Genomic DNA, 57,671 nt, shown 5'->3' on the forward strand with positions numbered 1-57,671 from the left:
CAGATGCTGCAGTACCTGTTCGCGGGCCGTGGTCGCTGCTATGCGCTCGACACCGGCGCGATGACGATGCTGTACGTGTTCGAGTTCGACCTGACGATTCTCGAAGTGGCGTTTCTTACGCAGTCGGGCGTGCTGCCGCGCCCGACCGGCGTGCTGTGCAATCTCGTGCAGGCCTCGCACGAGGTGTTCGGCTTCGCCAACGCGGTGGAGGACTTCCAGCCGTTCAACCAGGGGGTGTTCTCGACGGGAGTCCTCAATGCAGGCTGACCAGTCCCCGGCGCTCGTCACGCTGCCATTCGCCGCCAACGGGCTGCGCAATGCGATCCCCGAGGCGTCGCAGGCGGGTATCACGGCGGGGGCGGCGTCGCTCAATGACGGCTTCCCGCCGCTCACGATGCAGCCGAAGACCCAGGGCGGGGTGCCGCCGGACGGACTGGACTTCAACGGCATCCTGTTCGTCATCTCGGCGGTGGCGCGCTGGATGCAGGCGGGCGGCTCGTTCGTCTACGACCCCGCGTTCGCGGGCAACCCGAACCTCGGCGGTTATCCGGCGGGGGCGGTGGTGCTGCGCGCGGACCTGACCGGCTTCTGGTTCAACTGTGCCGACAACAACACGACGAACCCCGATGCAACGGACGCGAATGACCCCAATGCGGCGCGCAACTGGCTCGCGCTGAACGCCGACTGGAATGCGGCGGGCGGGCCGGGCGCGATCCTCAACAGGCCGGATCTTGCAAAGGTGGCGACCACCGGCCAGTACAGCGACCTGATTGGCGTCCCCGGCTCGTTCATCCCGCCCGGTGCCTTGCTGCCGTTTACCGGCAGCGCGGTGCCGGCGGGCTTTCTGCTCGCGAACGGTGCCGTGGTGTCGCGCGTGACCTATGCGTCACTGTTCCTCGTGATCGGCACGACCTACGGCACGGGCGATGGCGCCACCACCTTCAACCTGCCCGATACACGGGGCGTGTGCCTGCGGGGGCTCGATAACGGGCGCGGGCTCGACTCAGGGCGCTCGCTCGGCAGCTATCAGGCCGACGCCTACGCCTCGCACGCGCACACCGTCACGGACCCCGGCCACGCCCACGGCATGTCCGATCCGGGACATGCGCATGGCGTCGCGGACCCCGGCCACGCGCACGGCGTGGGCGACCCGGGTCACGCGCACGCGATGCCCGCAGGCGGCTGGGTGCAGGCGGGCCAGGACAACGGCGGGGCGTGCGCGGTCAGTCCGCCCAATCAATATGGCGCCTACAACGGCACGCGCAACAACACCAGCGCAGGCGGGACCGGCATCTATATCGGGGGATCGGGCACGGGCATCGGCATCTACGGTGCCGTCACCAGCATAGGGATCTACAGCAATGGCACGGGCATCAGCATCGCCGCGGCGGGCAGCACCGAAACGCGCGGCAAGAACCTCGCCGTCAACTTCCTCATCGCGTACTGAGTCGACAACTGAGGCGCTCGCGGCGCGCCGGACGATGATCCGGACTGCCTGGCAGTGCGATGCGCAGGGCATATTCGTGGGCGAAACGCTGGTGCAGGAGGATCCGCTCGCACCCGGCGCCTTCCTGCTGCCACCTGGCTGTGTGCTCGTCGCGCCCCCGGCGTTCGAGGCACAGTCGCAGACCGCGCGCTGGCAGGAGGGGGCTTGGGCACTTCATGATCTCCCGTCGCCGGATTCACCCGCCGCCGCAGCCATGCCCGACGACACCGCGTCGCCGATCCCGCCGACCTGCGTCGTGCCGACGCCGGAGAACCGGCCCGTCACCGGCACGCATGAAACGGCGGTGATCGTTGACGGCCAGTGGGCCGTGGTCGCCGACTGGCGCGACACAGCGTACTGGCTGGCGGACGGCAGCGCACACCGCATCACGGCGCTGGGCGAGACGCCACCCGAAAACGCGCTGTTTGCGGCACCGCCCGAACCCTCGATGAGCCTGGCCGAAGCGCAGGCCGCGCGAATCGCACAACTGCGCGCGGCCTGGCAATCGGCGGGCGAGGCACCGGTCAGCTTCACGACCGCCGCAGGCCACATCGACCTGTACGCGTGCGATGCCACGAGCATCGCGAATCTCGACGCGATGCGGGCAGCCCACGCCGAAACGTGCACCTGGCTGCCGGACCTCTGGCTGAACGCGGCAGACCAGCCCGTGACGCCCTTCACGTGGGGCGATCTGGAGGGACTCGCGCAGGCCATCACGAATCGCACGCCGCCTGACTATCCATCACTGCTCGCAAAGATCGCTGCAGTGATGGCGGCCACCACCATCGCGCAGGTTGAGGCGATTACCTGGCAGGCGACCTGACTGGCAAACGGAGTCACGATCATGCGCCTGACTGACAGTCCGCCGCCGGTCACGGTGCCGTTCGCGCAGAACGGCAACCGCAACACGATCCCGGTCGCCTCGCAGATCGGCATGACGAAAGGCGCGGCCTCGTTCAATGACGGCTTCCCGCCGCTCACGATGACCGACCCGCTGAAGGGGGGCATCCCGCCGTTCGGCGTGGACATGAACGGCATCCTGTTCGTGCTCTCGCAGGCAGTGCGGTGGCTGATGGCCGGTGGCCCACGCGTCTACGATGCGACGTTCGCCAATGACCCAAACATCGGTGGCTATCCGGCGGGCGTGGTGCTGCTGCGCGCGAACGGCCAGGGGCTGTGGCTGAACCTGCAGGATGACAACGTCACCGATCCCGATGCGACCGATGGCAGCGCTGCCGGGTGGGCGCTCCTGAATGCCGACTGGAATGCCACGGGCGGTCCTGCGCAGATCCTCAACCGTCCGGCGCTCGCCGCCGTGGCCACGAGTGGTAAATATGGCGACCTCACCGGTACGCCCCCCGCGCCCGCCAATGCCGACTGGGACGCCACCTCGGGCCTCGCGCAGATCCTCCATCGCCCCAACCTGGCGGCGGTGGCCACCACTGGCCGCTACGACGATCTCACGGATGTACCGGCCATTCCGGCGGCGCAGGTCAACGCGGACTGGGATGCCGCGAGTGGCCCCGCGCAGATCCTCAACCGCCCCGATTTCGCCAAGGTCGCCACCACCGGCAGCTATGCGGACCTGACCGGCGAGCCGGTCTTCACCACGCCGCCGCAGTTCGATGTCAGCATTGCCGCCGCGACCACGGCGTTCGTGCAGCGCGCGCTCGGCAGTTACGCGGGACAGGTAACCTATGGTGAGGATACCGGACTCGATGCGAGCGTCGCGGGCATGGCGATCCAGTGGGCGGGGCCGGATGGCGGCACCCTGACGCTCGCGCCGACCGCGACGCTGCCGTTCAGCGCCATTGCGTTTCTCGTCTACAACCACGGTCTGGGCGTGCTGAACCTGGTCGCGCAGGGAAGCGACTTCATCTGGATGGGCGGGCCGACTGCCGTGGCGGACGTGGTCCTGCAACCCGGCGAGTTCGCGGTGTGTCTCGCGCGCGTGAACGGCGAATACGATGTGCTCGTCACGCGCATCCCGGTGGACTACACGCTGCCGGCCGCGACGGCCACGACGCTGGGCGGTGTCATCGCAGGACCCGGGACGACCATCGCACCGGACGGCACGCTCTCGGCAGGCGCGACGGCGACGACGGTAGTCAATCTCACCGGCGCGGCGAGTGTCACGCTCGACCTCACGCCGCTTGCGCAGGGGGCGCCCGAAATCCTCTTTAACCTGCCGGTCGCCGCGAGCACGAACACCACGGTCTCGATCACCAATGCGCCGGCCGCGGGCACGCTCGCTGAATTCGTGCTGGTCGTCACGAACAGTACGGGTTCGGCGATCACCTGGCCCGCGTCAATCAAATGGCCGCAGGGCATCGCGCCGTCGCTCTCGGGCACGGCGGGCAAGCTCGATACGTTCATCGTTTATACGCAGGACGGCGGTGCGACGTACTGCGGCTTTGTTGCGGGGCAGAACCTGTGAGCCGTCTTGCGAAGCGGCTGCTGATGACGAGCGGCAGCGGGCCGCCCTATCAGGCTGTGGTGCTGGCCGATGACCCTTATGCGTATTACCGGCTCGATGAAGCGGACGGTACCGTCGCCGCCGACAGTTCGGGCAATGGTCTCGACGGCGCCTATCAGACGGGCGTGGCGCTCGCGGCGGCCCCGCTGCTGACCCGTGGCGCGAACGCCTACGTCAGCCTCTCCGGTGCCTCCGATGCCTGGATCGACATCAGCGCCGCCGCGCAGTTTTGCGACGCTACGCCGTGGAGCGTCGAATGCTGGGTCAACGTTTCGGCCTATCCGGCAGCGGGCGCGAATGGTTCCTATCCGCCCTGTACCGGCGTGCGCTTTCTCGGTAACAAGACCTGGCTCGGCGGCAGCAGCCGCCAGGGCGGGCTGGACCTGGGTATCCAGCACCAGAACCAGGGCGGCCAGGCGGACGTGATCTATTACTGGACGGGCAACAACGCGCAGTATTTTTCCGCCAACGGGACCGTTGCGCCGCCCGGTACCGCCGCGCATTACGTCTACGTGATGAACGGTACGGGCACGTCACATCCACCCTCGATCTACGTCAACGGGCACCTGGTGGCGAATGCGGGCAACGCCAACCTGCTGAATGCGCCGACCATCCAGAGCATCCTGCAGATCGGCTCGACCGGCTGGAACTTCGGGCCGCTCGAAGGCGTGATCGGCGAAGTCGCCCTTTACACCTATGCGCTCACCGCGCAACAGGTTCGCAATCACTACAACGTCGGCATGCGTGTCTGACTGCATGACGGCCTTTCTTTCGCACGCGCGGCGTTTCTGGTCGCGCGTTTTTTGTGGAGAGCCAACATGGACCGTGATACCTTCCAGCGCGCTGCGGCGCTCACCGATGCACTTACCGCGCGATGGTTCGAGCCGGTCTCGGCGGCGATGACCGAATTCGCCATTAACACCCCAGCCCGGCGGGCAGCTTTCCTCGCGCAGATCCGCCACGAATCGGGGGGCCTGACGCAACTCACCGAATCGTTCAACTACCGCCCCGAAGCCCTCGCGATCTTCTCGCGCGTCCCGGCGACGATGCGCGCGACGCTCGGGCGGCATCCCAACGAAACGACCGTACCGCTGGCACGCCAGCAGCAGATCGCCAATCTGGCCTACGCGAGCCGCTATGGCAATGGGGATGCCGCGAGCGGAGATGGCTGGCGTTTTCGCGGGCGGGGACTGAAGCAGATTACCTTTCGCGACAACTACCGCGACTGCGCTCGCGCACTGGGCGTCGATCTCGTCAGCCATCCCGATGGACTCGCCACGGACGACCATCTGGCGGCGCGCTCCGCAGCGTGGTTCTGGGCCTCGCACGGCTGCAATGAGCAAGCGGACAAGGGGGACTTCGCGGCCACGACACGCATCATCAACGGCCCCGCCATGGACCAGCAGGCCAGGCGCGAAACGTATCACGCCGCCGCGAAGACCGCCTTCGCGATCGCATGATGGACGTCCAGCCGTTCTACCACGAGCCGCTGTGGGTGTTCGCGGCGGGGATCTCCGGCGCGCTCGTGCGCGTGGTGGTGATCGCCCCGCCGGGCACGCTGGTGCGTATCGCGCATCTCGCGACCGGCGCGCTGATGGCGCTGTTCGTCGCGCCCGCCATTGACCTGCACTGGCTGTCGACCAACAGCCTTGAAATGCAGCGCGCCGTCGCGTTCGCGACCGGTGCGCTCGGTCCGCTCATCGTGGAGATCCTGATTCACCTGGTGCAGCGGCGCGGCGACAGCGTGGCGGACCGGATGGCCGACCGGCTGGCACGCCGTTTCGGGGACCGTGCCGGACATGAGCCGGGAGATGACAGATGATGATCCTGCATGCTGCGCTGTACGTCGTGCTGGGTGTGGCAGCGGCGTGGCTGGTTATGCTGTCCGCGCAGCCGCGTTACTGGCGCATCGTGTTCGGGCTGATTCTCGCGGGCGCGTGGTGGAACCTGACCGGCCTGATCTGGCTGCACAACGCGCGTGACTGGCCCGGCGAGCCGGTGATTACCGTCGCGTGCTGCCTGCTGCTTGGTGGACTGCTGTTCGCGCGGCATCCGCCAGTCCTGCGTCGCCAGAAGAACGCAGCGCAGTGAGTGCGGTAGCCGGGCGGGGTGGTCACATCCGGATTTCCGGCGGGCACCATCATGCGACAGAACCGAAAGCGTGTCGTTTTTTGTCATCCTCGTTCGCGAGGTCTGACAGTTAACTGCTCGTCCCTGTATTTCTCTACGGGCGGGTGATGTCGGGGGGAGCCTTCCGGCTCGCCGGTCTGGTTCTACGCCGGTCGTCCAACCCTGGCATTCGCCCGCTTACCCGTCCTGGCCGGTGCTGCGGACTGTTCCCGCAGAGCGCCGGAATCTCCTCCCCCGTGTGTTCCCGCTGTTCTGCTGTCTTATCGTTTTCTGACGATTGCTATGGATATCTAATAATGTGGGCGACTAACAGCGATCTTCCTCCTGCCGGTCAGGTCCAGGCCCTGCTGCGCGAGAACGACCGCCTGGAAAGTCTCGCGATGCTCGCGGCCAGTCACGCGCAGCAGCGTGTGGCCTATATCGGGCAGCTCGTGGCGCTCGCGCGCGTGATGACATGGCCCGACACCAGCGAAACCCAGTGTCAGGCATTGATGGACGTGTTCCGGCAGGTCAGCCAGCAGGTGGAATCCTGTGCGCGCGAGGATGCCGTGCTCATTGTTGAGGCGCTGCGCCAGCCGGGGGGGGGCCGTGTAGAAGTCGCCCATGGTGAGGAGATTCGGGGAGTTACCCAGAAACGACGGAGCCTGCCTTGCGCGGGCTCCAAGCGTCAGATGCCCACGCGACGAGCCCTGAAAGTACCCTGTTCAGGCTCTCTTGCGATTAGACAACGCTATTCAGGTGAATCTGACCTTTATTGACAGATATTTTTTTCGGCATACGCGAATATTCAGTCCTAATCGCGCGCGCGGTCTATATGTGTCGAGGCGAGGCCACGCTTGGCATTGTGTGAAGTCGCTGGATAACACCCTGCAAAGGCGGGGTTTCATCCGGTATCACGAGGTGGATAAGAATGAATAACAATTGTTACCGGCTTGTCTTCAGCAAGCTTCGGGGTATGCTGGTCGCCGTCGCAGAAACGGCCATCGGTCACAGCACAGGTCATGGTGAAACCGGGCCTTCACCCGCACTTCGGTCCTTCACGCTTTTCGCCATGCGTCACGCGGCCTTTGCCGCACTGGCACTCTTCGGACTTGCTCCTGTCCTCGCCGATGCGCAGATTGTGCCCTCGGGCGCGCACGCGCCGAACGTGATCAGTACGGCGAATGGCCTGCCGCAAGTGAACGTGACCAGGCCGTCGGGCGCGGGTGTATCGCTTAACACTTATTCGCAATTCGATGTCAGCAAAAACGGCGCGATTCTGAACAATTCGCCCGTTAATGTGAATACACAACTCGCGGGCATGATATCCGGCAACCCGAATTACGGGTCGAACGACGCCGCGAAGATCATTGTCAACCAGGTTAATAGTAATAATCCCAGCCAGTTACGCGGTTACGTCGAGGTCGCAGGCCAGAAGGCCGCTGTTGTCATCGCGAACGGTTCGGGCATTGTGGTCGACGGCGGCGGTTTTATCAACACGAGCCGCGGAATCCTGACCACCGGCAATCCGCTGATCGACGCCAACGGCAACCTCACCGGCTTTAACGTCACAGGCGGCACGATCACCGTGCAGGGCGCGGGCCTCAATGCCTCGAACATCGACGAGGTTGACCTTCTGGCGCGTGCCGTACAGGTCAATGCGGCGGTTTACGCCAATGCCCTGAACGTAACGACCGGTGCGAACAATATCGACTATGCGAGCCTGACGCCGGTAGCGGTCGCGGGTAGCGGCGCGCCTCCCGCCGTCTCTATCGACGTCTCGCAGCTCGGCGGCATGTACGCCAACCGCATTACCCTGGTGGGCAACGAGAACGGCGTCGGGGTCGCGAATGCCGGGACGATTGCTGCACAGGCGGGCGACCTCATCCTCACGACCTCGGGCCAGCTCGTCCAGTCGGGCACGATGACGGCGACCGGCAATGTCGGCATCAACACCGCAAGCCTCGCGAATACGGGGACCGTCTACGCGCAGCAGAATACCAGCCTCGCCTCGACGGGCGCGCTGACCAATAGCGGGACCCTTGCGGCACAACAGAACACCGCGATCAATGCCGGGTCCCTCGGTTCGACCGGCATCCTCGGCGCGGGCGTGAACAACGACGGCTCGCTCGCCAGCTCGGGTAACCTCAACGTTTCGACGACCGGTCAGCTCACTGCGACCGGCGAAAACGTGGCGGGCGGCAGTGCAACGCTGACGGGCAGCGGCGTCAATCTCGCCGGGAGCGAGACGGCGGCGAACGGTGACGTCTCGCTGACGGCGAACGCGGGCGACCTCAACCTCGCGGGCGCGACGACGAGCGCAGGCGGCGCGGTCGCGGCGAATGCGGCGGGTACGCTTGACAACGACAACGGCTCGCTGACGGGCGGCAGCGTTGCGCTCAACGCGGGCAAGCTCTCGAACCAGAACGGCGATATCTCGTCACAAGGCGCGCTCGTTGCGCAAGCCTCCGGCCAGATCGCCAACCAGGCCGGTTCGATGGTCTCGCAGGGCGCGATGGCGGTCAACGGCGGCGCCATTGCGAACAACCAGGGGACGATGCAGAGCGCCGCCGGTTTGCAGGTAGCGGGCTCGTCCCTGGACAATACCGCAGGCCGTATCACGTCGCTCAACGGTGACGGTCTCTCAGTTACGGCGACGGGCGCGATTACGAACGCGGCAGGCACGACCGCAACCGGCGCGCAGGGTGGTGTTATCGGCGGTAACGGCGCGGTCACGCTGCAAGGCGGGACCATCGCCAACCATGGCACGGTATCGGCACAGACGAACCTCCAGGTCACCGGCCAGGCGGTCGACAACAGCGGCGGCGCGCTCGGGGCGTCGGGCAATACGACCGTGAACGCCGGTTCCACGCTGACCAATAACGGCGGCTCGATTACGGCAGGCCAGACGGTGACCGAGAGCGCGACGACGCTCGACAACAGCTCGGGCACCACGCAGGCCGCGCAGGTGTCGCTGAACGCGACGAACCTCGTCAATCACGCGGGAACGGTTGCGCAGACGGGCAGCGGCCCGATGAACGTCGCGGTATTGAATACGCTCGACAATTCGGCGGGCGGCACCATCCAGACGAACAGCACAGACCTTGGCCTCGCGAGCGCTACCCTCGACAACGACGGCGGGACCATTGTCCACGCCGGGGCCGGGACGCTGACGCTCGACGCGGGCAACGGCTCGGGGGCGATCTCGAACGCGAACGGGACCATCGAGAGCAACGGAAAGATTGTCGCTGGGGCCAGCGCGTTCGATAACGCGTCTGGCCTCGTTCTTGGCCAGACGGGCCTGACGGCGACAGTTGGCAACGCGCTCGACAACACGAATGGCAGACTGCTCTCGAATGCGGACCTGAGCCTCGCGAGCGGCACGCTGGACAATAACGGCGGCCAGATTGGGGCGGCCTCGAACGGGACGGTCCAGAGCGGATCGCTGACCAACAGCGGCGGCTCGATGGTCGCGCCGAGCCTCACGGTCACGACCGCTACGACGCTCGACAACAGCGGCGGCGACATCGAGGCGAACCAGCTTGCACTGCGCGCGACGGATCTGCTCAATCACGGCGGCACGATCACGCAGTATGGCGCATCGTCCATGGGCTTCGCCGTCAGCGGCACGTTCGACAACTCGAACGGCGGCACACTCCAGACCAACAGCACGGACTTCACGCTGGCTCCTGCCACGCTCGACAATGACGGCGGGACGATCCTCGATGCCGGAACCGGCACGCTGACGATTGCACCGGGCAACGGTGCGGGTTCCATTTCGAACGCGGGCGGCCAGATCATCACCGCAGGCCAGATCGCGGCGCAGGCCGGGAGTCTGAACAACACGGGTGGCGTCCTGGCTGCGCAGGGGAATATCGCCGCGAACATCGCGGGCAATGTGAACAACACACAGGGCGCGATCCGCGCGCTCGAATCCCTGTCGTTCGCGAGCGGCGGTGCGCTGACGAACACGAACGGGCAGATCCAGTCGGGTACGGGGGCCGGGGTTGGTGTCAGCGACGCCAGCACACTCGCCATCCAGGCTGCGTCAATCGACAATACCGGGGGCCTCGTCAGCAACCTCGGCGCGGGCAACGAGACCGTGCAGGGCGGCAGCCAGACCGTCAACAGCGGTGGCGTCATCACCGGCAACGGCAATGTGGCCGTCAATGCATCATCGCTCTCGAACACGCAGGGCGGCCAGGTCAGCGGCGCGAACGTCGCGATCCAGGCAGGCACCGTAGACAACAGCGGTGGCGCGATTGGTACCTTCGCGGGTTCGGGAGGCGACGTTGGCATCACGGCAACCGGCACGGTCACGAACACGGGCGGGCAGATTGGCGCGACGCATGACCTGAGCCTGAATGCAGCCACGCTCACGGGCGGGGGCGCCTACGGCGCGATGAATGACGTGGCGGTGAGCGTCCAGGGCAATTTCACACCGACACCGGATCTGCAGTTCAGCGCCGGTCACGATCTCGCCTTTACCCTGCCCGGCACGTTCGCCAACAGCGCAACGCTGGATGCGGCGAACAACCTGGACGTGAACGCCAACGATATCGAGAACAGCGGCGCGATGATGGCGGGCGGCACGCTGACGACGCACTCGGCCACGCTGGAGAATACGGGCGTAATGGTCGGCGGCAGCGTCTCGCTCAATGCCACGCAAACGTTGTCGAACGTGGGGCCGACCGCACTGATCGGCGCGACGGACAGTAACGGCCTGCTCGAACTGCTCGCACCCGACATCGAGAACCGCGACGACACGACGATGACCGATACGCAGGCGACCACGGCGATCTATGGCCTGGGCGCCGTGGTCCTCGCGGGCGGCAGGGATGCGAACGGCAGCTATACGAACGCGAACCTCATCCGCAACCAGTCGGGGCTGATCCAGTCGGCGGGCGACATGACGCTCGCCGCGAATCAGGTGACGAACACCCGGACGACAGTGACGACGACCGGCCTGAACCAGCCGGTTGATCCGGACCTGTTGACGCAACTCGGCATCAGCCTGTCGGGCTGCACCGCCGTCCAGGTGGCCGACTGCGCCCCTGGTCATCCGTACGTCCAGCGGTACCAGCCGGATAATCCGGTTTTCCTGACCATGATTGGCGGGGCGTTCACCATGCCGCCCCGCAGTGGCCAGTGGAACAGCAACTACCAGAACACGACCTATACGGGCGTGGCGCTCGCGAACCTGATCGCCTCCATCAGCCCGCAGGCGCAGATCATTGCGGGCGGCAACCTGGACGCGTCGAAGGTGGGCCTGTTCCAGAACTACTGGAGCGCGGTCGCAGCGACCGGCAATATCGCGTTGCCCGTGACGCTGGACCAGGACAGCTGGCAGGGGCAGACCGCACCCGAAGTACAGGTCACGTACTCGGGCTACTACCACTACGCGAACTATGACCAGAGCATCCCGGACTGGACCTTGCCGTTCGGTGACGCCCCGTTCGTGGGCTCCAATCCGGGCGGCTACACGCAGGCGGCCCCGGCCGATATCCGCACCTACGCACTGCCCAGCTACGAATCGACGTTTGTAGCGGGCGGCACGATTTCCGGTACGGGCGTCAGCATCAACAACACGGCGGGCAATGCGGGCGTTCCCTCGCTCGGTCTTGTCCCGGGCCAGTCGCTCGGCGGCGTGAGCGTCGGCGACGTCGCCGGTAGCGCGGGCGGGTCGAAGGGCGCAGCCGCTTCGGTCAACGGCGGCTCCGGGCTTGTGAATTCTGTCATCGCGAGCGCGACGGCGGTTAATGTCCTGAGCAACCTGACGATCCCGCAGGGCGGCCTGTTCAGACCGGCTACCGCACCGGACGCGCCGTACCTGATCGAGACGAATCCGGCTTTCACGAGCCAGAAGTCGTTCATCTCGAGCGACTACTATCTCCAGCAGCTCGGGCTGAATCCGCAGACCACGGAAAAGCGCCTCGGCGATGGCCTGTACGAACAGCAGCTCGTGCAGAACCAGATTACCTCGCTGACCGGCAAGGCCGTGCTCGGCCCCTATGCCGATACGCAGTCGATGTACGAAGCGCTGATGTCGGCGGGGGCGTCACTCGCGCAGTCCCTTGACCTGCCGCTGGGCATGAGCCTGTCGCCGGAGCAGGTAGCGGCACTCACGACCAACGTCATCATCATGCAGACGGAAGTGGTGGACGGTCAGTCGGTGCTGGTGCCGGTCGTCTATCTGGCGCAGGCAAGCCAGCAGGACATGAACGGGCCGCTGATTGCCGCGAGCGATATCGACCTGCAGAACGCGCAGACCTTCAGCAACAGCGGTACGGTGCAGGCGAGCAATACGCTGTCGATCCAGGGCCAGCAGATCGACAACGCGTTTGGCACGCTGCAAAGCGGCGCTCTGATGTCGCTGACGACCACCGGCAATGTTGACCTGACGTCGGCCACCGTGAAGGCGGGCAGTCTTGCGCTGAATGCGGGCGGCGACCTGATCCTCAATACGGCGGTGAATACCGTCAACCAGGTCAGCGCAACCGGCGCCACGCGAACCACGACCACGCTCGGCCCCACGGCGAACCTGAACGTGGCGGGCGACGCCGCGATCGTGACGGGCGGCAACTTCGAGCAGAACGCGGGCAACCTGACCGTGGGCGGCAACCTCGGCCTGGCCGTGGGCGGCAACTACGATATCGGCTCGGTGCAGACGGGCGAGCACAAGGTGGTCGAGCGCGCCAATGGCATCTCGAACACCAACGTTAACCAGACGACCGGCAGCAGTGTGACGGTCGGTGGTGCCTCGCAGATCGGCGTAACCGGCGACCTGACCGCAACGGGTGCGAATATCAACCTGGCGGGTGGCGGCACGGTCGTGGCGGGTGGCGACGTGACGCTCCAGGCGGCCACCGCGACCTCCACCGTCGACAGTAACAGCGCGACCAGCGATCACAACGGCCACTATAGCGATTCGCTGCACACCTCCACCGACACGCTGACGGCAACGACGCTCAATTCCGGTAACTCACTGACCGTTGCATCGGGCAACAACCTCAACGTCATCGGCAGCACGGTCAACCTCGACCAGGGGACCGCAACGCTGGCGGCAGCGAACAACGTCAACATCGGCGCCGCCACGGCAACCTATGTCGATAACTCGACGTACACGGGCACCCATAGCCATGTGCTCAGCAGCAAGGAGGCCGCAAGCACGCGCGACACGACGACCACCGTAAGCCAGGGCAGCCTGATTTCTGCGGATGCCGTGACGATCTCCAGCGGCAACGATATCAACGTGGCGGGCAGCACGGTTGTGGGGACGAACGATGTCGCCCTGAGTGCTGCACATGATGTGAATATCACCACGACGCAGGACACCACGCAGTCGTCGGGCAGCTATCAGGAAAAGCATTCGGGCCTGGGGGCAAGCGGCCTGAGTGTCACGGTCGGCACAAACAAGCTCGCCACGACCGACCAGGAGTCGAGCGTCACGAACAACGGGAGTGTGGTTGGCTCGCTGAACGGCAACCTGTCGATTCAGGCGGGCAATACCCTGCACGTCACGGGTAGTGATCTCGTCGCAGCGCAGAACGTAACGGGTACCGCGGCGAACGTCATTATCGACTCCGCCACCGATACCGGCCACACGAGCCAGACCCAGAAGACCAGCAGCAGCGGTCTGACGATTGGCCTCTCGGGCAGCATCGGCGACGCGATCAACGGCGCATACGCGCAGAGCCAGGCGCTCGCGAGCGGCGACAGCAACGGTCGCGCCGAGGCGCTGCATGCGATTGCGGCGGGCGGTGATGCGGCGCTGGCGGGCTACAGCGCTTACCAGATGGCGAAGACCGGCATATCGAGTGCAGGCAACGCGCCGAGCATTGGCATACAGGTCAGTGTCGGTTCGAGCCATAGCCAGAGCCAGTCGTCCGAAGACCAGACGATCCAGCGCGGCTCGACTGTCCAGGCGGGCGGCACCGCTGCCTTGGTGGCAACGGGCAACGATACGGCGGGTAGTGGCAACCTGAGTATCGCGGGTTCGAACGTCAGCGCGAACGATGTTGTCCTCGCCGCAAAGAATCAGGTGAATATCGTCAATACGACGAATACCGACGTCACACAAAGCTCGAATTCATCGTCGGGTTCGAGCGTCGGTGTCTCGATCGGTACGAACGGCGTCGGTGTTTCTGCCTCCATGCAGAACGCGCACGGCGATGGCAACAGCAATGCCGCGATCCAGAACGCCTCGAACGTGAACGGCGCGAACAGTGTCACCGTGATCTCGGGCGGCGATACGAACCTCATCGGCTCGCAGGTCAATGGCGGGCAGGTGACGGCAAGCGTCGGTGGCAACCTGAACATCCAGAGCGTGCAGGACACCACGCAAAGCAACGCGCATCAGAGCAGCGCGGGTGGCGGGTTCAGCATCAGTCAGACGGGCGGCAGCGTGAGCTTCAGCGCACAGAACGGACATGCGGACGGCACCTATGCCCAGGTCAACGAGCAGGCGGGTATCAATGCGGGCAGCGGCGGCTTCGACGTCAGCGTCGTGGGTAACACAGATCTGAAGGGTGCGGTGATTTCGAGCACGGCCGATGCGTCGCTGAACAACCTGTCCACCGGCACGCTGACGTACAGCGATATCCAGAACCAGTCGCACTACAGCGCGAACAGCAACGGGATCAGCGCGGGTGTGGGTATCCAGAACACAGGCAAGGCGCTAGGGTCAGGTTCGGTGAGCGGCACACCAGGCGTGTCACCGATGATTTCTCAGAACGATAGCGGCGACCAGAGTTCGACCACGCGCAGCGCGGTCAGCGCGGGCACCATCAACATTACGAACCAGGCCGCGCAGACTCAGGATGTGACAACCCTGAGCCGCGACACCACGAACACCAACGGTACAGTGTCCAGCACGCCGGACGTGCAGAACCTGCTGAACCAGCAGGCCGATACGATGCAGGCCGCTCAGGCGGCGGGCCAGGTGGTGGCGCAGGGCATCGGCATGTACGCTGACTCAAAGCAGCAGACGGCCCAGGATGCGGCGAATGCCGCGACAAAGGCGGCAATGGCTGCGACCGACCCAGACGTACAGGCGGCCGATTTGGCGCTTGCCCAACAGTACCAGGCACAGGCCGACTCTTGGGCAGAAGGAAGTGACAACCGCGCGATGCTGCATGCTGCGGGCGGCGCGCTGATCGGTGGCCTTGGCGGCGGTAGCGTCTTTACGGCAGCGGGCGGCGCGTTAGGCGCGGGGTTGGCCTCGAAGGAAGCGCAGGCATTAGACAGCATTGCACAGGGGATTGAATCGGAGACTGGTTCGGCCTTGCTCGGCAACCTCGCCGGAAACATAGCGGCGGGCCTGGGTGGGGCTTTGGTCGGCGGTACCGCCGGGGCGTCTGTGGCATCTAATGTACAGTTGTACAACCAGATGCTTGACCCGATCGCGAAGAGAAAGGGTTTATTGTCATTGTCGTCGGTGTGCGGTGCGACTAACCCGGCTTGTAGCGATTCAACGATCATGACTATCGTTAATGCCGAAGGAGCGAATTCTCAGGCCGCACTTAATACGATGTCACCAAATTACGCAACAATCGGTTTAACAAGTCTATCTGGTACGGGCAGCGTAGCTATAAACTTATCGGACGGCTCTACTTATTTGTCTGGCGGTGTCACCCAGACGAATCCTTCATCTATATCGTGGAAGCCGGGCATTGGTACAACCCTCGGTTGGATATTTGGCGTAAGCGGTGCTCAAGGAACAAGCGCCTTTCTCAGTGGGGATGGGAGTCAAGCGTATGTCTCCATTCCAACTTTACTTAAATTAAATTTGAATGCCGCGATCACCCATAGCAATGGCGGGGCAACTGCTGTTGAATTAGGTGTTGGAATGCCGGGATCGTTGTCATATGGTGTTGTGCCGTGGTCTCATACCACTCAAATTACCAAGCCGATTTATTAATGGAGTCAACGGATATGGTGGCAGGTGGCGGACCAACTCCTGAGCAGTGGGAGAAAATGAGCCGAAAATCCAAGATTGTTTATTGGATTTTGGTTTCGATCGTTTTTGTAATTTTTGGTGCGGCGATATTAAAGCGATTTGTATTTAACTAGACGGACAAGCGGCCTGAGCGTCACCGTTCGGCACGAACAAGCTCGTCACGACGGACCAGGAGTCGAACGTTACAAACAACGGGAGCGTGGTCGGCTCGCTGTCTATTTTATTTTATTTGTTTTGATTCTTATGGCGTGTCGCCGTATGTTTAATTTTTCTGGCACAGAACAACGAAAGAGAACCGGGAAGGTGCTAAGGAAATATTCAACACCTGAGTACCGAGAGTGGCAAGGTAAGGCGCTTGTGACGATCCCGGAACAAAGGATGTTGGATATAAGCGTCGATGGAGAAAATCTTAGTTTTGCTCCGGTCGAGTGGAAATATGAGCGTGTGAGCGAGGGGGATGAGATTGACGTAATTATTAAAGTTGGCCGTATCGACCGAAAATTTCAGATTTGCGACATAGGTCCATTCTGATTCACATCAATAGTGGACGACAAGCTAACGCGTGCTTTCTATATCCTCACGGCGCTTGGGCTACTGGCGGCGTGCCAGAACGTGCCGCCCAACGCGCCTCCGAGGCCGCCGCCCAAGCCTGAAATGCAGCCAGTGCTAGCGCCCAATTCGAACGCGTTCTGGGTCATGGGTTACTGGAAATGGAGCGGCGCGGAATGGGTCTGGATTCCAGGCCATCTTGCCCCGAAACCATAAAACAAGATCGACAATGGGAATCAAAAGCGAACCGATAGCGCTTTCGCATGAATATTCAGAGATGGTAAGCACTACTTTTGAGAGTGCTGCGGATCTTCGCGAGTTACCTAACCCACGGCCCGCAGCAGAAGATATCTGCGCAGCGGCGTCTGGACACAACCCATCTGCACGATTTCTACTTTCGCTCGTGGTTCCGTTCTACAACGAAGCGTCTGTCGTCGACATACTCTTCAAAGCTGTTATTCCAGTGTTGCGCAGTATTCCTGACGCTGACTACGAAATTATCTGCGTCAACGACGGGAGTGCCGATTCGACGCTGGCTAAACTGCTGGCCGCCTGTGAACACAACGGCCACATTCGGGTGATCGACCTGTCGCGCAATTTCGGCAAGGAAGCGGCACTTACCGCAGGCATTGACGAGGCCGAAGGGGACGCAGTGATCCCGTTCGATGCGGATCTGCAAGATCCACCTGAAGTTATTCCGCAACTGGTTACGCGATGGCGTGAGGGGTACGACGTTGTATTGGCGAAACGCACAGATCGATATACCGACACTTATGCAAAGCGGGGCTCCGCGTCGCTTTTCTATCGCATGTATAACGCCATTGCAGACATCGCAATTCCAGAAAACGCCGGTGACTTTCGGCTAATGTCCCGACAGGCGGTGCAAGCACTGAAGCAATTGCCTGAGAATCGACGATTCATGAAGGGGCTGTTCGCGTGGGTGGGCTTTTGCACGGCCCAAGTCGAGTACGTGCGGAGTCCACGTGCCGACGGCAAGTCCAAATTTTCCGGGTGGAAACTGTGGAATCTCGCGCTTGAGGGGCTGACGAGTTTCAGCACGCTGCCCTTACGTGTCTGGACCTACGTAGGCGGGATTACGGCGGGATTTGCCATCGTCTACGCAGCCTATTTAACTGTGCGCACCTGGTTGCGAGGCATAGACGTTCCCGGCTACGCGTCGATCATTACCGCAGTGCTTTTTCTGGGTGGTGTCCAGCTTATCGGCATCGGCGTGATCGGCGAATACATTGGCCGCATCTACGTGGAAGCGAAACGACGTCCCATCTATATCGTGCGCAAGGTATACCGGCGCGACAGCGCATGAAGCTGTTCGTCAAGCAGTCCAGATTCTCGCAGTTCGTGGTGTACGCCTGCGTGGGTGCGGCCGGTACGGTCGCGCAATATACGGTGCTCTCGTCGCTCGTGCTGGTTCATGCGTGCGGAGCAGTTCTTGCGTCGGGACTCGGGGCGATTGCCGGGGCTATTGTCAACTATATCCTGAATTACCGTCTCACGTTCCGCGCCACGGCCTCGCATGGAAAGACGGCGCCGCGCTTCTTCTCGATTGCCATGACAGGTGTCGCCATCAATAGCGCGCTCATGTTCGCACTGATCTATCGGTTGCAAGTCGGATGGCTAACGGCCCAGTGCATAACGACCGCGTGCGTGTTGATCCTCACCTACGGCGCCAATTCTCTCTGGACATTTTCACAAGCGTAATGCGCGAGTGCTGCGCACGCCAACTCCCCACTCACTCCGGAAACTGAAATATCCGATGTCAGACACAACACTCGTCAGGCCTATTGTCGTCAAATCAGTACAACGGAATAGCGATGGTGGAAGTACGCGGAACCTGATTTGGCTGCTGCCGATCCACGCGATTGTATGGACCGTCGCTGCGTGGCTCTCTCGCGGCAATCTCGACACCCCGGGCGACATGATCGAGAACTACGTCTGGGGTATCGAATGGCAGGCCGGATACGCCAAACACCCACCGCTCTTCGCGTGGATCACGGCTGCATGGTTCCGGTTTCTTCCTCACACCGACATTGCCTATTTTGCCCTGTCAGCGCTTAACGCAATGATAGGCTTGCTTGGCATAGTTGCGTTTGCCGGTCGCTTCGTGACGTACAGGATTGCTGCGATTGCGGGGATAGCGATGGCTGTGTCACCGCTCTATTCGAATCTTGCTATCAAGTTCAACGCAAACTCGATGTTGCTTTCGGTCTGGCCGTGGACAGCGTACTTTTTCGTGCGTTATATGCATACGCGTAACTGGCGATCTGCAATTGCACTCGGAGCGCTGGCCGCCGTTGCGGTTCTTGGTAAATATTTCTCGGTCGTACTGCTGATCGCGCTGCTCCTCGAGGTACTTGCGCGACCAGCCTGGCGCCCATGCATCTTCGAGCGCCACATCCTGCTTGTCGTGGCGGCAGGTGCCGCCGTACTGGCACCGCACGTTCACTGGCTTGTGATCAATCACTTTCCGACCTTCGCATACGCGGACGACCGTACCGGCGGCACGTTTCTGGCTGCGGTGGCGCGCTTCGTCGTCTATACGCTCGCGCAGGTGGGCTATCTGGTATTGAGCTTCGCTGTGACGCTGCTGCTGGTGCACGGGCAGCGAGCTCAGGCATCCAGACTAATGGTGACGAGCATCCTGAAGCCCTCGCTTAACCCTGACCTCTGGTGGCTCGCCTTCGGCCCCCTCATTGTCGTAGGCGTGATCGCAGTACTGTCCAGAACGCAAATGGCCTCTGTTTGGGGAATGGCACAATGGTTCGCTATCGTGCCGTTGTGGCTGACCGTTCTGGACCGCACCAGATTCAAATTCAAGCCTGAATGGGCGGTTCGCACGCTTTCCTGCTACTGGCTAATCGTGCTCACTGTCGCCTCCGCAGTTGGCTACATTGGTGCAATTCGCAACACTGACGATGCTGCCGAACCACGTGCGGAACTCGCCGAAGCAGCGCATGCGTTGTGGCATCAGCGTTTCCATCACGAAATACCTGTGGCGGCAGGTTCAGACCACGAAGCACAGTCGATCGCCTTCTACAGTGACGGCCACACCCGCTACTGGAATATGTCCAATCCTCAAGCGACACCCTGGTTGAGCATCATAGACCTGAAACGTCGCGGCGCGCTGTTCGTCTGCCGGGAAGCCGATACTCCTTGTATAGAGCAATCCAAAAAAATCACGAACGCTTTGCCAACCCGTGTCACCGTTAACAAGCATGCGTGGGGACGCTCGCTTACAGCGCGAAATTATCTGCTATTCGTCCTGGTACCTGTTCACTGACCGCACCTTCAGATACTTCGAGGCCACGAATGTGGTGTGACCTCTAACTAAAATCATCAATAGAATGAATAACCGCACGCTTCTCGTATTACTCCTCCCGCTGACATCACTCGTGTCAATATCGTCTCACGCGCAGCAGGCGGCTAATCCGGCCGACACCGCAGCAGCGGCCCGCGCGAATGCCGAACAGCAACAGCAGGTCCAGCAGCGACGCGACGCGCAGCAGCGCGCGGCAACGGTCGCCGCACCCGTTGTGCGCTCGGCCGCACCGGTAGCAGGAGAATGGCCGGTCCTGCCTGTCGAAACGCCGTGTTTCCGCATCGACACCTTCTCGGTCGAGGTGCCCGACACACTGCCCGAGGTGACCCGTGTGAAGGGCGCGTCTGCCCTGCCGATGGACCCGTTTGCATTTCTGCATGACTGGCTGCGGCACTACGAGGGGCAATGCGTCGGCAAGCAGGGCCTCGACGTGCTGACGAAAGGGCTGCAAGGCGTGATCCTGAGCCGCGGCTACATCACGACGCGCGTGCTGCTACCCGCACAGGACCTGTCCACGGGGACGATGAAATTCGCCCTCATTCCGGGCGTGATCCGCCACCTGAAGTTTGCCGACGCCAGTACGCGCGGCACCCTCAAAACCGCGTTCCCGGCGCGGGACGGCGACGTGCTCCAGTTGCGCGACCTGGAGCAGGGCCTGGAACAGATGAAGCGCGTGCCGAACCAGGATGCGAGCATGGAGATTGTGCCCGGTACGGTGCCGGGTGAAAGCGATGTGGTCATTACCGCCAAGCGCACCAAACCGTGGTCGCTCGTGGTCTCCGCGGACAATTCGGGCACGCGTGAGACGGGCGGCTATATCGGTAACGTGTCGCTCGGCCTGTACAACCTGCTGGGCCTGAATGATGTGCTTTCGGCAGGCTTCAACCAGGATCTGCAGTTCGGTAACCACGACCTCGGTACGCATGGCTGGAATGCCTCATATGCGGTCCCCTGGGGCTACTGGACCGGTACGCTCTACGGCTATACGAATACGTACTACCAGCAGATTGCGCAGGCCAGCCAGATTTTCGTCGCGAGCGGCAACGCGCAGACGGTGGGCCTCAAGCTGGAGCGGGTCATTCGCCGCAGCCAGAGCGACGTAACGGGCGTCGAGTTCCAGCTCATCAAGCGGTGGGGCGAGAGCTTTATCGCGGATACCTCTATACCGCAGCAGCACCGCGACAACACCTTCATCGAGGCGGGGCTGACCAACCGTCATTACTTCGGCGCGTCGCAGTTCGACGGCACGCTCGCTTACCGGCAGGGCATCGGTGGACTCGGTGCGCAGCCCGATACGCCGGGTCGCCCGACCTACCGCTTCAGGATGGCGACGCTCGACGCGAACCTCTCGGTACCGTTCGCGCTCGCGGGTCAGTCGTTCCGCTATGTCGGCACGCTGCACGGACAGTTCACCAACGACGAGCTGAACTATCTCGATGACCTGACCATCGGCAGCCGCTACACGGTGCGCGGCTTCAGTGGCGAAACGATGCTCGCGGCGGAAAAAGGTTTCTACTGGCGCAACGAACTGCAGTATCCGCTCGGGCAGACGGGGCAGGCTCTTTATGCGGGTATCGACTACGGTCACCTGTGGGGGCCGTCAGCCGCTTTCCTCTCCGGTACGCAGCTCGCGGGCGCGGCTGTCGGCGTGAAGGGTTCGGTTCCGTCGCGCCTCGGAGCGTACAGCTACGACGTCTTCGCGGGTATGCCGGTCTATGCGCCGTCCGGGTTTCCCGCGTCGAGCGTGACGCTCGGTTTCCAGGTCACGGCGCAGTTCTGATGGTGTGCCATGCCGAGACCTCGTGATATGCAGGTAGCGTGCGCGCTCAGGTCCGGCGGGGAGCGCCGTGCCGGGAGCGAGAGCAGCACATCGCTGGCGAAGCTGCACGAACGTGCGAAGGCGCTCGGCTGGCGATGCCTGTCCGATGCCTGGTTCGGTTATCACACCCGTTACATGTTCGAATGTTCGAAGGGGCACCGGTTCGAGCGTCATGCGACGGCGGTGGTTTACCAGACGCCAGTGTGCACGCAATGCGACGCGCAGGCGTTGGGTGAGCGCTGGATGGCGACGGTCGCCGCGCGCGGCGGCACGCTGGTCGAGGGGGGCTTCACGGGGCTGCTGGCACGCTACCGGTTGCGTTGCGCAAACGGGCATGAATGGGAGGCTCAGGGCCGCAAGGTCAGCGAGGGAAGCTGGTGTCCCCGGTGTGCCGCTGAAGCGGCATCGCGACGCCAGTTCAGGGCGGACGGGCTTGAGCGGCTGCAGGAGAAGGCACAGGCGAAGGGCGGACGCTGCCTCTCGAAGGAATACACGGGCACGCGGGCGTACTACCTGTTCGAGTGTGCGCAGGGGCATCGGTGGAGCGCGGCGGGTAACGAAATCATGCGCGGTAGCTGGTGCCCGATCTGCGCCCACAAGGCCACCGGCGCGATCGTGGCTGCAACCCATTTCTATCATGACGGCCTGCAGCGGCTGCAGGAAGCCGCGCGCAAGCAAGGCGGAAAATGTCTCGCGACGGAATACACGGGTGCGCCGAAGAAGTACGGCTTTCGCTGTGCGCGGGGGCACGAATGGGAGGCGGTGGCGAGCCAGATCTGGCTGGGCCACTGGTGCCCGGTCTGTGCGCGGAGCAAGCCGAGGCTGACGATTGACGATCTGCAGGCCGTGGCGGCAAGCCGGGGCGGCCGATGTCTGTCGGAGGCGTACCTGGGCAAGTGCGTCAAGCACATGTGGGAGTGCCATCGGGGCCATGTGTGGGCGACTCTGGCGCAGACAGTCAGGGCAGGCAAGTGGTGCCCGCTGTGCGCGAATCTTGAGCGATCGAAGAAGCGGATCAAGCGTCTGAAGTACGATTTCGAAGGGTGAACGCGGGACACCAGCCTATCGGCCCCTTGCTCCTGAACGTGGGTGGTTCAGCCTGTCCCTGTTTCATTCACGCGACACATCGCAGTTTATATTCATTTATCGTTGGCAAGCCGAGGAAATACAGGCTTGTAAGGGTGCCGAGATCGGTGGCGGTCAAGCCCATTTGATGCGACAGAAACGGTGTAAAACCGAGATTCACTCCGCGAAAGAGATAGGAGACGAAGTAGCCAAGCGCAAAAACGGCGAAAACGCGCAATCTGAGTGAAGTCATGATGCGGGTAAGACCCGGACGCGGATTGAATGCATGGGTGACGATTATTGGCGATCGCCGGGGCATACGCCAGCGAGAGATTTCAAACGGGATTGTGAGTAGAATTTGACGTCATGTCCCGGTCACTCCCACCTCTTCAGGCCCTGCGCGCACTAGAGGCCGCAGCGCGGCGGCGCAGTTTCAGCCGCGCCGCGGAAGAATTGCATTTGACGCACAGCGCTGTGAGCCACCATTTGCGCGCGCTCGAAACGGAACTGGGCGTCGAGCTGTTTCGCCGTGCGGGCAGCCGCATGATTCCCACGGCTGCTGGTGCGCAACTCGCTGAACGCGTGCGGCGCAGCCTCGACGAACTGCGGGACGCACTCGATGCCACGCGACCTGGCGTAAGCGGCGTCACGCGCCTGGAATTGAGCGTGATGTCCGATTTTGCATCGGTGTGGCTGATTCCTCGACTCGGCGATTTTTATGACCAGCATCCCAATGTCGATTTGTCGTTGCGCATGCACGCCGATGTGACGCCGCCCGATCCGTATCCATTCGACATCGGTATCTGGCATCGCCGCGTGGATGATGCCGGGATTCCAGATCCGCAAACTGCTCGACGATCAGGTCGTGGCGGTGTGCAGCCCAGCGCTGCTCGCGCGCTATCCGGGATTTCGCGTCGAAGATCTCGCGAAGATGCCATTGCTGCGCTTTTCGCGCCGTTCATGGCGCGACTTTTTCGAAGCGGCGGGCGTAGTGGCCGACGAGCCCGAGCGCGGCCCCGTGTTCGACGATGCTGGCTTGCTGCTGCAGGCCACGGTCGCGGGGCAGGGCGCGGCGACAGCCCGGCTGCAACTCGCGCGGGATTTTATCGAGCGGGGTGAACTGGTGCAACTGGGGCATGTGCGTATTCCCGCATCGCTCGATTATTACTTCACCTGGCGCGAGGGCCACCCGCGCGAGACGGCGATTCTGCAGTTCTATCGGTGGGTCAAGTCGCAACTCTCGAACTGACCAGGTTCTGTGACTGTGAGGCGCGGCCGAAACTTATTCGGGTAAGACCTGTATCGCCAGTGTCAACGTATTCCGCGCGATATCCGTTGCATGGCCATATAGCCGTTGAATCGTGGCTAATTGGCCGGGAAATGATTGATTACTCCACCGGCATGTGACAGAGCGGAAGGCGCATCAGTGTTTCAATGTTGCTCTTCAAGCGCGTTATGGCTGGCGCGAGTGGTATTAAATGCTGTCTGGATGAACAAAGCTTGTTCGCTTTCACGAATTGCTTAAGGCTTGCCGATAGGGCAACAGGAAGTCCAATTGCATACGTATGACTAATTCGAGCTTCGGGCGTCGGCACATGCCGGTCGAGGCGAATCTACTTCGATCGGCACCGAATGGTGCTGACGTTAATGTTTTATGAACCATCTGGCGAAATGAGCGGTGTGCGGCGCGAGTTAAAAGTTGATGTGGCACGTTTGACATCGCCGTTCAGATAATTGGAGTATTGTTAATCCGCCATGCAGTAATGGCGATCCGAAAACGCAGGTAAAGCCGTAGCTTCCCTTACGCCGTTCGCGTCCGACTGGCCTGTTAGCGGGGTGTACCAGCCGTACGCGCGATCTTCCAGCAGTGGCGAGTGTGGTGCGCGGCGGTCCTTCGTGGGCCAGCAAGTCAAGAAGATCGTGACGACTCGTGACAACAGGAGAAACCGCATGAAGGCAATTCAGGCATTCAAACTTGCCGCCGGCACGATGCTGGTGGCTGCGTCGCTTCAAGTCTATGCTCAGGATGCAGCGTCGCCGGCCGCGGCGGCGAGTGGTCCGACTGAGCAGGCCCGACAGCAGCACCAGGAGGCGAAGGCGCAGTACAGGGCGGCCAGAGCCGCTAATCGCGCGCTTGCCCGCAAGGTCCGCGCAGCGCTTGCGCGCGACAGCAGCGTGAGCGTCGCCAATATCACCGTGCGTGCAAAGGACGGCGCCGTCACCCTGCAAGGCACTGTGCCGGCACAGCCGCAGATCGACCGCGCAACGGAGATTGCCAAGGGCGTCGAGGGCGTGACGTCGGTGAAGAACGCTCTGTCGATTCGCCCGGTCGGGACCTGACCAACGATCGTCTTCATGCACCGGCCGCCGCAGGGTGGCCGGTGCGCGTCAGGCCGATACGTCCATCAGGCCGCACACGCAGTCCAGCAGATGGGCTGCGTGTGCGGCTTTTTCATGCCTCACACTTTCGTGCTTATGGCTCGACATAGTTCATCTGTGCCGATTCGCCCATCAACAGTGGACGGTTCGCATCGGCTGCGGCTCGCAGATATTCCCACAGTGACGTGATGCGCCGCAGCTTGCGCAAATCTTCGCGGCTGCACAACCAGAAGCGTCGCGTCACCACGATCTCGTCGGGCAGGATAGAGACGAGCCGCGGGTCGGGTTCGGCCATAAAGCACGGCAGGATCGCGAGGGCGCTGCCCTGCAAAGCAGCGTGGTATTGCGCGATTACGCTCGTACTGCACAGATTGACGGTGACGTTCGGCGCTGCCCGCTCGAGATAGAGGAGTTCGCGGCTAAACGCGAGATCGCCGACGTAGCTGATGAACGCGTGATGTCGCAGATCCGCGGAAGACCGTATGGGCGCGTGGCTTTCCAGATAGTGGGGGGTGCCATAGAGGCGGAGGCGGTAATCGCAAAGCTTTGTATAGACATATTGTCCGCGCTCTGGTCGCTCCAGCATGATCGCGAGGTCGGCTTCACGCTTTGAAAGGCTCACGAAATGCGGTACCGGCAGCAGGTCGATCGACATGTCCGGGTGGTTGCCCGTGAAGCGTGCCAGTTGCGGCGCCAGAAAAAAGCAGCCGAAGCCCTCCGTCGAACCCACACGCACGTGCCCCGATAGCGACTGTGCGCCAAGAGCGAACTGTTCACTCGCCGATTGCACCGTGGTTTCCACGGCGTCCGCGTAGGCCAGCAGCCGCTGGCCTTCGGCGGTCGGCACGAAACCGCCCGCGCGTGACTTGTCAAACAGTACGGTGCCGAGCGCCGTCTCCAGTTCCCGCACGCGACGAGCCACCGTCGTGTGGTCCACGCCAAGTTTCTTCGCCGCCGCGCTGGCACGCTGTGTGCGCGCTACTTCGAGGAAATACCGCAGATCGTCCCAGTTCAGTGTCTCAGGCTTGCGTGTTGTGTGTTTTTGCATATCGGATGGGCTTTTTCGCCTCTATACCGTGGATATTCGAGTAACTATACTGCTTTAACAGACCGCTCGACAGACCAGTCGATCCACAGACGGTCCACGGACAACAAGGATGGAGACAGACGATGCACACGCAGTCGACGCTCGACGCGCTGGGCTGCCAGCCGTGCGAACGGCTCAACATCATCGGAATGCGCGCCGCAGAACTCACCTGGTTCTACCAGGCCGTCGTGTTCGTGCACGCCTCGTCTGCTAGTCCGCTCAAGATCCCGAAGTCCCCCAATCCTGCAGGCCGTTACCGCGAACGCGTAGCTTTCGTTCGCGCCTCGATGCAGCCATTGAATCGCATTCCTGATTACCCGGCCACGAACGGCACCTTCTAACCCGTCAAAGAGAGTCCATGATGAACGCAGTCACCCAGGCATCGAATGCCCACGTATCGACCGTCAAGCTGCTGATCGACGGCGAATTCGTCGAGTCGAAGACGAGCGAATGGCGCGATATCGTCAATCCGGCCACGCAGGAAGTGCTGGCGCGCGTGCCGTTCGCGACCGTCGCGGAAGTGGATGCGGCAGTGCGCAGCGCACACGCCGCATTTGCGACGTGGAAGAACACGCCGATCGGCGCGCGCCTGCGCATCATGCTCAAGTTCCAGGCGCTGATCCGCGAGAACATGTCGCGTATCGCGAAGACGCTCACGGCCGAGCAGGGCAAGACGCTGCCCGATGCCGAGGGCGACATCTTCCGCGGCCTCGAAGTCGTCGAGCACGCCTGTTCGATCGGCACGCTGCAGCAGGGCGGGTTCGCGGAAAACGTGGCGGGCGGTGTCGATACTTATACGCTGCAGCAGCCGCTCGGCGTTTGCGCTGGCATCACGCCGTTCAACTTCCCCGCGATGATTCCGCTGTGGATGTTTCCGATGGCGATCGTCTGCGGCAACACGTTTGTTCTGAAACCATCGGAGCAGGACCCGCTCTCTACGATGCAGCTCGTCGAACTCGCGATCGAAGCCGGCATTCCGAAGGGCGTGCTCAACGTCGTGCACGGCGGCAAGGAAGTTGTCGACGCGATCTGCTCGCACGAACTCGTGAAGGCGATTTCGTTCGTCGGCTCGACGGCGGTGGGCACGCACGTCTATCGCCTCGGTAGCGAGCATGGCAAGCGCGTGCAGTCGATGATGGGCGCGAAGAACCACGCCGTCGTCCTGCCCGACGCGAACCACGAGCAGGCGATCAACGCACTCGTCGGCGCGGCATTCGGCGCGGCGGGGCAGCGTTGCATGGCCACGTCGGTCGTTGTACTCGTCGGCGCCGCGCAGCAGTGGGTTCCCGAACTCGTCGAGAAGGCGAAGGCGCTGAAAGTCAACGCAGGCCATGAGCCGGGCACGGATGTTGGTCCGGTGGTTTCGCGCGCAGCGCTGACACGCATTCTCGGGCTGATCGAATCGGGTGTGACGCAGGGCGCGACGCTCGCGCTCGACGGCCGCGGCGTGAACGTGAAGGGCTACGAGCAAGGCAATTTCGTCGGGCCGACGGTGTTCACGAACGTGAAGACCGGGATGGACATCTACACGAACGAAATCTTCGGGCCCGTACTCGTGGTGCTGACTGCGGCGACGCTCGACGAGGCCATCGCGATCGTCAACGCGAATCCGTTCGGCAACGGCGTGGGTCTTTTCACGCAGAGCGGCGCGGCAGCGCGCAAATTTCAGAGTGAGATCGACATCGGCCAGGTCGGCATCAATATTCCGATTCCGGTGCCGGTGCCTTATTTCAGCTTCACGGGCTCGCGTGGTTCGAAGCTCGGCGATCTCGGTCCTTACGGCAAGCAGGTCGTGCAGTTCTACACGCAGACGAAGACGGTCACTGCGCGCTGGTTCGACGACGCGACCGTGACGGATGGTGTGAACACGACGATCAGCCTGCGCTGAAACCCGTCGCCTGAGCAACCACGCAACGAAAAAGAGGGAGACACGCTCATGAAAATCGGCTTCATCGGGTTGGGCCATATGGGTGCGCCAATGGCGCTCAATCTGCTCAAGGCCGGACACACGCTATCCGTGTTCGACCTCGCCGAGAGCACAATGCAAACGCTCGCCGATGCCGGCGCGCAACGCGCCGCGTCGCCGAAGGAGGCGGCTAGCGGTGCTGAATGGGTCGTCACGATGCTCCCGGCGGCTGCGCACGTGCGCAATGTGCTGACCGCGAAGGACGGCGTGCTGGCGGGCGTCGCAAAGGGCGTCACGATCATCGACTCGAGCACGATCGATCCCGCGAGTGCCCGTGAGTTCGCGGCGCTCGCTGCAGCGCAGGGCAATGCGTTCGTCGATGCGCCGGTTTCCGGCGGTACGGGCGGCGCGGCGGCGGGTACGCTGACCTTCATGGTCGGTGGCAGTGCGGCAGCCTATGAGAGCGTCAAGCCCGTTCTCTCCGGCATGGGCAGGAACATCGTTCATTGCGGCGATACAGGCACGGGGCAGGTCGCGAAGATCTGCAACAACCTCGTGCTCGGCATCACGATGGCGGGTGTCGCGGAGGCGATGGCGCTCGGCGAGTCGCTCGGTATCGACCCGAAGGTGCTGGGCGGCATCATGAACACGTCGACGGGACGCTGCTGGAGTTCGGACACATACAATCCGTTCCCCGGCGTGATCGAAACGGCACCTTCATCGCGTGGCTATACGGGTGGCTTCGGCACGGATCTCATGCTGAAGGATCTCGGACTGGCCACCGATGCCGCGAAGAACGTTCGACAGCCCGCTTACATGGGCGCGCTCGCGCAGCAGCTGTATCAGGCGATGAGCAGCCGCGGCGACGGCAAGCTCGACTTCTCGGCGATCATCAAGCTCTATCGGGCTCAGAAGGAGTGAGCGCAAACAGCGGCGTGTCGCGCCATGGGCGCGCCGCTGTTTTTATGCCTCGTTTTATGCATCGATGCGTGTTTCGATGCGCGCGATGAGCCGGTTGAACCACACATCAAGCAGCGAGTTGAACGGCGCGAGCGGCGTCGAGCACGCGAGGATGCGATAAACGTCGTTGCGTTTTAGCTTCGACGCCTTTGCGGGGTCGAGCCAGTCACGATTGGCGACGAGCAGTTCGAGCGTCTCGAGCCCGATGAGAATCGGCCACAGGCAGGCGAGCCTCAGCCGCACTGATGTGCGCGGCAACGCGAGCGTATAGTCGATGGCCGCGCGGAAATGATCGAGCGCCATGCGCACGAGTTCGAGCATGATCGCCCGTGCAGGCACCGATGCGGCAGGCTGCAACAGATCGTGTGCGGTGAGGCCCGCCTTCGCGAGCATGGGTGCGGGCAGGTAGCAGCGGCCGATACGCAGGTCTTTGCCGCAGTCGCGCAGCACGTTCACGAGCTGCAGCGCCTTGCCGAAGCGCACGCCTTGCCGGCACATCGTTTCGCGCGATGCTGGATCGAGCGTTCCCGGCAAATGCAGGTAGATCATCTTCGTCCAGAATTCGCCGACGCAGCCTGCGACTAGCCAGGTGTACCGGTCGAGATCATCGAGGGTGTCGAGCGCCGAGATGTCTCCCGATCGTTCATCGGGGAAAGTCCGCAGATCGAATTCCATGCCGTGCGTCAGCGTCGTGACGATGTCGCGGACAGCCGCGCGATCGGTTTCGTCGAGTTGGGCGAGCACGGCGAGCGCGCCGCCGAGCGATTCGAGCAGCAGCTTTTCATCCGATTGCGTCTGCTGGCCCGCGACTTCGTCGGCAATTTGCCGGAGCCCCGTAGTGTCCTCAGCCGTGCCGTTTACGTGCTCGCGCAGCGATAGCAGCAGCGCGAGGCGCCGATCGGGCGGGATCAGCGCAGTGTCGGCGATTGTGTCCGCGGCGCGCGCGAGCAGGTACGCCTCACCAACCGGATCGCGCATGCCGCCTGGCAGCACGCGCATCGTGAGATAGAACGAACGGGAAACCCCTTTGAGCAACGGTCCGAGCAGGAAGGCCCGGTTAGAATTCTGCATGTCGTAAGCGAGGCGGCATGGGACGGATCGGACGAGAGCCGCATTGTAGCGTGTGCGAGCGAGACCAGTCGCAGATGCGGTTCGACCGGGTGTTCTTCGATCATCAGGTGCGGTTCGCCTGGCATGCCGCGCGTATCGCAGGCCTGCCGCTCTAACGCGCTCTCTTTGAATGCACGAAGCTCTATGTGCGTTTCGGGGCGGGCCGCGACTTCGACATCCATCATCCACCCTGGGCTGCCTACGTCAGTGGGCTCCGCGAGTATGATTCAGCGCGTCGTGCATGCTGCACGTCGACTGGCGCGCTACGCGCCTTTTGCATGCGTGAGGAGATTCTTTACAGGTTCTTTGCGCGGCCCTTCATAGAATGGGCAACGTGTTCCACAAAATGCGCGCCCCGCTGAGCGGCAGTGTGCAACTTCTCGAAATGCAATCGTTTCAGTTTCGTCAAACTGCAAAGCCTGTTTCGACGCCGCTTGTCAGTGTGAGCCACCGTGCTGCGCCGTGCGAGCCCACCGTGCAGATGGTCGTGCGTGTGGCGATACGCGATGCCGGAACGGCACGTCGCGCGCTGCACCGCATGCTGGGTAGCACGATCGGCGTCCATACTATCGATCTCGATCATCGTCGCGATGTCGCCTGCTTGCATGTCGTATTGGCGCGCGGCCGCGTGGGAGAGGCGATGACGCTCTTGATCCGCACGGTTTCCAGCGCCGAGTTTGGTACGGTCAGACAGCTGGAAAGGGGCTAGCATCGCGGGTGGCTGGCTCGCACACTGCCGTTTCCGGCGTCAACGTTGTATGCGCCGTCGAATTTGTTATGGATTGCGAATGGATTTGAGAAGGGCGCGCACGGTGCGATTCACAGCCGACTTCGTGCACATGGCGCGCACACGACGGCCGCCTCGCGAAGGACGCCCGAACCGGCCGCGCCTGGCGAAGCAGGTCACGCGCACTCGCAACTGTATTATCTGAACGCTCCCGCACAGGCGGCGCGCCAGCGATTCGCCAGCGCTGCGGACGCGAGCATGTTCAGGCTTCAAAACCCACGCCTCCATCATTTGATGGAGAAAATTTGGGCCCGGCGAGTATATGAAGTAACTGCTTAATCCGCGACGCGCCGATCTGCGAGCGCGCGTTCGCAGTCCTTGAGCACCTGCAACACGAGCTTGGCCTGGTAGTTGAGATCGTCGGTGTCGAGAATTTCTTCGACGGCGTCGCGCGCCCACGCCGCGTCGACGAACCACGCATGCTGTTGTGCAATCTCCTGTGCAATGGCCGTAAGCCTTGCGATCGTGAGCCAGTCGGCCTCGCGGCCGTGGCGGTCGAGCCACTTGTGCGCGGCCTGCACGTGGAAGGCCGCGTTTGGCCAGCTCTCGTTGAGATAGTAGGCTCCGAGGCTCCCGCAGGTGAGCCAGCAGAGCAATTCCACGCGATCGCGCGGACTCAGGTGGTGGCGTACATCACTCATGGCGGCGCTCGCGAAAGTGTCAGCGTTCGGTTGACGGGGCGCTCAGGCATTCGACTCCGGTAATAAAAAGATAACACGTCATGGGAGAGTGCGTCTCGCTGTACGTGCGGCGCAATGGCTCGATGATGCGGATCGGAAACGTCCGCTGCGACGCGGTGCATGCGGGCAGTCCCGCTTCGGTTACCGGACGCGCGGCCGGTGCTACGCTTGAACGGCGCGCATTCCCGTGCAGCGTGGAGGCCCGAAGTCATGCAGACGAATCATGAAACGGAGTGCTGTCCGGACTCCGGAGCGCCGCGCTTCGAGCGAAACGGCGAGGCGTTCACCTTCGGAAATGACGCCGTGGCACTTGCGTGGCGCGTTGCCGAGGCACGCGCCGGCGCTTTCGTCCTGATCGACCGCGTGCACGGGCGCACACTTTCGCTCACGGAACCGTTCGCGCTGGCGATGTCGGACGGGGCAACGTTCGGCGTCACCAATCTCGACCTGCTCGACACTTTCCGCGAGGAAACGCTGACTGCCGACGCCGGCTCGTGCCGTCTCGAAGGGCGTAAGGCCGGTTTGCGCGTGAGCGCCTCGTTTTCCGATCGGCAACGGCGCTTGCGCGTGACGTGGTACGTGGAGCAGCGCGGCTCAGACGCATGGCTGCACATGGGTCTCGAGATTGCTGCAGTCGATCGCGACGAGCCCATCGCAGCGATTTTTATGCTGCAGGTCGAGGCGCATCATGCGCGGGGTTGCGGCGACTATCCGGGTATGCCGGGCAGGGTCGATGACGTGTATCTCGGCATCGAGAGTCCGCTCGCACAAGCGGAGGCGGACGCCGCCGGGTTACGCTTTTCACTGCGCCGCCGTTTGCCGCTCGAACATGACAAGCGTGTCGTCGTCTCGGCGGTGGCTGGCGTCGCGCGCCCGGGCGAACTGCGGCGAGACTTCGCCCGGTATCTCGAAGCCACCCGCGCGCGGCCTTATGCGCCGTTCCTGCACTACAACTCGTGGTACGACATCGGTTATCTCACGCCGTATTCGCAGGCGGACGCACTCGATCGTATCGTTGCGATCGGCCGGGAACTGCACGAGCGTCGCGACGTGCAGCTCGACTCGTTCGTGTTCGACGACGGATGGGACGATCTCGGCGGCGACTGGCGTTTCAGCCCAGCGTTCCCGCAGGGTTTCGTGCCATTGCGCGAAGCAGCCGCGCGTTATCGCGCGGCGCCGGGCATCTGGCTATCGCCATGGGGCGGCTACGGCGCGCCGCGCGCCGCACGCGTCGCCAACGGACGCAAACGCGGTTACGAAGTCGTCGACGGTGGCTTCGCACTCTCCGGGCCGCACTACTACCGTCGCTTCCGCGAAGTGGTTATGGACCTGTTGCGCGAGCAGGGCGTCAATCATTTCAAATTCGACGGGACCGGCAACGCCGACCGCGTCGTGCCGGGTGGCCGGTTCGACAGCGACTGGGACGCGGCGATTCATCTGATCAGTGAAATTCGCGCCGAGCGCCCCGCAGCCTTCGTCAATCTCTCCACGGGGACGTTGCCGTCGCCATTCTGGTTGCGCCATGTCGATTCGATCTGGCGTGGCGGCGCCGACGACGGCGAGGCCGGCGCGGGCAGTCCGCGCGAACGCTGGATTACGTATCGCGACGCGCAGACCTGGCGCAACGTGGTGCGTGGCAGTCCGCTATTTCCGCTGAACTCGCTGATGCTCCACGGCATCATCTTTGCGCAGATGCACACGCGACTGAACGTGCGGCACGGAGCGGCATTCCAGCATGAAGTGCGGTCGTATTTCGCGAGCGGTACGCAATTGCAGGAGCTCTATGTCACGCCTGCACTTTTGTCCGGCGAGGATTGGGACGCGGTGGCCCAGGCGGCACGCTGGACGCGCACGCAGGCGGGCGTGCTAGTCGACAGCCATTGGATCGGCGGCGTACCGGAGGAACTCGATGTCTACGGATGGGCGGCCTGGGCAGCACCGGCCGGTATTATTGCGCTGCGCAATCCCCGTGACCGTGCGCAGACGTTCGTGCTCGATCTGCGGCGGGATCTCGAACTGCCTGGGCTCGCTGCGGGCCGGTTTGCCGTACGCGACGTTTGGGGAGGCAGCTCCGCAAACGTACCCGCGTGGATCGACGCCGGTCGTGAGCATCCTCTAAAGCTCGCACCGTTCGAGGTGCGCGTGCTGGAACTTCAGGGTCCGTCGCAACTGGGTTGAGACGCGGTAGCGCGTGCTTCAGGTTAGCGTGCGTTCCAGCGCTATCGGCATCGCCTCGGACTGGTGCAGATCGTAAATCGTGATCACGTTTTCGCCGCGTTTCAGCCATGGTGCGGGGCAGAAGAGCCGCTGTTGCGGGCCGATCCGCCAATAGCGTCCGAGTGCGTGCCCGTTGACCCACACGAGTCCCTTCGTCCAGTGCTGCATGTCCAGATAGGTGTCGGCGGTGAAATCCAGTTCCAGGGTTGCCCGGTAGAACCATCCTGCCTTTTCTGAACTGCGGGCAGGCGAGGCTGCGCGCGAAAGACGGGCGATATAGTCCGTCTCCATCGGAAGCAGGGTGACCTCCCATCCGGTCAACACCTGTGAATTGCCTGCGGGATCGTGCAGCATGACCGATCCGATGATGCCTTTCCGATCGGAAAGGTCAGGGCCATAGTTCACCCGGCCCATGCCTTCCACCAGAATCTCCAGCAGGACGGCTTCCTGTCGATCCGGCCCGGTTGGCGGCAATTCCAGCGACTGACCGCAGACAATCCGCAGTGGCTCCGCATAAGACGGCTGCACGCGCGCCCGCGAGAAACCGCCCACGTAGCGCTCGCCGACGAAGACGGTTGCGTAGTCGTGGACCGCGTCGATCGTTAACCGGCCGCCCCTGTAGCCCTCCAGTCGTTTGCGGTAGAGGGCGAATCCATACGACTGGCCATAGTGCTCGAAAGGAAGCGGTTCGATGGTCTGGTGCAGAGGCAGCGCCAAGGGCAATTCGTTCCACAAAGAGGCGCAATGCATTGGCTGTAGCGCTTCATGCCCTGAGCGCGCCAGCGTCGGCAGCGGCTCGGGAATCCCTGCGAGCGGTATCTCAGGCGGCAGCCAGGATTCGATGATGCCACGGTAAAGATGGTATTTTGGCGTCGCGACGCCTTGTTCGGTGACCGGTGCCGAATAGTCGTAGCTCGTGATGTCGGGCTGATATTCGCGCGTTTGCGGATCGATGTTCGCACCCGCGTAATACCCGAAACTTGTACCGCCGTGAATCACGTAAAGATTGAACGACAGCTTTTCGCGCATGAACGCTTGCAGCGTGGCGGAAAGATCATAGGCGGTGCCTTGCATCACGGGGTCGCCCCAATGCGTGAGCCAGCCGGGATAGACTTCGCCCGCCATGACGGGAACGTCGCGATACGCTCGCCTTGCGTGGCGTATCTGATTCGCGTCGCCGTTGCTAAGCGCAATCGCGCCGCCGGGCACATTCGACCGATTCTGCTGGAGCTGCACGAGGCCGTCTTCCGTATAGAAAGGGGCGTCGATTCCGTTATCGCGCCATAACGCGCAGAGTTCGTCGAGATAGGCGCGATTGCAGCCGTATGAGCCGAATTCGTTCTCGATCTGGATCATCAGGATCGGACCGCTGCTCGCGGCCATGAGTGGCGCGATGCGTGGCGCAAGCGCAGCGATATAGCGCGCGACGGCGGCCATATAGCGAGGGTCCGTTTTCGAATCCGTGCGTAGCCGGATATCCGGCGCGGCAAGCAGCCAGGGTGGGAGGCCGCCCAGATCCCATTCAGCACAGACGTATGGCCCGGGGCGCAGCAGTACCCACATGTCCTCCTCGTGACAGAGGCGGATGAACGCTGCGATGTCGCGATTCTCGCTGTGAAAGTCGAACTCCGCCGGACGCGCTTCGTGGTAGTTCCACATCACGTAGAGCGCGATGGTGTTCATGCCCATGGCTTTCGCCATGCGGATGCGGTGCTGCCAGTAGGCCCGCGGAATGCGCGCAGGGTGCAGTTCACCGCTGCGGATCTGGAACGGCTGGCCGTGGAGGAGAAAGTCTTTGCCGTCGCTGGAAAAGCTGAACACGGCAGGGCGGGCGTTTTTATTCGCGCCATGGGGACTATCGACGCCTACACCCGGGCCGCGCCGGACCGGTGCAATCCCGGCGAGCCGGGCTATTCCATGCAGACCCCTTACAAACGCATGTTTCATAACGTTCGATGCCGTCTGGAATGAATTCGCGAATGCGTCTGCCAGACAACATAACAGCCGGACGCATCGCCTGCATCATGGTGCGCTTGCAGCAAGAAGTCTGAAACCCTGCGATTCGCTGCCTACAATTCAACAGCGTGGAGTACTCGCATGACTACCCATGCACCCATAAACCTCATGGAGGCTCGATATGACGATTCGTCTAGGAGAAGATGCACCCGATTTCACGGCGGAGACTACCGAAGGCACGATTCACTTTCACGACTGGATCGGGGATCACTGGGCCATTCTGTTCTCGCACCCGAAGGATTTCACGCCCGTCTGCACCACGGAACTGGGCTATATGGCGCGTCTGAAGCCGGAATTCGACCGTCGCAACACGCGCATCATCGGCTTGAGCATCGATCCCGTGAGCGATCACCAGAAGTGGGTCAAGGACATCGAGGAAACGCAGGGCACCGCGGTCAACTATCCGATGATTGGCGACGAGGATCTCAAGGTCGCGAAGCTCTACGACATGATTCACCCGAACGCGAGCGGCGGCCCGCGCACGGCGGTGGATAACGCCACGGTGCGTTCGGTATTCATCGTCGGGCCCGACAAGAAGGTCAAGGCGATGCTGGTCTATCCGATGAGTGCCGGGCGTAATTTCGACGAGGTGCTGCGTTTGCTCGACGCGCTGCAGTTGAACGCGAAGCACACGGTCGCGACGCCTGTGAACTGGAAGCAGGGCGAAGACGTGATCATCCCGACGTCGGTTTCGGACGATGCCGCGAAACAGAAGTATCCGGAGGGGTTCAAGACACTGAAGCCGTATCTGCGTTACGTCGCTCAGCCGAAGTAAATGAAAAACGCGGCGCACGAATGTGCGCCGCGCAAAAAACGGGCTGGACGGTCGCAACCCCGGACAGCCCGGTCAGGGGAAACAAAATCGCTCAGTTCGCGGGAGCGGGCCGCCACTTGAGCAGACGTTGCTCGACGAACGTGAGCAGGTAGTCGGCGGCCAGCGCGACCACGGCGAGCACGATCATCGCGGCGAACACGCCGCTCGCATTGAAGGCGCCTTGCGCCGTCGAGATCAACAGGCCGATGCCCTGTTTCGAGCCGAGGAATTCGCCCACGACGGCGCCCACCAGCGCGAAGCCGAAGCTTACGTGCAGGCTCGCGAGAATCCAGCTCAATGCCGAGGGAATCACGACCGAGGTCGTCACCTGGCGACGCGACGCGCCGAGGATTTGCGCGTTGGCGATCATGTAGCGGTCGGCTTCGCGCACGCCCTGGAACGCATTGGCGAACACGACGAAGAACACCATCACGACCGCGAGCGCAACCTTCGACGCCATGCCGAGGCCGAGCGCGATCACAAACACGGACCCCAGCACGACGCGCGGAATCGAGTTGGCGATCTTGATGTAGAGGCTGAACACATCCGAGAGCAGCTTGTTGCGGCCGAGCACGATGCCGCAGACCACACCGGCGATCGACCCGATGATGAAACCGAGCCCGGTCTCTTCGAGCGTGACCCAGACCTGCGTGAGGAGCGGTCCTTGCGAGGTTCCGTTGACGAACCAGTCGACGATCTGCGCGAAGATCGCGGATGGCATCGAGAAAAAGAACGGGTCGATCCACGCGAGGCGCGCGGACATTTCCCAGCCGCCGAGCACGACGACGAGAACGAGCACGCGCAGCGCGATGACGAGCGCGTTGCGGCGGCGGATGCGTTGTTGCGCTTCGCGCTCGACCTGGTTGAGCGAGGCGGCATCGAGGCCTTGCGGCAGGGTTTGTTGCGGGGTGGACATGGGGGACGGCTCCACGTTGCCTGATTGAGGCTGATTGAGTAAGCGAATCAAGCGATCTGCACTTCTTCGCGCAGGTCGTTCCAGATGTCACGCGACAGTTCGACAAAATGCGGCGCGTAACGGATCTCGGAGATCACGCGCGGGCGCGGCAGGTCGATGTCGTAGACCTTCTTGAGCGTCGCGGGGCGCGCGGTCAGCACGAACACGCGGTCGGCGAGCGCGATCGCTTCTTCAAGATCGTGGGTGACGAACACCACCGATCCGGTGCCGCCCCACAGTTGCAGCAGTTCGTCCTGCATCAGCGTGCGCGTCTGCATGTCGAGCGCGGAGAACGGCTCGTCCATCAGCAGGATTTCGGGCTTGTTGATGAAGGTCTGCGCGAGGGCCACGCGTTTTCTCATGCCGCCCGAAAGCTGATGCGGATAGTGCTTGCCGAAGTTCGCGAGCCCGACGCGGCGCAGCCATTCGTTCGCCTCGTCGTAGGCAGCCGACTTCGAGCGGCCGCGATAGAGCGGCCCGGCCGCCACGTTGTCGAGCACCGAGCGCCACGGGAACACGGCGTCGGCCTGAAACACGAAACCGATGCGCGGATCGATCCCATCGACGGGGGCGCCCATCACGCGGACTTCGCCCGTGGTCGGCTTGAGCAGGCCCGTAATCATGCTCAGCGTCGTGGATTTACCGCAGCCCGTGGGCCCGACGATCGCGACGAATTCGCCGCGCGCCACCGACATGCTGAAGTCGCGCAGTGCGACCGTCGCCTTGCCGTCGGGGGAAATGAAGCGGCACGAAACGTGACTCAGCTCGATGGCCGGCGTGCCGCTGGAATAGGGGGAATTCATGCTTCTGTGCCTCGGTGAAATGCGTCGGGCGAGGCGCGCGGCGCGAAGCCGCGCGCCTTTATGTTTGCTTCGGTATGTTTACTTCGATGCGGTGGCCGTCGCGGCCGGCAGATAGTCGTTCGAGTACGTCTTCGCGAGATCGATGTGCTTGCCCTTCACCGATGGGTTGAACGCGGAGAGCACGTTCAGCACGGTCTGCGGACCATCGGCGGGCATGCGGCCGTCCTTGGTGAACATCGGCAGCGAAGCCTTCAATGCGCCCACATAGAGGTCTTTGTTGTTGCCGTAGTAGTCCTTCGGCATCTTTTCCGCGATCTCTTCGGCGCTATGCGTCGCGATGAAATTCAGCGTGCGCGAGAATGCGTGCGCGAGCTTCGTCGCTTCGTCCTTGTGCGCCTGCGCCCACGCGCGCTGCACGTAGAAGCTCGACGCCGGATACGTGCCGCCCAGCGCGGCGCGCGTGCCTTCCACCGTGCGCATGTCGACGAGCACCTTCGCGTCGCCGGTCTGCAGGAGGCGCGAGACGGTCGGCTCGGTGGTCATCCCCACGTCGATGCGGCTTTGCTTGACCGCGGCGATGAACGAATTGTCGGCGCCCACCGGCAGCATCGTGAGCTGGTTCGCGGACACGCCCGCGCGCTGCGCGAGGTACTGCGTGAGGAAACTCGTCGACGAGCCGAGTCCGGTCACGCCGAGGGTCTTGCCCTTCACATCAGCCATGCTCTTGACCGTGCCGGACGCCGCGCTCGTCACGATTTCCACTTCGCCCGGCACCTGGCCGAACACTACGAGCGTCTCGATCTCCTTGCCCTTGCTTTGCAGATCGATCGTGTGATCGTAGAAGCCCACCACGCCTTGCACGGCGCCGGCGATCAGTTCGTTTTCGGCGTCCACGCCGGCCGGCTGCGACTCTACGTCGACGTCGAGCCCTTCGTCCTTGAAGTAGCCGAGTTGTTCGGTGAGCTTGGCGGGCAGATAGATGATCTTGGTGGCACCGCCGACCATGATCGTGATTTTTTCCGCATGGGCGGCCGCGGAGGCGGCGGCGAGGGCGAACGCAACACTCGATACAACGGCGATCTGACGCAGGGAACGCATCGGTGGGTCTCCTTGGGTGGTGCACCGCGCATCGAGGGCGGTGCTTTCTGATGGACGTTGCAGAGTATAGGGACTGAAAGCTTTCTGCCATCCTTCTACGGCCTTTCGAAAACATCCGTGTTAACCCGCAGGGCGGCGGCGCGCGTGGGACGGCACAATCGACACCCCAATCACGCCCCCTTGCGCTCACGAAGCGATGAAGCTGCTGCTGATCGAAGACAATCCGACGCTTTCGCACTGGCTCGTGAAAACGCTCGAAGAGCAGGCGTTCGCGCTCGACGCGGTGCAGGACGGCGAAGCCGCCGATCAGCTTTTGCGCACCAACCGTTATGACGTCGTGCTGCTCGACCTGAATCTGCCGAAACTCTCGGGCAAGAACGTGCTGCGGCGGCTGCGTCAGCGCGGCGATGCGACGCCGGTCATGGTGCTCACCGCGAGCGGCTCGATCGACGAAAAGGTCGAACTGCTCGGCGCGGGTGCCGACGACTATCTCGTCAAACCGTTCGAGGTCCGCGAGGTGGTTGCGCGCATCAAGGTGCTGGTTCGCCGGCAGACGCCCGCGCGCGCCAACGAAGTGTCCTGCGGCGACCTCGTGTACGACATCGACACGCAACAGTTCGCGCTGAAGGGCGCGCCGCTCAACGTCACGCCGCGCGAGCGCACGGTGCTGGAGACGCTGATGCTGCGGCTCGGCAAGACGGTATCGAAGGCTGCGCTCATGGATGCCGTCTTCACGCTCGCGGACGAACCGAGCGAGGATGCCGTCGAGATCTATATTTCGCGGCTGCGCAAGAAACTGGAAGGCAGCGCGGCGGTCATCGTCACGCTGCGTGGGCTCGGCTACCTGCTGCGCCGAAAGGACGAGGCGCTCTGACCATGGACCACCGACGATGACCGGCAGCCTGCGCATCCGGCTCCTGTGGTGGATGCTCGTGCCGCTCGCGCTGTATGTGATCTTCACCGCGACGTCCGAGTATCGCGCCGCGCGCCACACCGCCGACCTCGTGCAGGACGGCCTCCTGCTTTCGTCTGCGCAGATGACGGCCGGCGAGGTCGAGTGGTCCTATGGCGCGCTGCGTGCCGATGTGCCGCCCGCTGCACTGGAGATGTTTGCGTCGCCACAGCGCGACCAGGTGTTCTACAAGGTGCAGGTGGAGGACGGCCCGCTGCTTGCCGGCATGCCGGACTTTCCTCGAGCCGCATCGGCGCCCGCCGTCGATGCACCCATCTGGTACGACGCCGTGCTGCGTGGCCGCGCCGTGCGAGCGGTGAGCGTCGTGCGGCCGATGTACGACAACGGCCGTGTCTGGCGCGTGCGCGTGTCCGTCGGCAAGACCGCGCGGTCGCGCGATGCGATGACCACGGCGCTGTGGCGTCCGCAATTCATGCGGCAGATCGGCATGGTGCTGCTGGCGGTGGCGCTCGCGTGCATCGGTCTCACGTTCGAGCTGCGGCCGCTCATGAAGCTGAAGAACGACGTAAGCGACCGCGATCCGTTGCATCTGGTGCCGATCCGCGCCGAGGGCCTGCATACGGAACTGCGGCCCGTGGTCGATGCGATCAACCAGTGCATCGCGCGCCTCTCTGCGCAGACGGCGGCGCAACGACGCTTCATCGCCGACGCCGCACACCAGTTGCGCACGCCGCTCACGCTGCTTGGCACGCAACTGCAATACGCGCGGCAGCAGCGGGCCGGCGATAGCGCGCTGGACGAGGTGCTCGGGGCCATGCATGTGAGCAATCGCTCGATGGTTGCGCTCACGAACAAGCTGTTGCTGCTCGCGCAGGCTGAGGCGCTCGATCCTGCGCAATTGCCTCTAGAACCCGTCGACATGACGCAGCTCGCGCGCGAGGTCGTCGAATCGCTTGCGCTGCTCGCGCAGACACGCGGCATTGACCTCGGCGCGGAGCTGGCGGACGCGGCGATCGTGGCAGGACATCGCGAACTGTTGCGTGCGATGGCGAGCAATCTCGTTGATAACGCGCTGCGCTACACGGCGCCGGGCGCTCGCGTGACGGTTTCGGTGCGCGCTGATGATGAGACCGTCGTGTTCGAAGTGATCGACGACGGTCCCGGTATCGCGCCCGAAGCGCGTTCGCGCGTGTTCGAGCCGTTCTTCCGCGCTTCGGCCCACACGGAAGGGACCGGGCTCGGGCTTGCCATCGTGCGCGAGATCGCCCAGTCGCATCGCGCCGATGTGACGCTCTCGCCGGGCGAGGACGGCCGCGGCGTGCGCGCCCAGGTGGTGCTCGCGCGGACGCGCGACGAGGCGACGGCGCAAGCCGGTGTCGCCGAACAGCGCGCGACGTGAAGTGATACGTGAATATCCAGGCGCGGCGGCCGCGTGACAGTAAAATGGCGTCTGGCCGCAGCCGGTTGGCCATCCACTCGTTTACCCGTTCATTCCCGGTTCGAACCCATGCAAAACAAATCGGCCAGTGGCGCTTCCTTGCCCGCCTACGAACAGATCAAGCGTTACGTCCTCGAACAGATCGAAAACGGCGTTCTGGGCCCGGGTGACGTTGTGCCCTCCGAAACGGAACTGGTCAAGGAGTTCGGCGTCGCGCGCATGACCGTTTCGCGCGCGCTGCGCGAACTGATGACCGAAGGCGTGCTGAACCGCGTGCGCGGATCGGGGACTTACGTGGCGCCGCGCCAGTATGAATCGACGGTGCTCCAGATCCGCAATATCGCCGATGAAATCGCGGCGCGTGGCCATCGCCATACGGCGCGCGTGCTGGGGCTGGAGACGAGCGACGATCCGTCGGCCATCGCCGCGCTTGAACGCGAGTCGGGACCGGTCTTTCATTCGCGCATCGTGCATTGTGAAGAGGGCGAGCCGATCCAGTACGAAGATCGCTACGTGAATCCCGAGGTTTTTCCGGAATATATGGGGCAGGACTTCACGCAGGAAACGCCGAATCACTATATGGTCCGTCTCGCGCCGGTACAGCGTGCGGAATTCCGCATCTACGCGCAAAAACCTGATTCGCGCGTGCGGCAGTACCTTGAAATGGAGATTGGCGAACCGTGTCTGCTGCTGCTTCGGCGCACCTGGGTCGGGCGCCATGTGGCTACGTCGGTGCGGTTATGGCACCCGTCGTCGCGGTTTCATCTCGCCGGGACTGTCTGATCGCGCAGGGGCTGGGCTGCATGTCCGCACGCCGGGCGTCGCATTTTGATCGCGATATCTACCGGCCGATTGAGCCATTGCCGACCAATGTGACTGCTGAACGACGGGAAACGCGAAATGTCGCGTGAACATGCAGTATCGTGAGGGCCTTTGCCAATCCTGCTGGCCCAATGATTCCCGTCGAGATGTTCCAGATGATTCCACTCTACCGCGATCCCGCCTTCTTTCAGCTCCTTGCCGACAGCTACGCGCGGCTGCTCGGTCGTCCCCTGGTGCCGCAGGCCATGTCCCTGGTCGAGGCTACCGAATGGCTCTACGAAAGTGCCCCGTTCGCGGTGCTCGCACACAATACGGATCCCGACCCGGTCTTTATTTACGGCAACAAAGCTGCGCAACGCCGCTTTGGATATAGCTGGGATGAAATAACGCGACTGCCGTCCCGGCTCTCGGCTGAGGCGCCGAATCGCGAGGAGCGGCAGCAATTCCTCGAACGCGTTCAGCGGCTCGGCTACGAGACGGGCTACAAGGGTGTGCGTATTACCAAATCAGGTGCGCGTTTTGAAATCGAGGAGGCCACACTGTGGCAACTTCTCGACGCGGACGGCAAATTGCACGGACAGGCGGTCGTCATTCCGCGTACGCGCGATATCTGATTGCGCGTATCGATCGTTTATCCGTTGACGCTGCGGGGGCGCTGGGCGAGCGCGATGATGCGACGGACCGATCACGATCTTCATCGTCGGCGTGCCGCCCCTTCTGCTGAATGCCGCTGATGCCATGGCGGCGGAATCGGGCCTGACCGCTCAGCCCCGCACGCGCCCGGACAAACTGCACACGGACAAGGTCTATAACTTTGTCCGCTGTCGGCGTTCCCTGAGACAACGTGGCCTCACGGCCCGTATCGCCCGTCGAGGCGCAGAACGCAGGAAGCAGCTCGGGCGGTATCGCTGCGTAGTCGAGTGCCCACATGCCTGGTTTGCCGGTTTCGACAAGCTGCACATTCTTTTATAGCGTCATCTCCACGTTCACGCCGCATTGCTTTCCCTGGCTCCCGCCGTTATCTCTTCGCGCTTCGTTGACGACTCGCGTTAGCGACTCCTCGTACTAACTGCGTCGCGTATATCGGACGCGGTCATTTGATATTGCTGCGCCTCGTCAAGTCACGACTCGCGAACAATGACCGTGTACCACACCCATAGCCGTCCGGCTGAGTATTTTTGCGGTACTGGTTGACGGGAAAATAACGCATGAGCCCGATGATGTGGAATCACCGCACATCGACCAGCTTCGAATTAATTATGGATTGCTAACTGAATCAGGGGCGTGATGGCGCCTCGATGCAGTGCATTCGTTTCAGAAAACGTCTACGCACAGGGAATCTGTATGAACAAGGCTTATCGATCTGTCTGGAACGCGTCATCAGCTACATGGGTGGCGGCGCCGGAGAGCGTCACGGGAAATCGGGGATCTGGGCCAGGCATCGCGACGATCGTGAAGACGTTGGCGCTGGTCGGCGTGGGCGGCCTTGCCCTGTCGGCGTATGCGGACGAGTCCTCGGCCGGCACGGCAAATATGCTGGTCGCCAATTCAGCCGATCAACTGGCTCCAGCCAGCGACCTGGCTGCACAAAACCTGATGTTGGCAGGCTCATTGCCCACGGGATCTGGGGTCGATCTGTTCGGGCTGAACAGCGTGTACAAGACCGCAGCCTATTATTCGAAAGTTGCCGGCCTCGCGGACGACACCGGGACAACGCCGCCGTCCGACGTGGCACGCGCCGCCGGCAACGGCTCGATCGCCATCGGCTCAAACGCGTACACGCCGGGCGCGGCGGCGGTCGCGGTCGGCGTACAGGCTTACGCGAGTGCGAAGGACGCTGTGGCGCTCGGCGCGGGTTCGGTCGCGGATCAGGCGAACACCGTGTCGGTCGGCAACGACGGTTCGGGTTCGTTCGTTGCCTACGATGCGAATGGCAAGGCCTATACGATCCAGAATCAGGCCAACACGCGCCGTATCGTCAACATGGCCGCGGGACAGGGCAATACCGATGCCGTCAACGTCGGCCAGTTGCGGGCGGTGACAGGGCTGCTTGGCGGCGACGCGGGCATCGTGGCGGACGGCACGGTCGCGGCGCCCAGCTATCGGGTGCAAGGCATCCTGGCAAATGACGTGGGCAGCGCGCTCACGGCGCTCGACGACGGCGTGAACGCCAACGGCGCGCAGATCGCCAACCTCGCGAACGACATTGACGGCGGCACGATCGGTCTCGTACGTCAGGACCCGGCGACGCGCGCGATCACCGTCGCCGCGGCTACGGACGGCACGGTGGTGGACTTCACCGGCACGGCGGGCGCGCGCCGGCTCCAGAGCGTGGCGGCAGGGATCGCGGACAACGACGCGCTCAACGTGGCCCAGCTTGAGTCGGCAGGGTTTCAGTTCGACGGCTCGGGCAGGATCATGAACGGCGCCGTCACCTACGACGCCGGGACAAGTGCCACAGGATCGCCCACCATTACGCTAGATCCCGGCGTGGGCGACAGCGTCTACTATCGCGACAGTAACCGCGCAGCGGGACATCTTCCGGCCGGCACCGTGATCAGCAATGTGGCCAACGGCATTCAGGATACCGATGCAACGAACCTGGGCCAGGTGTACGACATCATCAACGCCGCGGTCCCGGGAGGCGGCACGAGCCAGACGCCGGTCATGACGATGTCGAGCGCACAGCCGCAGCCGGGCCCGAACGTCGATACGGCCGGGCTCGACGTTACGTACAAGACGGCCGCGTATTACTCGCAGGTGGCCGGACGCGGTGACAGCTGGGGCACGACGCCGCCGTCCGACGTCGCGCGCGCGGCCGCGAGCGGCTCCATTGCTATCGGGTCCAGCGCGCTGACCACAGGCACGGCGGGCACCGCCGTGGGCGTACAGGCTTATACGTCGGCGAGCGACGCGGTGGCGCTCGGCTCGGGCTCGGTGGCGGACCAGGCGAATACGGTGTCGGTGGGCAGCAGCGGCGCGTCGTACACGGCGTACGACGCTTCGGGGAAGGCCTACACCATCACCAGCGAGGCCAACACCCGGCGCATCGTGAATCTGGCCGCAGGCTCGGCCGACACGGACGCAGCGAACGTCGGCCAGTTGCGGGCGGCGGGCCTTCGGGTCGATACCGGGGGCAACGTGACGAATGCGTTTGTCGCTTATGACGACACGAGCCGGTCCCAGGTGACGCTCGGCGGTTCCGGCGGCACGCGCATCACGAATCTGGCGGCAGGCTCGGCAGACCTCGACGCGGTGAACGTGAGCCAGCTGAGGACGGCGGGCCTGCAGGTCGACACCGCTGGCAATGTGACCAACGCGTTCGTCGCGTACGACGACGCGACGAAATCGTCGATCACGCTCGCCGGCGCGAACGGCACAAAGATTTCGAATCTCGCTGCAGGGTCGGCGGATTCGGACGCCGTCAACGCGGCTCAGTTGCGCTCGCTTGCCTCGGTGCTCGGCGGCGGCGCCGACCTCTCGGCCAACGGCACGATCATCTCACCGACTTACCACATGCAGGGCGGCACGCAACATACGGTCGGCGGTGCGCTCGATACGCTTGATGCCGGCCTGTCGTCGCTCCAGCAACAGGTTTCGACATCGGGCATCGGCCTCGTCGCGCAGGACCCCGTAAGTCACACGATCACGGTCGGCGCAAACACGGCCGGCGGTATCGTGGATTTTTCCGGCGGCGCGGGCGATCGCGTGCTGACCGGCGTGGCGGCCGGGCAAGTGAAGCCGATGAGCGGCGATGCGATCAACGGCGCGCAACTCTACGCCAACGCGGCGAGCGTGGCCTCGGCGCTCGGCGGCGGTGCGGCGGTCAAGCCGGACGGCACGCTGAGTGCGCCGGCCTATTCGGTCGGTGGCGCGACGGTCAGCAACGTCGGCGACGCGATCACGAATCTCGATGGTCGCGTCACGCAGAACACCACGGCTGTCACGAATCTGCAGACCACGGTGACCCAGATCGCGGGCACCGTTGCGAACGCGGTCCAGTACGATTCGTCGGCGCACGACAAGGTCACGCTGGGCGGCGCGGACGCGAACGGCAAGGTCAGCCTGACAAATCTCGCCGATGCCACGCTGAGCGCCACGAGCACCGACGCCGTGAGCGGCGCCCAGCTCTATGCCACCAACCAGCAGGTCGCGAGCCTCGATCAGGCGGTGCAGAACGTCGCGTCCGCCGGCTCGAAGTACCTCGCGGCGAATACGTCGAGCGGCGCGGCTAACACGAGCGGCAGCAGTTCGCTCGCGGTCGGTGGGGGCGCGAGCGCGAGCGGTACGGTGTCCACGGCCATCGGCGATCAGGCGAGCGCTACCGCCTCGAATTCCGTCGCAATCGGCGCGAATTCGGCCGCGCTGCGCAACGACACGGTGTCGGTCGGCAGTGCCGGCAATGAGCGGCAGATCACCAATGTTGCAGCGGGTACGGCGTCCACCGATGCCGTCAACGTTGGCCAGCTCAACAATGCGATGGGCAGCATGAACGGGCGCATCGACGACGTCGATCGCAGCGCGCGGCGCGGGATCGCGGCGGCGTCGGCGCTGAACATCGTTACGCCGTACCTGCCGGGGCGCACGACGCTCAACGCCGGCGTCGCGTCCTACCGCGGCTCGGCGGCGCTGGGCATCGGCCTGTCGCGCTGGAACCAGAAGGGCACGGTCAACTACAACCTCGGCGTTTCGTCGGCGGGCGGTAACAGCACCATCGTTCGCGCCGGCATCGGCATTGTGTTCGGCGCCTGATGCGCGCGGCCGGAAATGGACAAAAGGGCGAGAGCGGTAGCTCCCGTCGTTGTATGACCGGGCCGCGGGGCTCCTTCACGGGCAACAAACATGAAACATTCCATCATGGCGATCGCCGTGGCGCTTGCGGTCGCCGGATGCGCGTCGCAAGCGGCGCGCGACGCGTTACAGATCCAGGACCCCACGGCGCTCGCCAACGGATTCCACGCCGAGCAGAGCACGCTGGCCGGCGCCGTCACCGACGAGTGGATCGAGCAGTATGGGCGCGTCGCACGCACCTCGACGCCCGACGATGTGCAGATACGCTTGCATTCGCTCGGCCCGCGCGAACGGGACGGATACTTCGGCGCGAAAGCGCAGTGCTGGATCAATGCGGCGCGCGAAGAACGTGCGTTGCACGACGGCTGGGGCTTCGTCGAAGAGGCCACGCGCCAGGCCGACCTGCTCACGGGTGCGCTCGAAAATCATGCGCAATCATCGGCCGAGAATCCGAAGCTGCGTACCTCGTCTCTACTGCGTCCGGATCTTTGGCAGCAGTTGATGGCGGCGAAGTCATCGGCGGGGTGGCCCGCCTGTCCTCAGGCGCAACAGGTCGTCGCGTGTGCCGAAGTCGGCCTGATCCACGCGGGACACGAAGCGTGGACGCGCGCTTTCGACGCGAGCCGGCGACGCGTTGCAGCAATCGAACAGCAGATCGCGATGCTGCCGCATACGCTGAGCGCGTGCGCACCGCCGCCGCAACCGTCGCTGCCGCCGCGGGCACTGCCGCCGAAGGTGACGTTGCCCTCCAATGCGCTGTTTGAGTTCGACCGCAGCGACGTCGCCGGAATGTTGCCGCAAGGCCGTACCCAACTGGACGAGCTGGCGCGCGATCTCGGTGCGGACTTCGACGTGACGGCGATCCATGCCGACGGCTACACCGATCGCATCGGTGGCGACCGCTACAACATGGCTCTTTCGCAGCGTCGCGCGGATACAGTCGTTTTATATCTGCGCAACCAGGGAGCCACAGTGCCGATGAGTGCCGCCGGACATGGCAAAGCGAATCCGGTGGTCCAATGCGGTGAACGCGAGCGCCACGCGCTCATCGACTGTCTTGCGCCGAACCGGCGTGTCGAGGTGACATTTTCGCACCATGGTGTCGCGGAGGCTGCTTCGCAGGTTGCGCCGGCCGGTCACACGCGAAATGTGCCTCAGCCGTCGGACGATCCGCCAACGTCCGAAGCGCAGGTGCCGGCGTACCGTTAGCGCGGCAGGGCCAGGCGTGGCGAACACAACCTGGACGTCAACGCGCAGTCCCTGCATCCATTGAGGTATGGCCAGACGAAAAATCATGAACGGGGTATGGGCGGCGCAAGGGCTGTTGACTCCGGTACGCACGCCGTTCCCCAAAAGGCAGCCGATGCCGCGAAGCACTGGTAATGGATCAGCTCGCTCTTTGGTTAACCCCGGAATGATTCAATCGGCGCGTTGTCGTAGCCGTCGCGGCGGCCCGTCGACGCCTGCATTGCGAAGTAGTTGATGAGTTCCTGATGTGCGTGGGCGCGGTATCGCGAGTTGCGTTCGGTGTGATGGATCAGACTCGGTTTCAGGCGCCGGCTCGACGCGGCGCGAAATAACGCCTGCATGACAAGACTCGTTATCGTCAGCTCGTTCAACGCATAGTCAACGATTTTGCCGCTGCGCAGTTCGTGAGCGTCTGGAGTGGAAGCGGCAGCCAGGGTGCCGTTTCCTGAACACTGAAACATCACCTCAACGCCAGCTTGACAGCCTTCTCACGAAACGCTCACGTGTAGACGGCTTTGGGAATTCGATTCCTTCATGTCTTCGTTTCACGATTTCACGAAACGTTGGCTTCCTTCTTTTTTAGCCAACCTCAGAACCGCACGCGCCACGGGGAAAGTCGCACAGACGTACGATCTTTCCGAATTCTGTATTTGCGCTGCGATGCGCTGACCGCACGCGCGGTCAGCGCATCATTCGCGAGCGTGGTCACATCGACAGGCACGATCAATCGTCCGCGATAATGCGAAACATACGGTGACGCGGTTCCGTGGCGTTGGTCACTTCGGTTTGCCTCTGTTCGACCTCCACGGCGCGCAGCTGTTTTTTCTTCGCGGCGATTACCTGGTTGTAGGTGTGGATGACGATGTGGCCGACCTGTTCGGCGTCGTTTTCCGCTGCGAGGCGCAGGAGGCGCGCGCACGTCGATGGAGGCAACTCGCGCAGCGCTGTGGCGAGTTCGTTTAACGATACGTGTTCGAACAGCGCGGCGAACAGGGACTTCGTGAACGTAATGACTGGGGGACGTGGATATTCCATGGTTGGCTCTGTGGGTTCGGTGCGAATCAGGCTGCTGCTCGCTCGACCTCGCGTAGCAACTGCTTGGCGTGAATCAGGATCGCGCCCGAATCAAGCTCACCGAACCTGGTTCGCCGACGCAGTGCGCAGATGTAGCCGTGAAGCCTGTCTGCTGCGTTTGCGCCGGCAGCAAGGCAGTCCAGGAATTCCAGTTCGTCATCCGTGGTCCACGATCTAGAGCTGCCGTTCGTGCGTTGTTCTTTCGTAATAGTGCTTAGTCGTTTCAAGGCGAACCTTCGATAAGGATTATGAGAGAACGAAGTCGGGCCGGTTACTCTCGTCCGGCGACGTGTCAAATCGTCAGGTGGACCGAGTTAGTTACCAGCCGTTTTCATCTTTCCAGCCCGTCAAAGCGCTGATGGATCATCCTGCCTGCAGAGTCCTCAATGCACTGGCAGACAAGCGCATCGGATCAATCCCTCTCACTCGGGTACGCGTGCGCCGCGTTTGCGCTCGACCCCGTCAAGCTCCGGCTGGCGTCCGGAAGATTTCATTTCTTCCACCGCATCCCCGCGTCCACCAGAGCAGGCGCTAGCGGTTTTGCTGTGCTACGCACACCTGGTCCAACCGGCAGCGCCGACTGATTGCTCGTTGAGCGACAACGGTCAGGTCGCAATGACTGGGCAGTCGATGAATGTCGCCGATTTGCTTTCCGCGTGTGAGGATGGTCTTTATCCCGACAGCAACATCATCCAGTCACTGCGCGTCAACAGTGCTATACGCACGTATTTCGGCGAAACCGAACACGCTTCAACTGGACTCGTTGCGCCGGCCGCCGCAATTTCAGTTACGGGGACTTCTCCCATACAGTTGACGCGGCGGCCGACTCAACGGCAAGTAATGCGCGTTAGCCCATCATGCCGCCGATGCCTCCCATACCCCCCATGCCGCCCGACATGCCGCCGGAGTTACCTCCGTTGCTCATCACATCCTGAAGCAGCTTCATCAGGTCCTTGAGCAAATCCCCCGATGATTGAGAGCCGGGGGCGCCTGCTCCGCCAGAGCCATTCGAAGCAAAATCAGGAGAGAACATCGGAGCCGACTGGCCTTGACTGGCTGCGGGCGAATGACCAGACGAAGACATGTGACTAGAACTAACAGCGGAGAATGACTGAGTTGCACTCATTTGCGAGATATTGTTCGACATTTTTATTTCCTGGACGAAATACAATTTTTCAATGGGCACAACAATGCCCGTTATGTAGGACAGGAAGTACAAATATTTACATTGGAACCTCCGGATGCGTGAATACGTCACGTATCAGCCTCAAGAATTACAGACTGTCACGCACTTTAGGTAACCACGGAGTATTCGCATGTGTTGGGCACTTTGCAGAATTGGAACGGAATGAATGAGCATCAATTTCGCGAAGACGACGAAGTGCAGACAGACCACGGTTTCTCGAAAACGCTCGTAGTCGCACACAATTAACCTGATGCGGTTAGGTAAGCCGGAACTCCAATCGACCACCCAGCAAAGAGGTGGTCGTGTAAATTTTGAAAGCTGGATAAGTGGCTTTGCCGCAAGCACATAACACGCTTTAGGCAAGATCTATCTGATGATCTGAATCCATGCGTTTCATCATTTGAACAACACAGACGACGCGTACGTAACCCGTAAAGTTCCATATAGATTCGTGCGCTAGATCCATTTCCATCGCCCATTTTGAAATCAGTTTTCCCACACTTAACGATTCTTCACGAGCTAGTTGCTCGATGATTGACCAGTAAATTTCTTCCAGCCTGAGACACGTAGCGATACCGTTGAGGCGAACGGACCGCTGTCTGAGCTTGAGAAGATCCGAATTGATATTGCAATACATTGTTCGGAACATTGGCATCCAAAGTAATTTAGATTCCTGTAATGCTCTCCGGCTTGGATTTGTGCCGGTGGTATCTGCGTATGACCGTAACAGACAAGTACCGGGATATAGTCTCGTCACATCAAACGCAGAACCCATTTGGGAAAATATATATGTTCATGACACGGCGAAGCGAGCGTGCGAAAGTTGAAAAAATATGTGTCAGGCGATATCGAGCTGCCGTTGGCATTCGCCGTGTCGTAGTTGCTGGAATCGTGCTGAACGCTTCGCTGAGCAATGCCGTTCAGCCTGTGTGGCGTGGAGAAACAATGCATTACTTTGCACGCGATACACCTTTAACTGAGGTTTTGAGAGAAGTGGTGAGTGCTGGTGGGCTTCAAGTGAAAATCTCGCCTGGAGTGAAGGAGCCTGTCAATGGCGCGTTTAACGAACTGCCAGAACGCGTGTTCGCCAGATTGATCGAAGCCTACGGCCTTGCCTGGTACTTCGATGGAAATATCATTCACGTCTCTCGCGCGAGCGACATCCGAAACCGGACTATTTCGTTTGCACCCATGACGCGCTCAGACGTGGCCAGCCTGTTGGCCAATCTCGGTCTCGACGACAGTCACCTGCCGGTTCGCTATTCGGACACGACGGCTGTCGTAACCGGTCCTTCCGGGTATGTCGATGCGATTGCCGATGCCGTTGCGCAGGCCCAGGCGCAGACGGTCGTCAGCCCGCCTAACAGCGAGATGGCGATCCGCGTCTTTCCGCTTCGCTACGCGCAGGCACAAGACATCACATACGAGTCCGGAAACAAGCAGCAGATCGTGCCCGGCGTGGCATCGCTCTTGCGCAAACTGATGGCGGATATCCCGGTTTCAGTACCGAGCTCCGCAACGCCGGTGAAGGTGCGCAGCCAGCGCCGGGAGGATCCCGGCGGGCCGCTGTCGCTGCCGGGCCTGCGCGGCCTGGGTCTGGCCGATACGCCGCCGGTGATCGATCCGCCGTTGCCGGAATCGGGCGTAATTAACACCGTTTCTGCGTCAATGCGACGCAATATCGTCGCCGACGCGCGCACGAATTCCGTTGTGATCTATGACGTGCCGGCCATGATGCCGAACTACGAGCGCACGATCGCGCTGCTCGACAAACCACAGGATCTCGTCGAAATTACGGCGGCAGTCATTGATGTGTCATCGGATGCTGCGACGGAACTGGACATACGGTTGAGCGGAAGGGCAGGCGGAGGATGGGGCGCAGCTGCTGCCATTACGGGTGCATTGGCGTCAGCGCAGAACACGGCCAACACAGCGATATTGTCGGGTGCCAGTCTCGCGACGATGATCGGCAGTCCGACAACTTTTTTATTTGCAAAAATTCGTGCTCTCGAAGAGAGCGGCAAAGCGCGCGTTTTGTCGCGGCCACAGGTGCTGACGTTGAACAACACCGAAGCGGTTCTGTCGTCACGAAATTCCATGTATGTGCGGGTGGCAGGTAATCAGGATGTTGATCTTTACAACGTCGATACCGGGCTGACGTTAAAGGTGACCCCCACTGTAGAGTCGGTTCCGGGCGACGTTAAGAATATTCTGCTGAGTGTGCAAATCGAAGATGGAGCATTCGATTCGTCTGCTTCGGTTGATGGCATTCCGAAAGTCAGTCACAACTCCATCGTGACGCAAGCCGTCATCAAGGACGGAGAAAGTCTTCTTGTCGGCGGCTATGAGTATGAGCGCAACGAAAAGTCCACGTCGGGGGTGCCCGTGCTCGAGGATCTGCCGTTCGTTGGTTATTTGTTCGGCGATAAGCAGGAGCAGTCACAGCGGCTCGAACGGCTGATCCTGATCACCCCGCGTATCAAGTCGATGACGACCCAGACTGGGCAAACGGGCATCGGCCTGGAGTCTTTGCCCTCGGGCCTTACGCCGCCGATACCTCAATCCGCCGTTGGTGGTGCGACCGCACGCGCGCCGATGATGCAGCCAGGCGGGTACGCGCCGGAGTGGACCGATTCGATTCCGCCGCTCCCTCCGGGGTCGTTGCCCGGTTCATCCGCGACGAAGGGGCGAGTCCGATGAGTGCCGGCGGAATTATTACCGTGACCGGCGGCATTCATGCCGGGGCCAGTGTGCTCTTGTCCGACGGCCATGACATGATGATCGGAAACGAAGATGACGCGAATATCGTGCTTGTCGACGAGAGCATCGTGGCGCACCACGCGACCATTTGCCTGAACGGCAATTTGCTGAAATTGACCGCACATCATGACGGCGTGCGGGTGTTCGGTCACGCATTGGCACCGGGCAAGACAACCGTGTTGAGACAGGGTGCGTCGTTCACGGTGGGTGATGCGCAAATACAGTTCAGCGGACGCGACTTGCTGACACCCGATGAGGTGCGCTCGGCGGAGCTCGCGTGGCTGATGGCGCATGCGCCCGTCGCCTATGTCGCGAAACGTTGGGCGCTGACTTCGCGTGGTGTGAAGCTAACGCTGATGATAGCGCTCATATCAGCCGCAGCCGGCGTGATGTGGCAAATGTACGGCCCACACGATGTGGGGAGCGAGGCACCGAAACTCGACGGCGCATTCCGTTTTGTGACAGTGCGTGAAGACCCGAAAACGCATGCGTATGTCTACGATGGCTATGTGTCAACCGCTCGAGATCTTTCCTCGCTGGCGGCCATCGTTCGCCGGGACACGTGTGCATCGGTGATGCGCGTGGTCGTCGTCGATCAGATGAAGGAGCAAGTCGCGGACTTTCTGACCAGGTATTACCGCGGCGCACAGATCAAGGCAGGCGCTCCGGGAACGTTCACTATTATTCCCCCCGCTGAAGAAGGGTACCTTCTACCCGAGTCGTGGGATTACGCACGCGTCGCGCGCCTTGCCTACGAATCGATCAACGGCCTGCGCGAGCTTGCGTTCGAAGGCCATGCTGAAAACACCAGTCCGGTGCGAGCGCCCATTGGAGCGATTGGCATGAATCTGGCGCGTTCGGCCCATGGTTCGTGGCTCGTTGATGCGCAGGGTGTGCGTTATTTCGCAGGTGCACAGCTGGCGCTCGGCAAGATCACGGACATATCGGGGTGTACGGTGACGATCGTGCGCAACGACGATGGAACGCCCTATGTTCTCTCGGCTCAGACGGGCAAAGACAACAAGAAGTGTAACTGAGTAGCAAAGCAGGTTTGCCTGCCGGGTATGGGCGCGTGGCTCGGTGTGCAATAAGTCGATGTGACCTACAACGCGCGTTTTACATTTAATAAGGAGTATTTAATATGCAAGTCGGTGGCGTTGGTATGAACTCCCCTTACGCTGGAAACACGGGTGGCACAAGCTCGGCGGCTGACGCGGGCAATGGGCAGACCACTCAGGATCTTCAGGATCAAAAGGCTCAAAACGCATTTCAGGAACAAATCACGAAAGAAAGCAACATGGAGTCGAAGCGCAACCAGACCCGCATGGGCGTGATCGCGAACCTGAAGTAATTGCCTGATAGAGGCGCCGCGCTGGCGGCGCCTCAAATGTCAACGACCTTTGAAGAGATAAATACATGCTACTGCAACCCGTGGTGATGAACGCATTTACCCAGAATTCGACTCCGGATTCGACGCAGATTCAGTCGTCTACTAATACGCCGGGAGATACCGGAAATTCTCCATTTATCCAGATTCTGGAACGTGCGGAAGAAATCGCCATGGTGCAGGACAAGCGTGTTGCTGACGATCTCAACATGCAAGCGAAAAGCCAGTCATCGACGGCGAAACTACTCAATCTCCTGCAACTTCAGTACGACATTGACGACATGCAATTCAGTGCCACGATGGCGAAAAACATCGCCAATCAATTTAGTCAGGCGTTGACCACGATTACGCAGAGAACCTGATGCGCCGCGCACTGATTCTCCTGCCGCTGCTATTCCTCGTCGGCTGCAAATCGTCACTGTTCGAAAGCCTGGACGAGGAACAGGCAAACCAGATCATTGCCGTGCTGAGTGAGCACGGTATTGATGGTGTCAAGGAACGCAACGCCGACAAGACATGGAGCATCTCCGTAGATAGCAAGAACGTCACCACCGCAACCGAGATCACGCGCGAATATGCGTTGCCTCACGGTGGCCATGCGAATCTGGGCGAGTTGTTCAGCCGCCAGGGGTTGATTTCGAATCCTGGGGAAGACCAGGTTCGCTATGTGTATGGGCTGACGCAGGAGCTATCGGAGACGCTTGAAAAAATCGACGGGGTACTCATTGCGCGCGTACACGTCGTGCAACCTGAGCGAGATCCGCTTATGCAGCAGGTCACGGCGCCATCGGCGTCGGTAATGATTCGCTACCGCAGTGACTACAACCTCGACTACATGAGGGACAAGATTCGCGGTCTGGTGGCAGGCAGCGTGGAAGGGCTGACCCCCGACCACGTTTATCTGACGCTGGTCCCGGTCACGCCTGTTGTCGAATCTGGCGATGCGAACAGCAATAAAAGTGCTTGTATCGCCGTGCCCGATGGCAATTCACGCCACGCCGGTATGTTGGCTCTGATCGTTCTGGCCGTGACGGCCATGATCATTTCCGCGTGGGTGTGGGGAAAAGGCATTCGCTCGTTCGCACCCACATTCTTTCGGCGAAGAAAGCTCAGGAAGACGGCGGAACAGCCTACCGAAAAGCGGCCAGAAAGCTCTGCTGGAAAAGACGCGTCATGACCCGCGTGGCCATACTCGCCTTGTCGAAATGGGCGCACTTTAGTTGGCTGCCGCGTGGGGAACGCGCGCTTACGGAGCGGGCACAGGTTGACGCGAACGCCGATCTGCTCGCGCGCTTTCCGAGACTGGCTGCGATGCAAACGACGCCGGCAATGCCGTCGTTTGCCACAATGCCGCGTCCGGCATGCGCGAAAGTCTTGCGTGTGACTGCGGCGCTCGCTCACGCGCGGTCACTGCGCCGGGTCATCAGCGCAAGCGCGCAGCAAATATTTTCCGCCCGAATTGCGTCGAACTTGCTGCACGCGATTCAGCGCGACGTGCGCGGAGAGCAGGAGGATACCGATCAGAACGTGACGCTAAATGTCCTGGATCGTGTGTCAATGACGGCGGCTGGCTTGAGGGTTGCACTGCGAACGATTGACGACCCGGCGCTGCGCATATTGATGGAATTGCGTCTGCCGCGCCCGGTCGCGCAGTGCATGGGGAACATTGGCGTGTGCGACATGCGTGTAGAAACCGCCCACGATTTGCTCGATGCTGCGTATGCGCTTGCGGGAGGTGAGGCATGTTGATCTGCCGAAGGGGTGAGTGGCGAGTGGAGTCGGATGGTTTTGTGTCGTCCACGGAGTTATACGGGCTTGAAGGCTTGCGGGAAATGGAAGCGTTCCGCGCACGGGATGCCGAATGCGAGGTCGCACGCCTCGCGGAGCGCGTGCGTGCGCTAAAGCGACGCGCGTGGCGCCGAGGATATGAGGCTGGCCGTCGCGCCGCACTGCAGAAGTTAGTCGTGCCATCAGCCGCCGTATCGTTTGCGTCGCATTGTCTGGAAGAACGGCTTGCCGACATGGTGCTGAAGACGGTCGCCGGGATACTCGGGGAACTGCCTTCCGATGTGGTGTTGCCGAGCCAGTTGCGGCGATGCCTTGATGCGTCATGTGCGCAACAGGTGCTGTCGGTGCGCGTGTCGGCCGACGATTACGACGAGACGCAACGCGGTATACGCGTGCTTGAACAGGAATTAAACGCCCACGCTTTCACGGTAATGGCCGATGCGGACTTGCCGTCAAACTCGCTTGTCGTCGAAACCGAGCGCGGCGTGATCGACGGTAGCCTGACGCCGCAACTACAAGCGCTGGAACTTGGCATGAGAGATGCGATCAAGATGCTGCTCGATGAGTACCGCTACATGGATGACGAACCGGCGAGAAAGTTTGACGCGGTCGAGAGCGGTTTGCGCGATGTGATCGCCATGCTCGCGGAGCCG

50 protein-coding genes and 3 pseudogenes (2 of these 53 running past the window's edge) are annotated in these 57,671 nt (G+C 62.2%); 41 read left to right on the plus strand and 12 right to left on the minus strand.

The window, feature by feature from the left end; all coding sequences use genetic code 11:
- The 17 genes from L0U80_RS19710 to L0U80_RS19790 all read left to right on the plus strand — a co-directional run.
- Positions 1–267, plus strand: partial view of a DUF2612 domain-containing protein gene (locus tag L0U80_RS19710; RefSeq protein WP_233868752.1) — the 3' portion only. The gene continues 411 nt to the left of window position 1, outside the view; the window shows 267 of its 678 coding nt (coding positions 412–678); its start codon lies off the left edge, out of view; its stop codon occupies positions 265–267.
- On the plus strand, positions 257–1,447 hold the full coding sequence (locus L0U80_RS19715; protein ID WP_233868755.1) for a tail fiber protein: 1,191 nt from the start codon (positions 257–259) through the stop codon (positions 1,445–1,447). The genes L0U80_RS19710 and L0U80_RS19715 overlap by 11 nt, the downstream gene beginning before the upstream one ends.
- Before the next feature lie 34 nt (positions 1,448–1,481).
- Positions 1,482–2,309 (plus strand): hypothetical protein, encoded by an 828-nt coding sequence (locus L0U80_RS19720; protein WP_233868757.1) that lies wholly within the window; start codon positions 1,482–1,484, stop codon positions 2,307–2,309.
- Between the two features lie 21 nt (positions 2,310–2,330).
- Complete coding sequence (locus tag L0U80_RS19725; protein ID WP_233868760.1) at positions 2,331–3,923, plus strand: hypothetical protein; 1,593 nt, start codon at positions 2,331–2,333, stop codon at positions 3,921–3,923.
- The gene (locus L0U80_RS19730; RefSeq protein WP_233868763.1) at positions 3,920–4,714 is read left to right on the plus strand and encodes a LamG-like jellyroll fold domain-containing protein; all 795 of its coding nucleotides are present in this window, start codon (positions 3,920–3,922) and stop codon (positions 4,712–4,714) included. The genes L0U80_RS19725 and L0U80_RS19730 overlap by 4 nt, the downstream gene beginning before the upstream one ends.
- Before the next feature lie 66 nt (positions 4,715–4,780).
- Complete coding sequence (locus L0U80_RS19735) at positions 4,781–5,422, plus strand: glycoside hydrolase family 19 protein (RefSeq protein WP_233868779.1); 642 nt, start codon at positions 4,781–4,783, stop codon at positions 5,420–5,422.
- On the plus strand, positions 5,419–5,784 hold the full coding sequence (locus L0U80_RS19740) for a hypothetical protein (protein WP_233868782.1): 366 nt from the start codon (positions 5,419–5,421) through the stop codon (positions 5,782–5,784). Before L0U80_RS19735 ends, L0U80_RS19740 begins: the two co-directional genes overlap by 4 nt.
- A complete protein-coding gene (locus L0U80_RS19745; RefSeq protein WP_233868786.1) occupies positions 5,781–6,053 on the plus strand; it encodes a hypothetical protein in 273 nt (90 codons plus the stop codon). Before L0U80_RS19740 ends, L0U80_RS19745 begins: the two co-directional genes overlap by 4 nt.
- Before the next feature lie 335 nt (positions 6,054–6,388).
- Positions 6,389–6,850 carry a hypothetical protein gene (locus L0U80_RS19750; RefSeq protein ID WP_233868789.1) on the plus strand — a complete coding sequence of 154 codons (462 nt, stop codon included), beginning with the start codon at positions 6,389–6,391 and terminating at the stop codon, positions 6,848–6,850.
- Positions 6,851–7,002: 152 nt separating this feature from the next.
- The gene (locus L0U80_RS19755) at positions 7,003–15,990 is read left to right on the plus strand and encodes a two-partner secretion domain-containing protein (protein ID WP_233868803.1); all 8,988 of its coding nucleotides are present in this window, start codon (positions 7,003–7,005) and stop codon (positions 15,988–15,990) included.
- A gap of 297 nt (positions 15,991–16,287) precedes the next feature.
- On the plus strand, positions 16,288–16,560 hold the full coding sequence (locus tag L0U80_RS19760) for a hypothetical protein (protein WP_233868805.1): 273 nt from the start codon (positions 16,288–16,290) through the stop codon (positions 16,558–16,560).
- A 12-nt stretch (positions 16,561–16,572) separates the two neighbouring features.
- A complete protein-coding gene (bcpO, locus tag L0U80_RS19765; RefSeq protein WP_308444871.1) occupies positions 16,573–16,794 on the plus strand; it encodes a CDI system lipoprotein BcpO in 222 nt (73 codons plus the stop codon).
- Between the two features lie 13 nt (positions 16,795–16,807).
- Positions 16,808–17,902 (plus strand): glycosyltransferase family 2 protein, encoded by a 1,095-nt coding sequence (locus L0U80_RS19770; RefSeq protein WP_233868807.1) that lies wholly within the window; start codon positions 16,808–16,810, stop codon positions 17,900–17,902.
- The gene (locus L0U80_RS19775; RefSeq protein ID WP_233868809.1) at positions 17,899–18,297 is read left to right on the plus strand and encodes a GtrA family protein; all 399 of its coding nucleotides are present in this window, start codon (positions 17,899–17,901) and stop codon (positions 18,295–18,297) included. The genes L0U80_RS19770 and L0U80_RS19775 overlap by 4 nt, the downstream gene beginning before the upstream one ends.
- Before the next feature lie 55 nt (positions 18,298–18,352).
- Positions 18,353–19,876: a glycosyltransferase family 39 protein gene (locus L0U80_RS19780; RefSeq protein WP_233868813.1), complete on the plus strand. Its 1,524-nt coding sequence runs from the start codon at positions 18,353–18,355 to the stop codon at positions 19,874–19,876.
- 64 nt (positions 19,877–19,940) lie between these two features.
- A complete protein-coding gene (locus L0U80_RS19785) occupies positions 19,941–21,695 on the plus strand; it encodes a ShlB/FhaC/HecB family hemolysin secretion/activation protein (RefSeq protein ID WP_233868816.1) in 1,755 nt (584 codons plus the stop codon).
- Positions 21,696–21,704: 9 nt separating this feature from the next.
- Positions 21,705–22,781, plus strand: a complete 1,077-nt coding sequence (locus tag L0U80_RS19790) for a hypothetical protein (protein WP_233868818.1) — start codon at positions 21,705–21,707, stop codon at positions 22,779–22,781.
- 109 nt (positions 22,782–22,890) lie between these two features.
- Here L0U80_RS19790 and L0U80_RS19795 read toward each other — a convergent pair.
- A pseudogene (locus tag L0U80_RS19795) lies at positions 22,891–23,052 on the minus strand (MFS transporter); the annotation flags it as partial.
- Positions 23,053–23,165: 113 nt separating this feature from the next.
- Between L0U80_RS19795 and L0U80_RS31690 the strand changes: the two are divergent.
- The 3 genes and pseudogenes from L0U80_RS31690 to L0U80_RS19805 all read left to right on the plus strand — a co-directional run.
- Positions 23,166–23,303: pseudogene (locus L0U80_RS31690) on the plus strand (LysR family transcriptional regulator); the annotation flags it as partial.
- A 316-nt stretch (positions 23,304–23,619) separates the two neighbouring features.
- Positions 23,620–24,048 carry a LysR substrate-binding domain-containing protein gene (locus L0U80_RS31695; protein WP_308444872.1) on the plus strand — a complete coding sequence of 143 codons (429 nt, stop codon included), beginning with the start codon at positions 23,620–23,622 and terminating at the stop codon, positions 24,046–24,048.
- A gap of 701 nt (positions 24,049–24,749) precedes the next feature.
- Positions 24,750–25,139, plus strand: a complete 390-nt coding sequence (locus tag L0U80_RS19805; protein ID WP_233868821.1) for a BON domain-containing protein — start codon at positions 24,750–24,752, stop codon at positions 25,137–25,139.
- A 133-nt stretch (positions 25,140–25,272) separates the two neighbouring features.
- Here the strand turns inward: L0U80_RS19805 and L0U80_RS19810 are convergent, their stop codons facing one another.
- A complete protein-coding gene (locus L0U80_RS19810) occupies positions 25,273–26,226 on the minus strand; it encodes a LysR family transcriptional regulator (protein WP_233868823.1) in 954 nt (317 codons plus the stop codon).
- A 122-nt stretch (positions 26,227–26,348) separates the two neighbouring features.
- Here L0U80_RS19810 and L0U80_RS19815 point away from each other — a divergent pair, with 122 nt between their 5' ends.
- Genes L0U80_RS19815 through mmsB form a run of 3 tightly spaced genes read left to right on the plus strand, consistent with a single transcriptional unit; the run spans position 26,349 to position 29,092 of the window.
- Positions 26,349–26,606, plus strand: a complete 258-nt coding sequence (locus L0U80_RS19815) for a hypothetical protein (protein WP_233868826.1) — start codon at positions 26,349–26,351, stop codon at positions 26,604–26,606.
- Positions 26,607–26,626: 20 nt separating this feature from the next.
- Positions 26,627–28,153: a CoA-acylating methylmalonate-semialdehyde dehydrogenase gene (locus L0U80_RS19820; protein WP_233871462.1), complete on the plus strand. Its 1,527-nt coding sequence runs from the start codon at positions 26,627–26,629 to the stop codon at positions 28,151–28,153.
- 48 nt (positions 28,154–28,201) lie between these two features.
- Entirely contained in the window at positions 28,202–29,092 is an 891-nt protein-coding gene (mmsB, locus tag L0U80_RS19825; protein WP_233868828.1) for a 3-hydroxyisobutyrate dehydrogenase, read from the plus strand.
- Between the two features lie 54 nt (positions 29,093–29,146).
- Here the strand turns inward: mmsB and L0U80_RS19830 are convergent, their stop codons facing one another.
- The gene (locus L0U80_RS19830; RefSeq protein WP_233868831.1) at positions 29,147–30,202 is read right to left on the minus strand and encodes a phytoene/squalene synthase family protein; all 1,056 of its coding nucleotides are present in this window, start codon (positions 30,200–30,202) and stop codon (positions 29,147–29,149) included.
- Between the two features lie 364 nt (positions 30,203–30,566).
- On the opposite strand from L0U80_RS19830, the gene L0U80_RS19835 reads away from it, so the two are divergent.
- Positions 30,567–30,950, plus strand: a complete 384-nt coding sequence (locus L0U80_RS19835; protein WP_233868833.1) for a hypothetical protein — start codon at positions 30,567–30,569, stop codon at positions 30,948–30,950.
- Between the two features lie 353 nt (positions 30,951–31,303).
- Here L0U80_RS19835 and L0U80_RS19840 read toward each other — a convergent pair whose 3' ends face one another.
- Positions 31,304–31,669: a hypothetical protein gene (locus L0U80_RS19840; RefSeq protein WP_124149770.1), complete on the minus strand. Its 366-nt coding sequence runs from the start codon at positions 31,667–31,669 to the stop codon at positions 31,304–31,306.
- Positions 31,670–31,918: 249 nt separating this feature from the next.
- Between L0U80_RS19840 and L0U80_RS19845 the strand changes: the two genes are divergently transcribed.
- Positions 31,919–33,886 carry an enterotoxin gene (locus tag L0U80_RS19845; protein ID WP_233868836.1) on the plus strand — a complete coding sequence of 656 codons (1,968 nt, stop codon included), beginning with the start codon at positions 31,919–31,921 and terminating at the stop codon, positions 33,884–33,886.
- An 18-nt stretch (positions 33,887–33,904) separates the two neighbouring features.
- Here L0U80_RS19845 and L0U80_RS19850 read toward each other — a convergent pair whose 3' ends face one another.
- Positions 33,905–35,746 (minus strand): beta-galactosidase, encoded by a 1,842-nt coding sequence (locus L0U80_RS19850; RefSeq protein ID WP_233868838.1) that lies wholly within the window; start codon positions 35,744–35,746, stop codon positions 33,905–33,907.
- On the opposite strand from L0U80_RS19850, the gene L0U80_RS19855 reads away from it, so the two are divergent.
- Complete coding sequence (locus L0U80_RS19855; protein ID WP_233871581.1) at positions 35,669–35,896, plus strand: hypothetical protein; 228 nt, start codon at positions 35,669–35,671, stop codon at positions 35,894–35,896. The two genes, L0U80_RS19850 and L0U80_RS19855, sit on opposite strands and share 78 nt — an antisense overlap.
- Before the next feature lie 166 nt (positions 35,897–36,062).
- On the plus strand, positions 36,063–36,716 hold the full coding sequence (locus tag L0U80_RS19860; RefSeq protein ID WP_233868841.1) for a peroxiredoxin: 654 nt from the start codon (positions 36,063–36,065) through the stop codon (positions 36,714–36,716).
- A 91-nt stretch (positions 36,717–36,807) separates the two neighbouring features.
- On the opposite strand, the gene L0U80_RS19865 is transcribed toward L0U80_RS19860, so the two are convergent.
- From L0U80_RS19865 to L0U80_RS19875, 3 genes are all read right to left on the minus strand, one after another.
- Positions 36,808–37,671: an ABC transporter permease gene (locus tag L0U80_RS19865; RefSeq protein WP_233868844.1), complete on the minus strand. Its 864-nt coding sequence runs from the start codon at positions 37,669–37,671 to the stop codon at positions 36,808–36,810.
- A 47-nt stretch (positions 37,672–37,718) separates the two neighbouring features.
- Positions 37,719–38,513: an ABC transporter ATP-binding protein gene (locus L0U80_RS19870; protein WP_233868847.1), complete on the minus strand. Its 795-nt coding sequence runs from the start codon at positions 38,511–38,513 to the stop codon at positions 37,719–37,721.
- A 78-nt stretch (positions 38,514–38,591) separates the two neighbouring features.
- Positions 38,592–39,611 (minus strand): ABC transporter substrate-binding protein, encoded by a 1,020-nt coding sequence (locus L0U80_RS19875; protein WP_233868850.1) that lies wholly within the window; start codon positions 39,609–39,611, stop codon positions 38,592–38,594.
- Between the two features lie 196 nt (positions 39,612–39,807).
- On the opposite strand from L0U80_RS19875, the gene L0U80_RS19880 reads away from it, so the two are divergent.
- The 7 genes and pseudogenes from L0U80_RS19880 to L0U80_RS19910 all read left to right on the plus strand — a co-directional run bounded on the left by L0U80_RS19880 (position 39,808) and on the right by L0U80_RS19910 (position 48,784).
- Positions 39,808–40,485 carry a response regulator gene (locus L0U80_RS19880; protein WP_233868855.1) on the plus strand — a complete coding sequence of 226 codons (678 nt, stop codon included), beginning with the start codon at positions 39,808–39,810 and terminating at the stop codon, positions 40,483–40,485.
- Positions 40,486–40,501: 16 nt separating this feature from the next.
- Complete coding sequence (locus tag L0U80_RS19885) at positions 40,502–41,923, plus strand: sensor histidine kinase (protein ID WP_233868858.1); 1,422 nt, start codon at positions 40,502–40,504, stop codon at positions 41,921–41,923.
- Positions 41,924–42,031: 108 nt separating this feature from the next.
- Positions 42,032–42,745, plus strand: coding sequence for a histidine utilization transcriptional repressor HutC (gene hutC, locus L0U80_RS19890; protein ID WP_233868862.1), 714 nt, complete (start codon positions 42,032–42,034; stop codon positions 42,743–42,745).
- Between the two features lie 194 nt (positions 42,746–42,939).
- A complete protein-coding gene (locus L0U80_RS19895) occupies positions 42,940–43,398 on the plus strand; it encodes an MEKHLA domain-containing protein (protein ID WP_233871463.1) in 459 nt (152 codons plus the stop codon).
- 139 nt (positions 43,399–43,537) lie between these two features.
- Positions 43,538–43,837, plus strand: a pseudogene (locus tag L0U80_RS19900) (IS5/IS1182 family transposase); the annotation flags it as partial.
- A 291-nt stretch (positions 43,838–44,128) separates the two neighbouring features.
- Positions 44,129–47,536, plus strand: coding sequence for a YadA-like family protein (locus tag L0U80_RS19905; RefSeq protein ID WP_267954850.1), 3,408 nt, complete (start codon positions 44,129–44,131; stop codon positions 47,534–47,536).
- A gap of 90 nt (positions 47,537–47,626) precedes the next feature.
- A complete protein-coding gene (locus L0U80_RS19910) occupies positions 47,627–48,784 on the plus strand; it encodes an OmpA family protein (protein ID WP_233868870.1) in 1,158 nt (385 codons plus the stop codon).
- 194 nt (positions 48,785–48,978) lie between these two features.
- Here the strand turns inward: L0U80_RS19910 and L0U80_RS19915 are convergent, their stop codons facing one another.
- The 4 genes from L0U80_RS19915 to L0U80_RS19930 all read right to left on the minus strand — a co-directional run bounded on the left by L0U80_RS19915 (position 48,979) and on the right by L0U80_RS19930 (position 51,858).
- On the minus strand, positions 48,979–49,164 hold the full coding sequence (locus L0U80_RS19915) for a hypothetical protein (protein WP_233868874.1): 186 nt from the start codon (positions 49,162–49,164) through the stop codon (positions 48,979–48,981).
- Positions 49,165–49,546: 382 nt separating this feature from the next.
- On the minus strand, positions 49,547–49,858 hold the full coding sequence (locus L0U80_RS19920; RefSeq protein ID WP_233868876.1) for a hypothetical protein: 312 nt from the start codon (positions 49,856–49,858) through the stop codon (positions 49,547–49,549).
- Between the two features lie 886 nt (positions 49,859–50,744).
- A complete protein-coding gene (locus L0U80_RS19925) occupies positions 50,745–51,044 on the minus strand; it encodes a hypothetical protein (protein WP_233868880.1) in 300 nt (99 codons plus the stop codon).
- Positions 51,045–51,438: 394 nt separating this feature from the next.
- Positions 51,439–51,858 carry a ribbon-helix-helix domain-containing protein gene (locus tag L0U80_RS19930; RefSeq protein ID WP_308444873.1) on the minus strand — a complete coding sequence of 140 codons (420 nt, stop codon included), beginning with the start codon at positions 51,856–51,858 and terminating at the stop codon, positions 51,439–51,441.
- 170 nt (positions 51,859–52,028) lie between these two features.
- On the opposite strand from L0U80_RS19930, the gene sctC reads away from it, so the two are divergent.
- The 7 genes from sctC to L0U80_RS19965 form a co-directional block, all read left to right on the plus strand.
- Positions 52,029–53,783 (plus strand): type III secretion system outer membrane ring subunit SctC, encoded by a 1,755-nt coding sequence (gene sctC, locus L0U80_RS19935; protein WP_233868882.1) that lies wholly within the window; start codon positions 52,029–52,031, stop codon positions 53,781–53,783.
- Positions 53,780–54,880 carry an FHA domain-containing protein gene (locus tag L0U80_RS19940; RefSeq protein ID WP_233868886.1) on the plus strand — a complete coding sequence of 367 codons (1,101 nt, stop codon included), beginning with the start codon at positions 53,780–53,782 and terminating at the stop codon, positions 54,878–54,880. Before sctC ends, L0U80_RS19940 begins: the two co-directional genes overlap by 4 nt.
- A gap of 125 nt (positions 54,881–55,005) precedes the next feature.
- Positions 55,006–55,194 (plus strand): hypothetical protein, encoded by a 189-nt coding sequence (locus L0U80_RS19945; protein WP_233868888.1) that lies wholly within the window; start codon positions 55,006–55,008, stop codon positions 55,192–55,194.
- Between the two features lie 65 nt (positions 55,195–55,259).
- Positions 55,260–55,592 carry a hypothetical protein gene (locus L0U80_RS19950; RefSeq protein ID WP_233868891.1) on the plus strand — a complete coding sequence of 111 codons (333 nt, stop codon included), beginning with the start codon at positions 55,260–55,262 and terminating at the stop codon, positions 55,590–55,592.
- Positions 55,592–56,407 carry a type III secretion system inner membrane ring lipoprotein SctJ gene (gene sctJ / locus L0U80_RS19955; protein WP_233868894.1) on the plus strand — a complete coding sequence of 272 codons (816 nt, stop codon included), beginning with the start codon at positions 55,592–55,594 and terminating at the stop codon, positions 56,405–56,407. Before L0U80_RS19950 ends, sctJ begins: the two co-directional genes overlap by 1 nt.
- Before the next feature lie 203 nt (positions 56,408–56,610).
- Positions 56,611–56,979 (plus strand): hypothetical protein, encoded by a 369-nt coding sequence (locus L0U80_RS19960; RefSeq protein WP_233868896.1) that lies wholly within the window; start codon positions 56,611–56,613, stop codon positions 56,977–56,979.
- A gap of 83 nt (positions 56,980–57,062) precedes the next feature.
- Positions 57,063–57,671 carry the 5' portion of a FliH/SctL family protein gene (locus tag L0U80_RS19965; RefSeq protein WP_233868898.1) on the plus strand. It continues 33 nt past the right edge of the window, so 609 of the gene's 642 nt are visible here — the first part of the coding sequence; the start codon lies at positions 57,063–57,065; its stop codon lies off the right edge, out of view.

This window comes from Paraburkholderia adhaesiva (assembly GCF_021390575.1).
Taxonomy (GTDB): domain Bacteria; phylum Pseudomonadota; class Gammaproteobacteria; order Burkholderiales; family Burkholderiaceae; genus Paraburkholderia; species Paraburkholderia adhaesiva.

Bases quoted from the DNA above. Each gene is read 5' to 3' on its own strand.
- L0U80_RS19780 (WP_233868813.1), top strand. From the start codon at position 18,353: ATGTCAGACACAACACTCGTCAGGCCTATTGTCGTCAAATCAGTACAA.
- L0U80_RS19950 (WP_233868891.1), top strand. From the start codon at position 55,260: ATGCTACTGCAACCCGTGGTGATGAACGCATTTACCCAGAATTCGACT.
- L0U80_RS19785 (WP_233868816.1), top strand. From the start codon at position 19,941: ATGAATAACCGCACGCTTCTCGTATTACTCCTCCCGCTGACATCACTC.
- L0U80_RS19860 (WP_233868841.1), top strand. From the start codon at position 36,063: ATGACGATTCGTCTAGGAGAAGATGCACCCGATTTCACGGCGGAGACT.
- L0U80_RS19770 (WP_233868807.1), top strand. From the start codon at position 16,808: ATGGGAATCAAAAGCGAACCGATAGCGCTTTCGCATGAATATTCAGAG.
- L0U80_RS19925 (WP_233868880.1), bottom strand. From the start codon at position 51,044: ATGTCGAACAATATCTCGCAAATGAGTGCAACTCAGTCATTCTCCGCT.
- sctJ (WP_233868894.1), top strand. From the start codon at position 55,592: ATGCGCCGCGCACTGATTCTCCTGCCGCTGCTATTCCTCGTCGGCTGC.
- L0U80_RS19740 (WP_233868782.1), top strand. From the start codon at position 5,419: ATGATGGACGTCCAGCCGTTCTACCACGAGCCGCTGTGGGTGTTCGCG.
- L0U80_RS19790 (WP_233868818.1), top strand. From the start codon at position 21,705: ATGCCGAGACCTCGTGATATGCAGGTAGCGTGCGCGCTCAGGTCCGGC.
- sctC (WP_233868882.1), top strand. From the start codon at position 52,029: ATGCATTACTTTGCACGCGATACACCTTTAACTGAGGTTTTGAGAGAA.
- L0U80_RS19920 (WP_233868876.1), bottom strand. From the start codon at position 49,858: ATGGAATATCCACGTCCCCCAGTCATTACGTTCACGAAGTCCCTGTTC.
- L0U80_RS19875 (WP_233868850.1), bottom strand. From the start codon at position 39,611: ATGCGTTCCCTGCGTCAGATCGCCGTTGTATCGAGTGTTGCGTTCGCC.
- L0U80_RS19940 (WP_233868886.1), top strand. From the start codon at position 53,780: ATGAGTGCCGGCGGAATTATTACCGTGACCGGCGGCATTCATGCCGGG.
- L0U80_RS19750 (WP_233868789.1), top strand. From the start codon at position 6,389: ATGTGGGCGACTAACAGCGATCTTCCTCCTGCCGGTCAGGTCCAGGCC.
- L0U80_RS31695 (WP_308444872.1), top strand. From the start codon at position 23,620: ATGATGCCGGGATTCCAGATCCGCAAACTGCTCGACGATCAGGTCGTG.
- L0U80_RS19715 (WP_233868755.1), top strand. From the start codon at position 257: ATGCAGGCTGACCAGTCCCCGGCGCTCGTCACGCTGCCATTCGCCGCC.
- L0U80_RS19810 (WP_233868823.1), bottom strand. From the start codon at position 26,226: ATGCAAAAACACACAACACGCAAGCCTGAGACACTGAACTGGGACGAT.
- L0U80_RS19755 (WP_233868803.1), top strand. From the start codon at position 7,003: ATGAATAACAATTGTTACCGGCTTGTCTTCAGCAAGCTTCGGGGTATG.
- L0U80_RS19910 (WP_233868870.1), top strand. From the start codon at position 47,627: ATGAAACATTCCATCATGGCGATCGCCGTGGCGCTTGCGGTCGCCGGA.
- L0U80_RS19735 (WP_233868779.1), top strand. From the start codon at position 4,781: ATGGACCGTGATACCTTCCAGCGCGCTGCGGCGCTCACCGATGCACTT.
- L0U80_RS19775 (WP_233868809.1), top strand. From the start codon at position 17,899: ATGAAGCTGTTCGTCAAGCAGTCCAGATTCTCGCAGTTCGTGGTGTAC.
- L0U80_RS19760 (WP_233868805.1), top strand. From the start codon at position 16,288: ATGTTTAATTTTTCTGGCACAGAACAACGAAAGAGAACCGGGAAGGTG.
- L0U80_RS19820 (WP_233871462.1), top strand. From the start codon at position 26,627: ATGAACGCAGTCACCCAGGCATCGAATGCCCACGTATCGACCGTCAAG.
- L0U80_RS19930 (WP_308444873.1), bottom strand. From the start codon at position 51,858: ATGGGTTCTGCGTTTGATGTGACGAGACTATATCCCGGTACTTGTCTG.
- L0U80_RS19945 (WP_233868888.1), top strand. From the start codon at position 55,006: ATGAACTCCCCTTACGCTGGAAACACGGGTGGCACAAGCTCGGCGGCT.
- L0U80_RS19725 (WP_233868760.1), top strand. From the start codon at position 2,331: ATGCGCCTGACTGACAGTCCGCCGCCGGTCACGGTGCCGTTCGCGCAG.
- L0U80_RS19880 (WP_233868855.1), top strand. From the start codon at position 39,808: ATGAAGCTGCTGCTGATCGAAGACAATCCGACGCTTTCGCACTGGCTC.
- L0U80_RS19870 (WP_233868847.1), bottom strand. From the start codon at position 38,513: ATGAATTCCCCCTATTCCAGCGGCACGCCGGCCATCGAGCTGAGTCAC.
- L0U80_RS19905 (WP_267954850.1), top strand. From the start codon at position 44,129: ATGAACAAGGCTTATCGATCTGTCTGGAACGCGTCATCAGCTACATGG.
- L0U80_RS19840 (WP_124149770.1), bottom strand. From the start codon at position 31,669: ATGAGTGATGTACGCCACCACCTGAGTCCGCGCGATCGCGTGGAATTG.
- L0U80_RS19830 (WP_233868831.1), bottom strand. From the start codon at position 30,202: ATGCAGAATTCTAACCGGGCCTTCCTGCTCGGACCGTTGCTCAAAGGG.
- L0U80_RS19745 (WP_233868786.1), top strand. From the start codon at position 5,781: ATGATGATCCTGCATGCTGCGCTGTACGTCGTGCTGGGTGTGGCAGCG.
- L0U80_RS19915 (WP_233868874.1), bottom strand. From the start codon at position 49,164: ATGCAGGCGTTATTTCGCGCCGCGTCGAGCCGGCGCCTGAAACCGAGT.
- L0U80_RS19835 (WP_233868833.1), top strand. From the start codon at position 30,567: ATGGGCAACGTGTTCCACAAAATGCGCGCCCCGCTGAGCGGCAGTGTG.
- L0U80_RS19720 (WP_233868757.1), top strand. From the start codon at position 1,482: ATGATCCGGACTGCCTGGCAGTGCGATGCGCAGGGCATATTCGTGGGC.
- L0U80_RS19805 (WP_233868821.1), top strand. From the start codon at position 24,750: ATGAAGGCAATTCAGGCATTCAAACTTGCCGCCGGCACGATGCTGGTG.
- L0U80_RS19885 (WP_233868858.1), top strand. From the start codon at position 40,502: ATGACCGGCAGCCTGCGCATCCGGCTCCTGTGGTGGATGCTCGTGCCG.
- L0U80_RS19815 (WP_233868826.1), top strand. From the start codon at position 26,349: ATGCACACGCAGTCGACGCTCGACGCGCTGGGCTGCCAGCCGTGCGAA.
- L0U80_RS19865 (WP_233868844.1), bottom strand. From the start codon at position 37,671: ATGTCCACCCCGCAACAAACCCTGCCGCAAGGCCTCGATGCCGCCTCG.
- L0U80_RS19845 (WP_233868836.1), top strand. From the start codon at position 31,919: ATGCAGACGAATCATGAAACGGAGTGCTGTCCGGACTCCGGAGCGCCG.
- L0U80_RS19895 (WP_233871463.1), top strand. From the start codon at position 42,940: ATGATTCCACTCTACCGCGATCCCGCCTTCTTTCAGCTCCTTGCCGAC.
- hutC (WP_233868862.1), top strand. From the start codon at position 42,032: ATGCAAAACAAATCGGCCAGTGGCGCTTCCTTGCCCGCCTACGAACAG.
- mmsB (WP_233868828.1), top strand. From the start codon at position 28,202: ATGAAAATCGGCTTCATCGGGTTGGGCCATATGGGTGCGCCAATGGCG.